The organism is Roseiflexus sp., assembly GCF_057785375.1.
Map to the genome: position 1 here is coordinate 1 of NZ_JBYNRX010000018.1, position 49,297 is coordinate 49,297.

General features: G+C 61.1%; 48 protein-coding genes and 1 pseudogene. 24 read left to right on the top strand and 25 right to left on the bottom strand.

Going from position 1 to position 49,297, the window contains the following annotated elements; all coding sequences use genetic code 11:
- Together AC3EA7_RS03125 and AC3EA7_RS03130 are read left to right on the top strand one after the other, a co-directional pair.
- Window positions 1–230: hypothetical protein (locus AC3EA7_RS03125; protein WP_488612569.1), on the top strand; the 230-nt coding region annotated here is incomplete at its 5' end.
- Window positions 231–490: 260 nt separating this feature from the next.
- Window positions 491–1,342 (top strand): aminoglycoside adenylyltransferase domain-containing protein, encoded by an 852-nt coding sequence (locus tag AC3EA7_RS03130; protein ID WP_488612570.1) that lies wholly within the window; start codon window positions 491–493, stop codon window positions 1,340–1,342.
- A 270-nt stretch (window positions 1,343–1,612) separates the two neighbouring features.
- On the opposite strand, the gene nadB is transcribed toward AC3EA7_RS03130, so the two are convergent.
- The 5 genes from nadB to AC3EA7_RS03155 form a co-directional block, all read right to left on the bottom strand.
- Entirely contained in the window at window positions 1,613–3,217 is a 1,605-nt protein-coding gene (gene nadB, locus AC3EA7_RS03135) for an L-aspartate oxidase (RefSeq protein ID WP_488612571.1), read from the bottom strand.
- An 18-nt stretch (window positions 3,218–3,235) separates the two neighbouring features.
- The gene (nadA, locus tag AC3EA7_RS03140; RefSeq protein WP_488612572.1) at window positions 3,236–4,267 is read right to left on the bottom strand and encodes a quinolinate synthase NadA; all 1,032 of its coding nucleotides are present in this window, start codon (window positions 4,265–4,267) and stop codon (window positions 3,236–3,238) included.
- Entirely contained in the window at window positions 4,267–5,136 is an 870-nt protein-coding gene (gene nadC, locus AC3EA7_RS03145) for a carboxylating nicotinate-nucleotide diphosphorylase (RefSeq protein ID WP_488612573.1), read from the bottom strand. The genes nadA and nadC overlap by 1 nt, the downstream gene beginning before the upstream one ends.
- Window positions 5,137–5,717: 581 nt before the next feature.
- Window positions 5,718–6,350: a response regulator gene (locus AC3EA7_RS03150; protein WP_488612574.1), complete on the bottom strand. Its 633-nt coding sequence runs from the start codon at window positions 6,348–6,350 to the stop codon at window positions 5,718–5,720.
- 31 nt (window positions 6,351–6,381) lie between these two features.
- The gene (locus AC3EA7_RS03155; RefSeq protein ID WP_488612575.1) at window positions 6,382–7,686 is read right to left on the bottom strand and encodes a BCD family MFS transporter; all 1,305 of its coding nucleotides are present in this window, start codon (window positions 7,684–7,686) and stop codon (window positions 6,382–6,384) included.
- Window positions 7,687–7,891: 205 nt separating this feature from the next.
- Between AC3EA7_RS03155 and AC3EA7_RS03160 the strand changes: the two genes are divergently transcribed.
- The gene (locus AC3EA7_RS03160) at window positions 7,892–8,176 is read left to right on the top strand and encodes a hypothetical protein (protein ID WP_488612576.1); all 285 of its coding nucleotides are present in this window, start codon (window positions 7,892–7,894) and stop codon (window positions 8,174–8,176) included.
- Between the two features lie 34 nt (window positions 8,177–8,210).
- Here AC3EA7_RS03160 and AC3EA7_RS03165 read toward each other — a convergent pair whose 3' ends face one another.
- Together AC3EA7_RS03165 and AC3EA7_RS03170 are read right to left on the bottom strand one after the other, a co-directional pair.
- On the bottom strand, window positions 8,211–10,730 hold the full coding sequence (locus tag AC3EA7_RS03165) for a ligase-associated DNA damage response DEXH box helicase (RefSeq protein ID WP_488612577.1): 2,520 nt from the start codon (window positions 10,728–10,730) through the stop codon (window positions 8,211–8,213).
- 341 nt (window positions 10,731–11,071) lie between these two features.
- The gene (locus tag AC3EA7_RS03170) at window positions 11,072–11,374 is read right to left on the bottom strand and encodes a hypothetical protein (protein WP_488612578.1); all 303 of its coding nucleotides are present in this window, start codon (window positions 11,372–11,374) and stop codon (window positions 11,072–11,074) included.
- Window positions 11,375–11,498: 124 nt separating this feature from the next.
- Here AC3EA7_RS03170 and AC3EA7_RS03175 point away from each other — a divergent pair, with 124 nt between their 5' ends.
- Window positions 11,499–12,701, top strand: coding sequence for a GNAT family N-acetyltransferase (locus AC3EA7_RS03175; RefSeq protein WP_488612579.1), 1,203 nt, complete (start codon window positions 11,499–11,501; stop codon window positions 12,699–12,701).
- A gap of 4 nt (window positions 12,702–12,705) precedes the next feature.
- Here the strand turns inward: AC3EA7_RS03175 and AC3EA7_RS03180 are convergent, their stop codons facing one another.
- Window positions 12,706–13,389, bottom strand: coding sequence for a PIG-L deacetylase family protein (locus AC3EA7_RS03180; RefSeq protein WP_488612580.1), 684 nt, complete (start codon window positions 13,387–13,389; stop codon window positions 12,706–12,708).
- Window positions 13,390–13,468: 79 nt separating this feature from the next.
- Between AC3EA7_RS03180 and AC3EA7_RS03185 the strand changes: the two genes are divergently transcribed.
- A complete protein-coding gene (locus AC3EA7_RS03185) occupies window positions 13,469–14,032 on the top strand; it encodes an ElyC/SanA/YdcF family protein (protein WP_488612581.1) in 564 nt (187 codons plus the stop codon).
- Here the strand turns inward: AC3EA7_RS03185 and AC3EA7_RS03190 are convergent.
- The 6 genes from AC3EA7_RS03190 to AC3EA7_RS03215 all read right to left on the bottom strand — a co-directional run bounded on the left by AC3EA7_RS03190 (window position 14,002) and on the right by AC3EA7_RS03215 (window position 19,439).
- Entirely contained in the window at window positions 14,002–14,697 is a 696-nt protein-coding gene (locus AC3EA7_RS03190; protein ID WP_488612582.1) for a response regulator, read from the bottom strand. The genes AC3EA7_RS03185 and AC3EA7_RS03190 overlap by 31 nt on opposite strands.
- Complete coding sequence (locus AC3EA7_RS03195; protein ID WP_488612583.1) at window positions 14,672–15,988, bottom strand: sensor histidine kinase; 1,317 nt, start codon at window positions 15,986–15,988, stop codon at window positions 14,672–14,674. Before AC3EA7_RS03195 ends, AC3EA7_RS03190 begins: the two co-directional genes overlap by 26 nt.
- A 532-nt stretch (window positions 15,989–16,520) precedes the next feature.
- Window positions 16,521–16,685: a hypothetical protein gene (locus AC3EA7_RS03200; RefSeq protein ID WP_488612584.1), complete on the bottom strand. Its 165-nt coding sequence runs from the start codon at window positions 16,683–16,685 to the stop codon at window positions 16,521–16,523.
- A 4-nt stretch (window positions 16,686–16,689) separates the two neighbouring features.
- A complete protein-coding gene (locus tag AC3EA7_RS03205) occupies window positions 16,690–17,841 on the bottom strand; it encodes an ABC transporter permease (RefSeq protein WP_488612615.1) in 1,152 nt (383 codons plus the stop codon).
- Between the two features lie 17 nt (window positions 17,842–17,858).
- Window positions 17,859–18,974: an ABC transporter permease gene (locus AC3EA7_RS03210; protein WP_488612585.1), complete on the bottom strand. Its 1,116-nt coding sequence runs from the start codon at window positions 18,972–18,974 to the stop codon at window positions 17,859–17,861.
- A gap of 27 nt (window positions 18,975–19,001) precedes the next feature.
- Window positions 19,002–19,439: a hypothetical protein gene (locus AC3EA7_RS03215; protein ID WP_488612586.1), complete on the bottom strand. Its 438-nt coding sequence runs from the start codon at window positions 19,437–19,439 to the stop codon at window positions 19,002–19,004.
- A gap of 268 nt (window positions 19,440–19,707) precedes the next feature.
- Here AC3EA7_RS03215 and AC3EA7_RS03220 point away from each other — a divergent pair, with 268 nt between their 5' ends.
- From AC3EA7_RS03220 to AC3EA7_RS03235, 4 genes are all read left to right on the top strand, one after another.
- The gene (locus AC3EA7_RS03220; RefSeq protein ID WP_488612587.1) at window positions 19,708–20,694 is read left to right on the top strand and encodes a small ribosomal subunit Rsm22 family protein; all 987 of its coding nucleotides are present in this window, start codon (window positions 19,708–19,710) and stop codon (window positions 20,692–20,694) included.
- Complete coding sequence (locus AC3EA7_RS03225) at window positions 20,691–21,662, top strand: NAD(P)H-quinone oxidoreductase (RefSeq protein ID WP_488612588.1); 972 nt, start codon at window positions 20,691–20,693, stop codon at window positions 21,660–21,662. The genes AC3EA7_RS03220 and AC3EA7_RS03225 overlap by 4 nt, the downstream gene beginning before the upstream one ends.
- A gap of 389 nt (window positions 21,663–22,051) precedes the next feature.
- The gene (locus AC3EA7_RS03230; RefSeq protein WP_488612589.1) at window positions 22,052–22,411 is read left to right on the top strand and encodes a hypothetical protein; all 360 of its coding nucleotides are present in this window, start codon (window positions 22,052–22,054) and stop codon (window positions 22,409–22,411) included.
- On the top strand, window positions 22,341–22,736 hold the full coding sequence (locus tag AC3EA7_RS03235; protein WP_488612590.1) for a CPBP family glutamic-type intramembrane protease: 396 nt from the start codon (window positions 22,341–22,343) through the stop codon (window positions 22,734–22,736). The genes AC3EA7_RS03230 and AC3EA7_RS03235 overlap by 71 nt, the downstream gene beginning before the upstream one ends.
- 16 nt (window positions 22,737–22,752) lie before the next feature.
- Here the strand turns inward: AC3EA7_RS03235 and AC3EA7_RS03240 are convergent, their stop codons facing one another.
- The gene (locus tag AC3EA7_RS03240) at window positions 22,753–24,270 is read right to left on the bottom strand and encodes a YifB family Mg chelatase-like AAA ATPase (protein ID WP_488612591.1); all 1,518 of its coding nucleotides are present in this window, start codon (window positions 24,268–24,270) and stop codon (window positions 22,753–22,755) included.
- Between the two features lie 271 nt (window positions 24,271–24,541).
- Here AC3EA7_RS03240 and nusA point away from each other — a divergent pair, with 271 nt between their 5' ends.
- From nusA to AC3EA7_RS03300, 12 genes and pseudogenes are all read left to right on the top strand, one after another.
- The gene (nusA, locus tag AC3EA7_RS03245) at window positions 24,542–25,867 is read left to right on the top strand and encodes a transcription termination factor NusA (protein ID WP_488612592.1); all 1,326 of its coding nucleotides are present in this window, start codon (window positions 24,542–24,544) and stop codon (window positions 25,865–25,867) included.
- A 6-nt stretch (window positions 25,868–25,873) separates the two neighbouring features.
- A complete protein-coding gene (gene rnpM / locus AC3EA7_RS03250) occupies window positions 25,874–26,209 on the top strand; it encodes an RNase P modulator RnpM (protein WP_488612593.1) in 336 nt (111 codons plus the stop codon).
- Window positions 26,210–26,304: 95 nt separating this feature from the next.
- Window positions 26,305–28,500 carry a translation initiation factor IF-2 gene (gene infB, locus AC3EA7_RS03255; protein ID WP_488612594.1) on the top strand — a complete coding sequence of 732 codons (2,196 nt, stop codon included), beginning with the start codon at window positions 26,305–26,307 and terminating at the stop codon, window positions 28,498–28,500.
- Entirely contained in the window at window positions 28,497–28,889 is a 393-nt protein-coding gene (gene rbfA / locus AC3EA7_RS03260; RefSeq protein ID WP_488612595.1) for a 30S ribosome-binding factor RbfA, read from the top strand. Before infB ends, rbfA begins: the two co-directional genes overlap by 4 nt.
- A gap of 39 nt (window positions 28,890–28,928) precedes the next feature.
- A complete protein-coding gene (locus AC3EA7_RS03265; protein WP_488612596.1) occupies window positions 28,929–29,525 on the top strand; it encodes a class I SAM-dependent methyltransferase in 597 nt (198 codons plus the stop codon).
- On the top strand, window positions 29,522–30,523 hold the full coding sequence (locus tag AC3EA7_RS03270; RefSeq protein ID WP_488612597.1) for a DHH family phosphoesterase: 1,002 nt from the start codon (window positions 29,522–29,524) through the stop codon (window positions 30,521–30,523). The genes AC3EA7_RS03265 and AC3EA7_RS03270 overlap by 4 nt, the downstream gene beginning before the upstream one ends.
- Before the next feature lie 281 nt (window positions 30,524–30,804).
- Window positions 30,805–31,698, top strand: coding sequence for a tRNA pseudouridine(55) synthase TruB (gene truB / locus AC3EA7_RS03275; protein WP_488612598.1), 894 nt, complete (start codon window positions 30,805–30,807; stop codon window positions 31,696–31,698).
- Window positions 31,695–32,630, top strand: coding sequence for a bifunctional riboflavin kinase/FAD synthetase (locus tag AC3EA7_RS03280; protein ID WP_488612599.1), 936 nt, complete (start codon window positions 31,695–31,697; stop codon window positions 32,628–32,630). The genes truB and AC3EA7_RS03280 overlap by 4 nt, the downstream gene beginning before the upstream one ends.
- Window positions 32,627–33,508: a DNA methyltransferase gene (locus AC3EA7_RS03285; RefSeq protein WP_488612600.1), complete on the top strand. Its 882-nt coding sequence runs from the start codon at window positions 32,627–32,629 to the stop codon at window positions 33,506–33,508. Before AC3EA7_RS03280 ends, AC3EA7_RS03285 begins: the two co-directional genes overlap by 4 nt.
- On the top strand, window positions 33,505–34,059 hold the full coding sequence (locus AC3EA7_RS03290; protein WP_488612601.1) for a hypothetical protein: 555 nt from the start codon (window positions 33,505–33,507) through the stop codon (window positions 34,057–34,059). The genes AC3EA7_RS03285 and AC3EA7_RS03290 overlap by 4 nt, the downstream gene beginning before the upstream one ends.
- Window positions 34,059–35,014, top strand: a pseudogene (locus tag AC3EA7_RS03295) (AvaI/BsoBI family type II restriction endonuclease). Before AC3EA7_RS03290 ends, AC3EA7_RS03295 begins: the two are co-directional and overlap by 1 nt.
- 124 nt (window positions 35,015–35,138) lie before the next feature.
- Window positions 35,139–36,383 carry an ABC transporter permease gene (locus AC3EA7_RS03300; RefSeq protein ID WP_488612602.1) on the top strand — a complete coding sequence of 415 codons (1,245 nt, stop codon included), beginning with the start codon at window positions 35,139–35,141 and terminating at the stop codon, window positions 36,381–36,383.
- Between the two features lie 5 nt (window positions 36,384–36,388).
- Here AC3EA7_RS03300 and AC3EA7_RS03305 read toward each other — a convergent pair whose 3' ends face one another.
- Together AC3EA7_RS03305 and AC3EA7_RS03310 are read right to left on the bottom strand one after the other, a co-directional pair.
- Complete coding sequence (locus AC3EA7_RS03305) at window positions 36,389–37,900, bottom strand: hypothetical protein (protein WP_488612603.1); 1,512 nt, start codon at window positions 37,898–37,900, stop codon at window positions 36,389–36,391.
- Window positions 37,901–37,911: 11 nt separating this feature from the next.
- Complete coding sequence (locus AC3EA7_RS03310; RefSeq protein ID WP_488612604.1) at window positions 37,912–39,432, bottom strand: hypothetical protein; 1,521 nt, start codon at window positions 39,430–39,432, stop codon at window positions 37,912–37,914.
- Between the two features lie 128 nt (window positions 39,433–39,560).
- Between AC3EA7_RS03310 and AC3EA7_RS03315 the strand changes: the two genes are divergently transcribed.
- The 3 genes from AC3EA7_RS03315 to AC3EA7_RS03325 all read left to right on the top strand — a co-directional run bounded on the left by AC3EA7_RS03315 (window position 39,561) and on the right by AC3EA7_RS03325 (window position 42,116).
- Complete coding sequence (locus tag AC3EA7_RS03315; RefSeq protein ID WP_488612605.1) at window positions 39,561–40,316, top strand: polyprenol monophosphomannose synthase; 756 nt, start codon at window positions 39,561–39,563, stop codon at window positions 40,314–40,316.
- Between the two features lie 315 nt (window positions 40,317–40,631).
- Window positions 40,632–41,705, top strand: coding sequence for a sensor histidine kinase (locus tag AC3EA7_RS03320; RefSeq protein WP_488612606.1), 1,074 nt, complete (start codon window positions 40,632–40,634; stop codon window positions 41,703–41,705).
- 252 nt (window positions 41,706–41,957) lie between these two features.
- Window positions 41,958–42,116: a Flp family type IVb pilin gene (locus AC3EA7_RS03325; protein ID WP_273239382.1), complete on the top strand. Its 159-nt coding sequence runs from the start codon at window positions 41,958–41,960 to the stop codon at window positions 42,114–42,116.
- A 65-nt stretch (window positions 42,117–42,181) separates the two neighbouring features.
- Here AC3EA7_RS03325 and AC3EA7_RS03330 read toward each other — a convergent pair whose 3' ends face one another.
- The 8 genes from AC3EA7_RS03330 to AC3EA7_RS03365 all read right to left on the bottom strand — a co-directional run bounded on the left by AC3EA7_RS03330 (window position 42,182) and on the right by AC3EA7_RS03365 (window position 48,888).
- A complete protein-coding gene (locus tag AC3EA7_RS03330) occupies window positions 42,182–42,877 on the bottom strand; it encodes an HAD family hydrolase (protein ID WP_488612607.1) in 696 nt (231 codons plus the stop codon).
- A 5-nt stretch (window positions 42,878–42,882) separates the two neighbouring features.
- Window positions 42,883–43,659: a hypothetical protein gene (locus AC3EA7_RS03335; protein ID WP_488612608.1), complete on the bottom strand. Its 777-nt coding sequence runs from the start codon at window positions 43,657–43,659 to the stop codon at window positions 42,883–42,885.
- Between the two features lie 94 nt (window positions 43,660–43,753).
- Entirely contained in the window at window positions 43,754–44,131 is a 378-nt protein-coding gene (locus tag AC3EA7_RS03340) for an ATP-binding protein (protein ID WP_488612609.1), read from the bottom strand.
- A gap of 52 nt (window positions 44,132–44,183) precedes the next feature.
- Window positions 44,184–44,537, bottom strand: a complete 354-nt coding sequence (locus AC3EA7_RS03345) for an STAS domain-containing protein (RefSeq protein WP_488612610.1) — start codon at window positions 44,535–44,537, stop codon at window positions 44,184–44,186.
- Between the two features lie 209 nt (window positions 44,538–44,746).
- The gene (locus tag AC3EA7_RS03350) at window positions 44,747–46,558 is read right to left on the bottom strand and encodes a glycosyltransferase family 2 protein (protein ID WP_488612611.1); all 1,812 of its coding nucleotides are present in this window, start codon (window positions 46,556–46,558) and stop codon (window positions 44,747–44,749) included.
- Between the two features lie 63 nt (window positions 46,559–46,621).
- Window positions 46,622–46,777, bottom strand: a complete 156-nt coding sequence (locus AC3EA7_RS03355) for a hypothetical protein (RefSeq protein WP_488612612.1) — start codon at window positions 46,775–46,777, stop codon at window positions 46,622–46,624.
- A complete protein-coding gene (locus AC3EA7_RS03360) occupies window positions 46,777–47,085 on the bottom strand; it encodes a hypothetical protein (RefSeq protein WP_488612613.1) in 309 nt (102 codons plus the stop codon). The genes AC3EA7_RS03355 and AC3EA7_RS03360 overlap by 1 nt, the downstream gene beginning before the upstream one ends.
- Before the next feature lie 15 nt (window positions 47,086–47,100).
- Window positions 47,101–48,888 (bottom strand): cellulose biosynthesis cyclic di-GMP-binding regulatory protein BcsB, encoded by a 1,788-nt coding sequence (locus AC3EA7_RS03365; protein WP_488612614.1) that lies wholly within the window; start codon window positions 48,886–48,888, stop codon window positions 47,101–47,103.
- Between the last annotated feature and the right edge of the window lie 409 nt (window positions 48,889–49,297).

Here is a 49,297-nt window from a genome sequence, read left to right on the forward strand (position 1 = left end):
AGAGGGGAGAGGGGAGAGGGGAGAGGCAAGAGGGGAGAGGCAAGAGGGGAGAGGGGAGAGGCAAGAGGGGAGAGGGGAGAGGCAAGAGGGGAGAGGGGAGAGGCAAGAGGGGAGAGGGGAGAGGCAAGAGGGGAGAGGGGAGAGGCGAGAGGGGAGAGGCAAGAGGGGAGAGGGGAGAGGGGAGGGGGGAGAGGCGAGAGGGGTGGTTAAGGTTGCAGGCGCACCGGTAGGGTCACCCGGCGCGCGTCCGCGAAAACGCGGCGTGTTGTGGGGTGCAGGCGAGAAGGTTGGAGTTGGTGGCATGCCGGGGCGTTGCGGGACAGTCTCCCTGAGCGCGTTGAGCGTTGAACGTGTTGCCGCCACAGGAGATCCCGGGAAATTGCCGCGTAGGGGCGCCCCCCTGTGGGCGCCCACGCCATCGGGCGCAGGTGACGATCACCAGGGGAGCGAAGGGCGCGGGTGGCGGTGAGGAAACAGCGAAGGTGATGGCATGAGAGCGATCGACGATCGCGTGACCGATACGCTGATTCGTGCGCAGGTCGAGCGTTATGTTGCAGATGTGCGCGCGATGCTCGGCGATGAACTGATTGGCGTGTACCTGCATGGTTCCCTGGCGATGGGGTGCTTCAACCCGGCGCAGAGCGATCTCGATCTGCTGGTCATCACACGCATGCCGATGTCGTCGGCAACGAAGCGCGTTATCGCCGATCACCTGGTGCGCGTATCGCGCCAGCCGGCGCCGATTGAGGTCAGTTTTCTGGCGCTGGCGATGCTGACGCCGTGGCGCCATCCGCCGTCGTTCGATTTTCACTATAGCGAAATGTGGCGCGATGCCTATACACGCGACCTGGCAGGAGAGGGGTGGCGCGCCTGGGATGCCGGGGAGAAGCGCGATCCCGACCTCTCTGCGCACATTATGGTCGCGCGGTGGCGGGGCATTGCGCTCTACGGTCCGCCTGCCGCATCCGTGTTCCCCGATGTTCCAGAGGCAGATTATATCGCCGCAATTATGAGCGATGTCATCGAGGCGCTGGATCGCATCTACGCCGATCCGGTCTATGCTATTTTGAATGCCTGCCGCACGCTGGCATTCTTGCAGACGCGCCGGGTGCTCTCGAAGGAGGAGGGCGGTCAATGGGCGCTCGACCATTTGCCTCTCACGTTGCGCCCATTGGTTTGGTTGGCGCTGATACGCTACCGCGATGTTGAAGAGACGGGAGTGTTTCCCGCTCCGCTTCTGGAGGCGTTTCGCAACTATGCGCGGCAGGAACTCAGACGAGATGTCCATAGAGACGCCCCTGCGGTGACAATGCCCGAGGTCGGTGTGGACGCCTCCCTGTAGCCGCCCGTTAGTGTCGCTATGGAGGTTTGCCCCCTCACCCCCCTGTCCCCCCTCTCCCACGAGGGGAGAGGGGGGAACATCGCTCCTCAGATTACGATGTCCAACGCGCGCCAATTGCGCAACCCTCTCCCACGAGGGGAGAGGGGGGAACATCGCTCCCCTTCCCTCCTGTGGGGGGAGGGGGTGGAGGGTGGGGGCGCCCACAAGGGGCGCCCCTACGATGGCAATGAACATGGGTCCCTACCCGTAAATTTCCCCGCCTGGATAGGGCTATAACAGCCGCTCTCCGACCTCGACCGCATCGACGCGGTAGTGGCACCCACGGCTCTGGCGATTGTGTCGCGCTGCCTGTGCGATGATCAGCGCTGCTTCGACGGCGTTGCGCAGCCCGATCAGACCGTCGCTCAGTTTGGTGGTGCGGTAAAATGTCTCGATCTCGTTCTGCAAGTGGCGCAATTCGCGGATGGCGCGCGAGAGACGGTCACCGGAGCGGATCAGCCCCACATAATGCCACATAATGTTCTGGATGGTCTGCATATCACCCTGGATAAGCGCCGGATCGGAGTCCTCCGTTAGTCCCGACTCGTCCCATGGCGGGATGTCGTCGGCTGGCGGCAGGATCGGCGGCGGATCGGCGCTCAACCGCGCCTCGATGTCGCGCGCGGCGCGCACGCCCCATACTAGCCCTTCAAGCAGCGATGTCGATGCCAGGCGGTTGGCGCCGTGCAATCCGGTACAGGCGACTTCGCCGACGGCGTAGAGATTGGCGATGCTCGACCGCCCCCACTCGTCAGTCAGCACCCCGCCGCAAGAATAGTGCGCCGCCGGCACCACCGGGATCGGCTCGCGCGTGATGTCCACGCCGACGCGCAGGCATTCGGCATAGATGTTGGGGAAACGGGTGCGGACGGTGTCAGGCGAAAGGCGCGAGGCGATGTCGAGCAGGACGTGCGAGTAGCCATGCTCTTCCATCTCGGCATGGATCGCGCGCGCCACAATGTCGCGCGGCGCCAGGTCTTTCCATTCAGGCGCGTATTTATGCATGAACGGACGGCCTTCTGGCGTCAGCAGGATGCCTCCCTCGCCGCGCACCGCCTCGCTGATCAGGAACCCTTCGGCGCCAGGAACGGCGAGCGCTGTTGGATGGAACTGAACGTACTCGGCATTGACGATGCGCGCCCCGGCGCGGTGCGCCATCGCCAGGCCATCGCCGCGCGCGCCAGGAGGATTGGTCGTGTTGCGATAGAGGCGCCCTAGCCCGCCGGTAGCGAGGATCGTAAAGGTGGCAAGGGTGCGGTGGACAGTGCGGCGCTCGCGTTCAAACACATACGCGCCATGACAGACGATTGGTTCATAGGCAGCGAGCGGATCGCGCGAGTGGTGTGGCGACGTGATCAGGTCAACCGCAGTCAGACCGGTCATGACCTCGATATTTGGGCGCTCGTAGATGGCGGCTATCAGTGCGTCGATCACCGCTCTGCCGGTGCCGTCGCCCACGTGGAGAATACGATTGCGCGAATGCGCCGCTTCCCTGCCATATGCCAGGTCGCCGTTCGGCATGCGGTCGAACTCGACGTGCGCCGTGCGGATCAGCACCTCTTCCAGCAGGCGTGGTCCTTCTTCGGCAAGGAGGCGCGCTGCGCGGCGCGACGACGCTCCCGCACCCGCTGCCAGAACATCGCGCACCAGGAGATCGGCGGAGTCGCCCGGTCCGCGCCCGATGACACCCCCCTGCGCGTACCGGGTGTTCGATTCACGCGGGTCGGTTTCGCGCGTCAGCAAGGTGATATGGCGGCGCGGGTTGCGTGCAAGTTCGAGTGCTGCGGCGGCGCCGGCGATACCGGAGCCAATGATCAGCACATCGGTGGTTTTCATGATCGTCTCACAATCTAGTTACCCAATCTGGATCATCCGTTCGACGGCGCGGTAAGCGCGCTGGCGGATGTCTTCAGGAATCTCGATAACGTAGCGGTTGTAGCGCAGCGCATCGCGGGTGTCTTCCAGCGTGATCATATTCATATGCGGGCAGCGCACCATACAGAGCCGCAACATATCCTTGTCCGGATTCGCTGCTGCAATGTTGTCCCCCATGGCGCACTCCGTAAGCAGCAGATAGTGCGGCGCCTTTGTTTGCTGGACGTAGCGGATCATCGCATTCGTGCCGCCGGAGAAATCCGAGGCTTCCACGACCTCCGGGCTGCACTCCGGGTGCGCCAGGATGACGACATCGGGAAACTGCGCGCGCACGCGCCGGATGTCGTCGACGGTGAATTTCTCGTGCACTTCACAGCGCCCGTGCCAGCCGACAAGCTGGTAATCGAGGAGCGTATCGCCATCGACCGGTTGCAGCGTCGGGAAGATGATGTGCTTGCCGGTCTCGCGCGCGACATTGCGCGCCAGATACTCATCGGGCAGGAAGATGACCGTATCCGCCTTGAGCGACTCGACGACCGCCACGGCATTGGAGGAGGTGCAGCAGATGTCACTCTCGGCTTTCACGTCGGCGTAGGTGTTGACATACGAAACGACCGGGGCGCCAGGAAAGCGGGCTTTCAGCATGCGCACATCGTCGGCGGTGATGCTGGCCGCCAGCGAGCACCCGGCTTTCTCCGACGGCAGCAGCACGGTCTTCGTCGGGTTGAGGATCTTGGCGGTCTCCGCCATGAAGCGCACACCACAGAACACAATCACGTCCTTGTCGGTTGTGGCGGCTTTGCGGCTCAGATCGAGCGAGTCGCCGGTGAAGTCGGGAATGGAATGGAAGAGCGCCGGCTCCATGTAGTTGTGCCCCAGGATCACGGCATTGCGCTGTTGTTTGAGTTCCAGGATTTCGACCGCCAGTTCCGCTTTGTAGTAGAGCTCGAATTCTGGCGCCAGCGTGCCGAGTTTGCGCTGAAGCAACGCGAACATTTCCTGCGTGTTCATCAGAATCTCCCTGTGGCTTCCTCAGAAGCAAGATAATCGAAGCTCACGTCAAAAACGCGCGCCGAGTGGGTCAATGCGCCGATCGAAATATCGTCCACGCCGGTCTCGGCGATCTGTCGAATAGTGTCGAGCGAGACATTGCCCGACGCCTCGAGGCGGGCGCGACCGGCGACGAGGCGCACCGCTTCCGCCATCGTTGCGGGGGTCATGTTGTCGAGCATAATGCGCTGCACTCCCAGATCGAGCGCCTCGCGCACATCATCGAGGGTGCGCGCCTCAACCTCGATCTCCAGGTGCGGCGCGTATTCGCGGGCGCGTTCGACCGCAGCGCGCAGCGAACCGGCGAAGTCGATGTGGTTGTCCTTGATCAACACCATGTCGTACAGCCCGATGCGATGGTTGCGCCCGCCGCCGCGCTGCACCGCAAGTTTATCGACCATGCGCAAGCCAGGGGCGGTTTTGCGCGTATCGAGAATGGTGGCGCCCGTCCCGACGACCGCGTCCACGAACTGGCGGGTGAGGGTTGCAATCCCCGACATCCGCCCCAGGAAGTTGAGCGCCGTGCGTTCGGCGGTGAGCAACCCGCGCGCCGGACCGCTGACGAGCGCGAGGGTCTGCCGGTTGGTCACGCGCTCGCCTTCCGCGACCAGCGCCGTGAAGATGATCCGTTCATCGACCATGCGATACACCGTTTGCGCCACATCAAGCCCGGCAACCACGCCGTCCTGTTTGGCGATGATCCGTCCGCGCATCAGTGCATCCGGCGGCACAATGCTATTGGTGGTGACGTCCTCTGGTCCCACGTCCTCCGCCAGCGCGCGGCGGATGGCGTCGAGAATGTCGGGGTGAAGGGCGGGATTTAGTGTCATTTTTACACTATTCCTGTGTGAAATAAAAATTGGCGTTTCGCCTGTTAGTGTCAATGTTACTCTATTTAGGGATGATTGTCAAGTTGGGGGAAGGTTAAGGGTAGAAGGTGGTCGTTGCACGTTGAACGTGGGAAAGAAGGAAAGGTTGCCGGTGGAGACGTTGCACCGCAACGTCTCAAACCATTGCATGGAAGACCCCGCCCGACCCGTGAGGTCTCCGCCGGTGGTGGCGCGCTGCCGTGGAACCGTGTGAGCGGCATGATCCCCATCCCCGGTTCGCCCCTCTCCCGACCTCAAGGGTCTTGGGGGAGAACCCGCCCGACCCTTGAGGTCTCCGCCAGTAATCACGCGCTGTCGCAGAACCGCGTGAGTGGAAAGACTCCCGTCCCCGGTTTGCACCTCTCCCGACCTCAAGGGTCTTGGGGGAAGGAATGTCTTGAGACGTTCCCTGACACAACGTTGTGGTATAATGCGCGGAGAACCTCGCCGTGCCCCTTTGTTCCCCGTTGTCGAACTCCAGGTTGAAATACCAGCGTCGCCGCTGTCTTATCTTCAATCAGACAGTAAGTGTGCTCCAATTCTCACCCCTTCACCCACCCATGGCGCAGGGCGTAGATCGCTGCCTGGGTGCGGTGCGCCAGTCCGAGTTTGCGCAGGATGCTGGCGACATGCGTTTTGACGGTCTCTTCGCTCACCGACAGGCGCGCCGCGATTTCGGCATTAGTCAGCCCCTCCACCAGCAGGCGCAGCACGTCCCCCTCGCGTTCAGTGAGCGCGTCGCCATGCCGCATCGTCTGCGCCTGAACGACCCGTTGCATGAGCGATGGCTCGAACACGGCTTTGCCCTGCGCTGCGCTGCGCACTGCTTCGAGCAATTGCTCCGGCTGGCTGTCCTTTTCGACATACGTGATCGCGCCGGCGCGTAGTGCGCCAATGATCCGCGCGTCGTCGGCGTATCCGCTCAGAATGACGATCTGTGTCTGCGGCAAGAGACGTTTCAACCGGCGGGTCGTTTCGATTCCGTCGATCCCGCCTGGCATCAGTACGTCCATCACGATTACATCCGCCTGCCAGTCCGATGCGTGGTTCAACGCTTCCTCGCCGCTGGCCGCTTCGCCGACGATGATGATGCCGGGTTGGGCGGCGAGATAGGCGCTTAACCCGCGCCGGACGATGCTGTGATCATCAACCAGAGCGATACGAATGGGGCTCATACGCACCTCGCGTTCGACAACAAATCCAGCCCTACCCCTGCGCCTCGCCAGCAAGCGCCGCGAGTTCGCGCGCCGAGGGCGCAGCTTCACGGCGGAAACGCACGGTGCTGATCCGCGGCAGCAGTGTTAGCGATGCCGCCATCGCAGCCGCCTGGAGCAGAAAAACGATGATATACCCCGGCATCCGGTCATTGAACAGGTCTGTCAGGATGTCGCGGGTCACGCCGCTCAGCACGGTTCCCAGCAGACGCGCCATAGAATTGGCGACCCCCCAGGCGCCTACGAATGCGCCGATCTGTCCTGGTACGGTCATATCGAGCATGAGCGCCAGGTTCGCGGCGGTTGAAACGCCGCTGCCGAATCCGAAGACGATCAGACTCGGCGTGAAGATGACCGGCATGCCCAGGATGCCGCTCAGGGCGATCAATACCAGTCCAAGCGCGACCAGCGCCCCGCCGATGGCGGCAGCGAATGGTTTCCCGCGTCGCCGCGCCAGCGGGCTGGTGGTCAAGAGACCGACGAGCAACGCTGCACCCCAGATCGATGTGTAGCGCGTCGTGACTTCGACCGGTACGCCGAACACATCGGCGGCAAACGGTTCGAGCAGCACGTCCTGCCCTAGAATTGCCACCAGCAGCAGCATCAGATACACAAAGAACAGGCGCGCCTGCGGCGTTCCGGCGACTGTGGCAATCATCTGCGCAAAACTGCGCCGCTCAGAGGTCGCCGGTTCAACATCACGCGCTTCGAGGCCCCAGAGCGCGGCGATGCCGATCAGCAGTGCAATGCTGCACACAACGTAGAACGCTGTAAAGAGCGCCGCTGGCGTGTAGTCGCGCAACATTCGCGAGAGGCTGACGCCAGCGATAATAACGCCGACGATCAGCATGAACCACATGACGCCAACCGTGCGGGCGCGGTACTCTTCGCCGGAAAGATCTGTCGCCAGCGACAGGTACGACACCGTTGCAAAGTTGAACCCCATGCCCCAGGCGCCGAATGCCAGCAACCCGAGCGGCAACCCCGTCCAGAAGTTCTCCGCCATGGCAAACGCAGCCGTCGGCGAGAGCGCCGACCCGCCAGCGCACAACAGCAGTCCGATGACGGTATAGGGTGTGCGTCGAAATCCGAGCAATGGATGCCGATCAGAGAATGACCCGATCCAGATCTGGACCGGCGAAAAGGCGTAGGGTAGCGCGATCAGCAGCGCCACCAGCGAGGCGGGCAACCGCAACTCGCTGATCATGATTCGGTTGAGCGTGCTCTCGATAGGCACTGCGGTCAGTGCAACGGCGACATTGATCAAGCCAAGGCGAAAAATGGTCGTCCAGCGCATGGCACATCCCGGTACGATTATGCAAACGTCGATTGCGATCTGGCAATTAACTTGTTACAACCCCGATCATGGCATTTGTATCTTCTGCATGCTATTATACCTGTGAACAACAGCACACAACAGGCGGCATCCGGCCCTCGCCGCCTTCCGGTTACTGGATTGGAGTGACGTACACTCACTCCCGACACAGGTACAGGTGAACCGTATGGATCCCCGCAACTCTCAGGGCAATGATGCAGGCGAAATGCCGATCTACCTGTCGATCATCGGTCTTGCGGCGCTTCTCTGTTTTGCCTTTATGATGACTGGCAGCTTCTGGATGACAACCGTCGTTCTGGTGCTTGGATGCCTCCACCTGGCGCGGTATTTCCCTGCGGCTGATGAGATTGTCCAGAACGATATTGCGCTGCGCTGGTTGCGTCGCATGACGCCGCTGATCATTTTTGGCATCTTTGTCTTCCAGGTGATGGTGCAGCAATCGACGTGGTAGCTCTTCGGTCAGGCGTTTGTGAGCCGCTGATTCTCTACTGAACGCCACCCGCTTCGCGCTCGAGCGCCAGTTGCATCTTGCGCACCCGGTCCGCCAGTTTTTCGGAACTGAGACTTTCGCGCAAACGGTCGACGAGCAGCGGGAAGGCGAATGGCGTTGGTCGTGGCACGTCCACAACGATGATCCGTCCTGCGGCAATGCGCGCCAGCGCCGCCGCAAGGCGGCTTTGCTCCAGCTGGCGCTCCAGCACCTCGCGCCGCGCCTGTTCCAGCAACCGGTTCTCCGGGTCGTACTGCACAAAGACATCATACATCAGGCTGCTCGACGCCTGGATCTGGCGGGCGCTCTTCTCGCCAGGGTATCCTTCGTAGACGAGGCCGGCAATCCGCGCAATTTCGCGGAACTGGCGCTTTGCCATCTCGGTGGCGTTCAGGCTGGCGAGGATGTCGTCCGCCAGGCGCTCGTTGCTGAACAGTGGCGCATCAGCGCCGGCTATCGACCATTGTCGCGCTCCGTGTGCGGCGTCGAACGCCACGCCAAGCGCTTCGTCGAGCGGCGCCGGTTCGGGCGCCAGCAACTCGAAGCCGTAGTCGTTCATCGCCAGGGTAAAGGTGATCGGGCGCAGACGGCTCAGGCGAAACGCAATCAGCGCCGCCATCCCTTCGTGCACCAACCGCCCCTCGAAGGGGTAGACAAACAGGTGATGCCCTTCCCGCGTCTGCACCCGCTCGATCAGCAACTCATCGGCGCCAGGCAGCAACGACCAGCGGGCCTGCACTTCCAACAACGGGCGCACCGCTTCCATCTCGGCGCCGCGAAAGACGCCGCTGCACGCTTCCTCGATCCGCGCGCGAATGGCGCGTGACAGTTCGTTCGAGAGCGGCATGCGCCCGCCCATCCAGCGCGGCGTCGCGCCTTCACGCTGCTCCGCTTTGCGTACGAAGACCGTCGTATCACGCAATTGCACGAACTCGAGCGCCTTTCCAGCGAAGAAGAAAACATCGCCAGGCTTCAACCGCGCGGCGAACGACTCCTCGACTGTGCCGAGCGTTCCGCCGCGCACGTACTGCACCTTCAGCGCCGTCTCGCTCACGATCGTGCCGATGCTGACCCGGTGGCGACGCGCAACTGCATCGCTCGCTACGACATAACGCCCGTCGCGTTCCACGACGCGGTGAAACTCCGGGTAGGCGCGCAGCGAGGCGCCACCCCGCACCACGAAGTCGAGCGCCCACTGCCACGCGGCGTCGCTCAGGCGTCGAAAGACGCGCGTGGATCGCATTTCGGCGAGCAGTTCATCAGCAGTGAAACCGCCGCCTGACGCACAGGTGACCAGATGCTGCACCAGCACATCGAGCGGCGCCTCCAGCGGTTGGCGCGCTTCGAGCCGTTCCTGCGCAATCGCGTCGCGCGCTGCCGCAATTTCGATCAACTCCAGGGCGCTTGCAGGCGCAAATGTCACCCGGCTGACTACACCGGGACGGTGACCGCTGCGTCCGGCGCGCTGCAACAGGCGCGCCACTCCTTTTGGGCTGCCAATCTGAATGACCTGATCCACCGGTGAGAAATCGACCCCCAGATCAAGACTGGATGTGCACACCACGCATCGCAGGCGGCGTGCGCGCAGCGCCTCTTCGACCCACTCCCGCACCTCGCGATCCAGCGACCCGTGGTGGAGCGCCAGCGCGCCAGCCCACTCCGGGCGCGCGTCCAGCAACGCCTGGTGCCAGATCTCTGCCTGTGATCGCGTGTTGGTGAACACCAGCGATGTTTCGCTCTGCTCAATGGTCGCCACGACCTGCGGCAGCAGTTTCAACCCTAGATGCCCTGCCCACGGAAAACGCTCAATCGTGTCGGGAAACAGCGTCTCGATCACAATCGGTTTGGGCAGCAGGCCGCGCACGATCCTGGCGCGCGGCGGCTGATCGCCAGCGGCAGGGATCAACGCATCCAGCGCCACGTCCAGATCGCCCATCGTTGCGGAGAGTCCCCAGACGCGCAGATCGGGGTACAGCCCGCGCAGCCGCGCCAGCGCCAGTTCGACCTGCACGCCGCGCTTGGTTGAGAGGAGTTCGTGCCACTCATCGACGACGACCAGCCGCAGATCGGCGAACAGTTCGCGCCAGTTGGGTTGGGTGAGCAAGAGCGAGAGGCTTTCGGGGGTGGTGACCAGCGCCGTTGGCAGGCGGCGACGCTGGCGCGCGCGCGCAGCGGCGGATGTGTCGCCGCTGCGCGCCTCGACCTGCCAGGGCACACCGAGGTCATCGAGCGGCGCGCGCAGCGCCGCGACTGTATCGGCGGCGAGTGCGCGCAGTGGTGTGATCCAGAGCACGCGCAATGCAGGCGCAGCGTGCCCCGATGCCTCGTGCGCCAGCCATTCGGCGATTGGTCCCAGCCAGGCGGCATACGTCTTCCCGGCGCCGGTGGTGGCGTGGAGCAGACCGCTGTCGCCTTCAAGATATGCCTGCCACACCTCGCGTTGAAAGGGGAACGGCGACCATCCGCGACGTGCAAACCACTCCTCGATCGGTTGCAGCGCAGAGTGCAGGGTCATAGACGACAGACCATTCAGAATGACGGCTCTTTTTGCCTTCGGCAGAGCGGTATTTGTCTTCTTTTGTGGTGTGGTGCGGCGGCGAAGCCGCTGCACCACACCACCTTGATGGTAGTGCCACGCTGCCGCAGGCTCTGGCGAGGCCAGAAAATGCGCCACCGCGTAAGTCCTGTTGTGAGAAGTATTGGCGCGAGATCTCTTTGCAGGGTTGACGCAAAGGCACGAAGACGCAAAGTCGTCTCGTATTTTGCGAAGCCTGGCGACTTTGCGTCTTCGCGCCAACCTTTTTGAGAAATCAGGCGTCGACAGAGCACCCAAAGCGCGCCTTAGTCTATCAAGATTTATCGTACCACAAGCGGCAGAGCGACGCCAAAGGGCTGCCCGAGAGAGCCGATCAGCGGAATATCCCCGGAGACGCCGAACTGCACGGTGAACTCAGCAGCGCCGCCGTCGCGCGCCGTGTCGCAAAGGAAGCGCTGGTTCGACGGGCGAAAGACACACGGAGCGTCGCCCTGCAACTGTGCGGCGATGGTCAGGAATTGAGGGGTGGTGGCAGGTGTGGACGATACCACTGGTGTGGGCGAACGCTGCACGATCAGGGTGAGCAGCATAACGACGAGCGTCATAAGGATACGGGCGCTCACGATCTTCCTTTCTGTTTGTATCTGTCACGACGAAAGATGATACTATGTTCAACATTGAACGTTGAACGTTCAACGTTCAACCCCTCTTGCCCCTTGCCTCTCGCTCTGGTATGATGAAACCACTATGTCCACAAACGACGACATCACGATCCGTTCGGCAGAGACATCCACCGAGCTGGACGCATTCTTCCGGCTCGCGGCGGAGACGTTCGCCCTCGACACGATCCGTAGCGCAGCACGCTGGCGGCAGCACGTCGAACACGCACCCGATTACGTTTCCGGGCAGGTGCGTTGCGCTTTCGTCGCAACAACGCTGATCGGCGGTTACATGCTGTATGAACGAATGTTGCGGGTCGGTTTTGTGACGCTTCCGACCGGATGCTTCGCCGGTCTTGTCACCCGTCCGGAGTGGCGTGGTCGCGGGGTTGGCACGACGCTGATGCACGATGCCATAGCGCGCGCAGTCGAACGGCGGTTGGGGTTGATCTTGCTCGATGGCATCGCTGGTTTCTACGGTCGCTTCGAGTATATTGACGTTCTCGATACCACGCGCCATATTGTCAGTCGGGCGCACCTGGCAGCGATACCCCGGAGTCCCTACACGGTACGACTGGCCACAGCAGACGATGCGTCGGTGTTGCTCGACCTGTACGAACGGCACTATGCCGGTTACAACGGCAGTTTTATGCGCAGCATTGCATGGCAGCGCCACGATCTGGCGCTGCGTCTGGAGGGGAATCCGCCACGACTGGCATGTGATAGCAACGGAGAGGTGCGCGGGTATCTGATTCTGCCGTCGCAGGCGCCTGGCAATCACGCGGTCGAAGCCGCCGCTGACGACTGGTGCGCGGCGCTGGCGTTGCTCCAACATCACGCAGGCATTGCCGGAGATGCGACGGAGATCGACTGGCCCCTGCCGCCGGATTCGCCGACATTCTACGCGCTTGCCGATCATCTGAACCTGACGAGCCGTTCCTATCACCATCCCGATGAGGGGTGGATGGCGCGTCCTGCACATCTGCCAACCCTGCTCGACCGCATCGGTCCGCTGCTCAATGAACGATGCCGGGCATCTGGCGGTGAAACGTTTCGGCTGTGTGTCGCCGGGGCGGAACCATCACTGGCGGTGGGAGCGGAGGCCAATGCGCCAGACGCGCCAGAAGTCGTGCTGACGCCACAGGCGCTCGTGCAACTGCTGTTCGGCTTTCGCCCGGCGCGATGGGTCGCCAGTTATCCCGGCGTGCACATTCCAGCGGCGATCCTGCCGACGCTCGACGCACTCTTTCCCCCCGGTCGCGCCTGGATTGCCGGGTCTGACGCATTTTGAAGGGTTATACTGGCAGTTTCTTGAACGTTTCGGCTGCGGCAAAGCCGTGCTCTTTGCCCGCCTCCGCCATGCGCTGACGCACCCGCTCTTCCCATCCCTGGGCTTCGTCCAGTTGCGTGTGATGCTCGCGCAACGCGGCGATCTTCCGGTTCACGTAGGTCGAGACATCTTCGACGTGATCCGGTTGTTCGGCGCCCCACAGGTAGAGCGCCTCGGGTCGCCAGACGCCAATGCCGATCTGTCCCAGCCCCGGCATAAACAGATGGTCGCGCGCGCTGACGACCGCTTCAATCACGGCAAATCCGACCGCGCGATGATCGGGATGGAGCATATAATGCTTCCATGGGTCGTGGGTGTAAATGGCGTGCGGTTTGAAATGGCGAATGTAGAGAGCAAATTCGGCGCGCAGCGCTGAAGAGGGTTCGAGTTCGCCATCGTTGTTGCGCAGGAAGATCACGCGGCGCACGCCGAGGATTTCGGCAGCGGCGCGCTGCTCCTGTTCGCGGATTTCCGACAGACGAAACGATGACATCGCCGGATCATGGCTGCCTTTGTTGCCGTTGGTCGCAATGATGAAGGTGATGTCCCATCCCTGATCGGCAAGTTTGGCGATGGTTCCGCCGGCGCCAAACTCATTGTCGTCGGGATGGGCGCCGATCACAAGTGCGCGCTTGGGTTCGTCGGTCATAGACAGGTCTCTACAGAAACAAGGGTCGAATCATTGTTGTATTATACCAACATCCTGGGAGCGAGGTGACGGTCACGAAATGCGCATTCTCATCGTGCTTGGCCGCGGAATCGCAACTGTGCTTACGAGCGCGCTCCTGATCGTGGCGTTCACGGCAGCCATGGTGGTCGTGCAGAGCGGACGAGACGAGGCGCGCCCGGCTGACGCTGCACTCGTGCCCGGCGAGGCGTTTGACAGTGCGCTCACATCCGAACAAAAAGCGCAGTGTGATCGCGCGGTCAATCTCTACCGCCGCGGGATGGTCAGCCGTGTTATCCTGACTGGGAATGTCATGTTTCGAACGCTGGCTCGCCGGTATCTGATCGAACAGGGATTGCCGCCACAGGCATTGTTTGCTGACGAAACGAGCGAGTCACTGGTTGGAGGCATACGCTCTGCGGCCAACGTGGCACGCGCGCAGGGCTTCTCGTCGGTTGTCGTTGTGGCTGAGCCGCCGGCGATGCTCACTGCCCTCAAGGTCGCGCGTGACGAGGGGCTGACTGCTTACGGATCGTCTGCCGGCGGCGTTTCGGTTGTTGAGAATCCGTATGCTGTGGCAGGCGGGACCTGGCGTTATCTGAAGTATATATTTGTGGGAACATAACCCTCATCCAACAACCGCAACTGCTGCGCCTTCAACACCGCCTGCGTCCGATCCCGCACGTCGAGTTTCGCCAGAATATTCGAGATGTGCGTCTTGACGGTGCCTTCGGTAATGACGAGCGCCGCAGCGATTTCTTTGTTCGACATGCCGCGTGCGAGCGCTTTCAACACATCGAGTTCGCGTTCGGTGAGCGCATTTGGCGATTTTGGCGCCATACGTTCCGGCGCCGGCGGTGAACCAACTGCCAGGCGTGAGAACTCTGCCACGACCTTGCGCGCAATACTCGGCTGAATGAGCGCTTCGCCGCGCGCAACCGTGCGCACCGCTTCCGCCATCTCCTCGCTGCTGATGTCCTTCAGCAGATAGCCGCGCGCGCCGGCTTTCAACCCCTCGAATATATACTCATCATCGTCGAAGGTCGTCAGAATGATCACGCCGACATCGGGAAAGCGGCGATTCAACTCGCGTGTGGCAGTCACGCCGTCCATTCCCGGCATGCGAACGTCCATCAGCACCACATTGGGGTGCAGCCGTTCGACCGCCTCGATTGCGGCGCGCCCGTCGCCGACGGCGCCGACGACCTCCGGGTCCGGTTCGAGTTCCAGCAGCATGGCAATGCCCTGACGGATCAGGGTTTGATCATCGACCAGCAACACCCGGATCATGACCCACCTCGTTCGTGATCGCCACGGGTGCAACAATATCGAGCAGGAAACCGCCATCGGGATGCAGACCGGCGTCCAACGCACCACCCAGCCGTTCGATCCGCTCGCGCAAACCGGTCAACCCGAAACCATTGCCCTCGTGAGCGCCATTAATCGGTTGTCCATTGTCGCGGATCATCAGATGCACCGTCTTCGGCTGGCATATCAGTGTGACGATGATCTGTGAGGCATTGCCATGCTTGCGGGCGTTGGTCAACCCTTCCTGCACGGCGCGGTACAGGGTCATTGCCAGGGTTTGCGGCAGCGCCGGCAGATCACCCGACTGCTCAAAGCGCGCGTCGGTGGTGGTCGAGGTGCGGAAGTCGTCAATGAGACGCTCAATCGCCACATCGAGTGAATGACCGTCGAGCGGCGACGGTTGCATGGCAGCGACGCTGCGCCGCACCTCGTCGAGCGCTGTCTGCGCCACTTCGCGGCACGTGGCGATCACGGCGGCGGCGCGTTCTGGATCGCGCTGGAGCAGGCGCGCTGCCGCCTGCAACTGGACATTCAGGATGGTGAGATAGTGACCAAGTCCGTCGTGGATATCACGCGCCAGGCGCACCCGCTCTTCGATTGCCGCCACTCTCAACTCGCGTTCGCGCGCCGCGCGCAGTTCGTTGTGGCTTGCCTGCAACTGCGCCAGCAACTCCTCGGCGCGCGCACGCTGCGACTCCGCCTGCTCTGTCTGTTGTTCGTACCGCTGGGAAATCTGGACGAACATGACGACGAACACAATGCCGAAACCAAGGCTTGCAGCACTTTGCAGCGCCGCTTCCAGGCCGACCTGAACGGCGATCATCGCGCAGACGCCAGACGCCATCCCGCCAGCATAGACGAGCGCCGCCGCCAGGGGCAATCCCCATGTCGCCTGACCAACCAGCAGAAACAGGAGCGTCGCAATGACCGTGCTCGCCGGTCCGCTGCTCATACCGAGCGCAATGAAGTAGAGGGCGCTTGCGATGATCAGGTGGATTGCGACATTGCCCAGCGGAGTCGCATGGGGACGGTCATCCGACGACGATGGGATCAGATTGAGCGCCAGCAGAATGCTCAGCGCGCCGACGACTGCCCCTTGCTGCCAGAGCGGCGTATCAGGTTGTGCGGTCACAGCGGCGATCAGCGCGCCGACGATCATGACGACCGCGATGATCATCGTGCGGCTGGGAAGCGTTGCGCGCCACCATGTGCGCACTGCGTCGCAGAGCGCGCTGAAGGCTGTGGTTCTGAGTTTCCGGTTCCGGGGCGCCATGGCAACTCTGCTCTTTCCCGTCTGCCGCCGTACACCCTTCGCACCTGCCGCTTAAACCACAGAGACACAGAGGACACAGAGGCGCATTACATGCCTGTTCCGCATTCCAATGCCTGTTTCCCTCTTAGTCCCCCACGCTCTTCTCCCGCGCCCTCCATCCCCCCGTAAGCGGGGGGTGCAAGAAAGAAGAGGAAGTCTGGTCGGCCTGATGCCTCGCACAGGCGATGCGACGTGAGGGCTTGTCTGATAGGGAGATCAAACAAAACCTGGATAATCGCGCCTGCACCTGTGGTTGGCGTTGGTTTCGACCGGCTCAGCCAACGCAGGTTGAGCCGGTCGAAGCCAATGCCAACCGCGAGCTGGTCAACGCGGGCAAGAGTGTTCAATGTCTGGTTGATCTTCCCATAAGACATCCGCCCTTGTGTCGAGAACCATTCCGCCGGTGAGGTTCCGTCACAGCCCGCGATCCCCGGCAAAGACCTCAAGGGTCGGGGGCGTCTTCAACCTTCCCACCTTCAACCTGTGCACCCTATTACCCATCATACGCCAGCGTGTCGCGCACCGTCAAGCCGATCGCCGCGCGCGCCGGCAGGAGACTCGCACCAATGCCGATTCCTATCGCCGCCACCAGCCAGATTGCGGCGCCGTCCAGCGCGAAGTGATAAAGCAATGGAATCTGCAAAAATGCCAGTCCCACAGCATTACTCAACAGATAGCCAAGCGGCAGGGCAAGCACCGTCCCGATCAGAGCGCTCGCCAGGCTGCGCTATGCCTTCGCCGACAACAATGCGGTACAACGCATCATTCGATGCGCCAATTGCGCGCATGACCCCAATTTCACGGGTGCGCTCGATAATATTCAGGCTCAGTGTGCCGGTTAATCCTAACCCGCCGATGGCTGCCAGCAGCACCGCCATCGCGAGCAGGAATGAAACGATAATATTGATCAATGTGGCCGCCTGTTCGCGTTCGTCGGCGCGTGTTTGCGCCACCGCGACGCTCACCCCCGCGTTTTCCAGCGTCTCCCTCAATGCGGTCGCTACCTGCTGTTGGGCGTCTGGATCGTGCGCGCCGGCAGCCACCCGGATCTCGCGCGTTTGCCCGAAGGCGCCGGTGATCTGCGCCAGATATGGCTGGCTGGCGTACATGAAGGGCACGCCGAGCAGCCCGCGGGTGACGCCAACGATCTGCCACGCTGTCTCGCGGTTCCCGATCTTCAGCACAACGCCCTGCCCGACGCGCTGGTCCGGCTCGAAACGTCGCACATCGGCGTTGATGACCAGTGCGTGGGCGTCGCCGGGCAGCAGCCAGCGCCCTTCAACTATCTCCGGCGTAAAGAGTGCGCTTTCAATCGGCGGAGCAATGATGCCGATCGCCGGTCCTTCGCTGCCATCGGGTCGCAGGCGGTATGCCAGCGCGTTGCCCCAGCTTTCAACCGCCGTCACGCCAGGCGTCTGCCGCACAAGGTGTTCGATCTGTGCGACACGATACGGACGAACCAGCGTCACCTGCACGTCGTGTCGGGAGGTTGCCAGAATGATTTCGAACGTTTCAAAGAGCGAACGACGCACGCTCAGCACTGAAACCACAATTGCCGTCGCCAGTGTCAGCGTCATCAACGTCAGCGCCAGACGTCCCCGCCGCCGGAGTGCATTGCGCAACGAGAGGATCACCGGTGATGGGATGAGCGCAATCAGCCAGGATGTCGCCGTCGCTTCGCGCACAGTCGCCAGTGGTGGAACGCTGTTTCGGCGCCGCTCCTCGCGTTGCCCGGCAATCGCTTCGCGCACGGTCAGCCGCGCTGTGCTCAGCACCGGTGCGAGCGATGCCAGAAGTGGCGCCAGCAGCGCCATACCAACGTGGAGCACAATCACACCGATAGGGGTTGTGAACGTGCCCAGTTTGAAATTGAGGAAATAGGAAAGGAAGCTGACGAATGCCTCGGTGGCGAACCGTGATGCCAGCAGCGCCGGCGGTAGCGCCAGTATTCCGAATGCAAGCGCGTATACGGCATAGACGCCCACGATCTGACCGGGACGCGCCCCATCGCCTTCATTACGCCGATCTGTCGTGTCTGTTGCAGCAGCAGCGCTGTGATGGTGTTCGTGACGAGCAGAACGCTCAGAAAGAGCGCCAGTATGCCGAGGGCGCCAAGCACAATCGTGATCGCCTGAAAATAGTTTTGGAGCGGCAATTCTCCTGGTCGCGCCACATCGACCCGCATCACCCGCACGCCGGCGCGCTCGACGTGTGTGCGAACCTGATCCGCGATACGCTGGTTGTACGCTGCATCGGCTGGATGATCGGTCAGCAGATAGAGTTCATTGTAGCCGGGTGCGCCGCCGAGCCACTCCAGCGTCTCACGGTTAACATATCCATAAGCGCGTCCGGTGAATGTCGCCGGCATGCGGGAAAAATCGTAAGCCAGCCCTGACAGGCGCATCGTGCGTATCCGTCCGTCGGCGGTCTCGACCGTGATGGTGTCATTCAGACGCGCCTGCGCCAGACCCAGGTAACCGACCAGCAGTGAGGTACGCTCGAGCACAACCGTGCGACGTGGCGGGGGCCATGCGCCAGGAGGCCAGGAGGCCGGATCGGGTTCGAACACGATCTCGGGGCGCACTTTGCTCACCCGCGTTTCGCCATCGTCGGGCAGAACGAAGATCTCGATCAATTGCCATGGGCGATGTGCAGCAGTGCGGAAGCGCAGCGTCAGGCTCCGACGCCCTTCGGCTTCGGCGACTCCAGGCAGGCGACGCACGGCGCGCACTATCTCGTCGTCGAAGGCGTCATCGGTGTACACCACTGCGCTCGCCGGACGAACCTCGGCGTAACTCTGTACCAGGTCGCGCGACATGATGGTGAACATATGTGCGACTGTGCCAATCCCGCTGACGCCAGCGGCAATCGACAGCACAACGAGCAGGGTGCGCACCTTGTAGCGCCACAGATCACGAATCACCTTTTGCCAGCGTGCTCCAATCACGGTCTCCCTCTCTTCCGGATTGCCCGCCTATCGCTGCGCTACCCGCGCCCCAACCAGACTGCACGCCAGCATCACAATCGCATCGACGGCGAACGATATCATCTGTTCGCCGCTGAGCGGCGCGTTGAAGAGCGTGATGACCAGCACAATCAGCAGAATGAACGCCAGGACAACCGCGCTCACCACTGCCGGCGTGGCCGGCGTGACAAGGCGCGCCAGACGCGCGCCGCGCCAGAATGCCACGGTTGCCAGCAGCACCTTTGGCAATGCCTGATACCAGGCAGCGCCGGCAAGTGCAGTGATGGCGGCATTGATGGCTTCTGGATCGCCGCGTGTCTGGAAACCGATGACAAGACCGTAGCCGACGCTCATGGCGAGCGCAGCGCCCAATGGAATAATGACGATCAGGATGCTCGACCAGATCACGGCGCCCCAGGGAAACGATCGGTTGCGTTGCGCTATCATGATGCTCCTCCTTGGAAATCGTAGCGGTCACTGGTTCTACACTAGCGCATGGTGACGCAGCACAACAGTCACGAAAGGCGGAATTGCTGGATGATCATTCCTGCGCAACAGTTCCGCCGAATGGCGTATGACCTTCGGATGAGGCGTCGGTTCGGTGATACAATGAGGAGGTGTTCTGGCGCATCCTGTGACCATGTCAGTCCGTGAATATGCACACCGATGAGCATCGCCATTGCCTATGATTGAACGTTTGCCGCCTGACCCGCGTATGATCGCGATTCCCGTCGAGTTGCGCGGCGCTATCGCACAGGCGCTGGAACATATCCCCGCAACGCGCTGGATGAATGCGGCGCGGATGTTGAGCGAGCAGTACCGCGCCGTCGATGACACGGGGGAAGCGCCGATCATACAGACCCGCCTCGACGCCCTGGGGTATGCCGCCCTCCTGATGCCGGCCACCTATGCGCAACTGTACGGCGCAATGCAAGCCGCCGCTGCGCGCGTTCCGTCGTGGGCGCCGGAAACCATGCTCGATATGGGGAGCGGACCCGGAACGGCGCTGTGGGCAGCCACGGTGTGCTGGCCGTCGCTCCGTGATCTGACTGCCTGGGAACGCGAGCCGGCGTTGATTGCCCTTGGGCGCGATTTTGCGCGCGCGAGCGCGAACCCGGCGCTGTGGAACGCGCGCTGGGTGCAACGCACCCTGCAAGCCCCCGTGGACCATGGCATGCGGTTTGATCTGGTCGTGCTTGGCCACGTGCTTGGCGAAATATCGCCGGAGGATCGCAGCGCGATTGTGGCAACCGCCTGGCGCATCACCCGCGGTTTGCTCCTGATCGTCGAACCGGGCACGCCTGCCGGGTTTGCCGTGGTGCGCAGCGCGCGCGACCTGCTGCTCGCCGCAGGCGCAGCCACGATTGCGCCATGCACTCACGACCGCCCCTGCCCGCTCAGCGACGACTGGTGCCACTTTCCGCAACGGCTGCGCCGCCCCGAGTTTCAGCGGCGTGCGCGCGGTGCGCCGTCGCCGTGGGAAGACGCCAAGTACAGTTATGCCGCGCTTGCCCGCTTTCAGCCTGAACGTTCTGTCTGGGGGCGGGTTATTCGCGAACCAACGTTCAATAAAGCATACGCGGAAGTTCTGATCTCATCACGTGACGGTATTGTGTGGCATCGCGCGCTCAAACGCGAGCGTGACGCCTTCAAACGGGTCAAACATCTTGAATGGGGACAGACACTCGAGGAGCAACCATGAAAGCCATCCTGTTCGACACTCCAGGCAGTCCTGATGTTTTGCGGTACGGCGACGCGCCCGATCCGGCGCCTGGTCCCGACGAACTCCTGGTGCGGGTGCACGCCACAGCGGTCAACCGCGCCGATCTGTTGCAGCGGCGCGGCGCCTATGCGCCGCCGCCAGGGGCATCGCCGATCCTGGGGCTGGAACTGGCCGGCGAAGTCCTGACTCCTGGCGGTCAATGGCGTATCGGCGACCGGGTGATGGCAGTCACGACCGGCGGCGGATATGCCGAACTGGCGGTCATACCGGCTGGCATGGCGATGCGCATACCGGAGAACCTGTCGTTTGAAGAGGCGGCGGCGATCCCGGAGGCATTCCTGACCGCTTTTCTCAACCTGTTCACGCTTGGGATGTTGCAGGCAGGCGAGACGGTGCTCATTCATGCCGGCGCCAGCGGCGTCGGCACGGCAGCGATTCAACTGGCGCGGGTCGCCGGCGCGCGCGTCTTCACCACCGCCGGTTCGGCGGAGAAACTGGCGCTCTGCCGTGAACTCGGCGCAGAACTGGCGATCAACTACCGTGAAGAGTCGTTTGCGACGCGGGCGCTCGAAGCGACCGACGGTCGCGGCGTCGATCTGATCCTCGATTTTGTCGGCGCACCCTACTGGCAGCAGAACACCGCTGCGCTGGCGCTCGATGGACGGTTGCAGTTGATCGGGTTCCTGGGAGGGTCGGCAGGGTCGATCGATCTGGGTCCGATTCTGGCGAAGCGGTTGCGCGTGACCGGCACAACCCTGCGACGCACACCGTTGCCGCAGAAGATCGCCCTCACCGCCGATTTCGTTGCATTTGCACACGACCGATTGGCGCGCGGCGAACTGCGTCCGGTCATCGACACGATCTATCCGCTGTGCGATGCCGCCGAGGCGCATCGGGCGATGGAAGCGAACCGCAACGCCGGAAAACTTGTGCTGCGGGTCGATTGATTGCGGCGTGAACTTCATACAATCGGCATGCTCTGGCTGGCGGTTGAAACCGCGCCTTGGGGCGCGTGCGCGCCGGGCGTCGGCCTGCGCCGACGCTCTCCCGCCCGCGCAGGCGGGTGGCCGGCCGGAGGCCCCACAGGCGCAAATTCATTCGCCAGCCTGCATACCGGATTTAATGCTTTAATGTTCATTAGCCCGCAGCTCCGAGGACGCGCGACCCAGCGGCGCAGGTATGCCGGAGGTATGGTTGATGTTCCCAAAGACCGCCAACCACCAGGGGTGCAGCCTTGCAAACCGGTCGCCGGACGATGCCGACGCTTCCCTGCCCGCCAGACAGCGACCGCTCGCAGAACCCGGAGGCGCGACATATGACACACAGGCGGCGGCGTGTGAGCAACGAACCTCATCAGGCGCACATTGAGCAACAAGCGCCAATGCGACGCGCGTCCCTTATCGAATGGCTGATCGGTGAACGGCTTGTGTTCGACTGGAAGATGGTTGCGGTCACCGTGATCAGCCTGATCTTGCTCGTCTTCGACGATTATCGGAGCATAACCCCCTTCAAGTACTGGGATCGCGTCATCCTCTTACCTGATTATTCCGCTGTTGGTGATCATCGTCATCTTCCGCGAGCATCCGCGTTGGTATGGGTTTACCCTCGGCGACTGGAAAGCGGGCATGGTTCTGACAATACTGGGCGCAGCGATCATGGCGCCGATCCTGTACGTCTTTGGGCAGCGCGATCCTGAACTCAATGCATACTACCGGGATATGACGGCGGGTCTGCCGTGGACGACGTTTCTCGATTTGATCGGCTGGGAGTTTCTGTTTCGTGGATGGATTCTGTTCGCTTATGCGCGGCGGTTTGGTCCCGAAGCGTTATGGCTCCAGTCTGTGCCATTTGTGATGGCGCATATCGGCAAGCCGGAATTGGAGACGTTCTTCACCATTATCGGCGGCTTTGGCTTTGGTTGGGTGACATGGCGCACCCGATCGTTCGTCTGGCCCTTTCTGATCCACTGGTTCGTGGCGACCTTTCTCATCATGGTTGCGGCAGCGTTACATACAGGCTGATCGCTGCCATAAGCATTTATTCTACCGGCTGCAAGCGGTACTGTAACGCTTCTCCCAGATGCTGCGCTGTAATCTGTTCGGAACCGGCGAGATCGGCGATGGTGCGCGCCAGTTTGAGAGTCCGGTGATACTCGCGCGCCGAGAGGTCGTGCTGGCGCATGGCGTTGTGCATAATGAGTTGACCGTTGCTGTTGAGCTGACAGTGCTGATGGATCTCCGCCGGACCCATATCACTGTTGGTGAGCAGCCGTGTGCCGCGAAACCGGCGCTCCTGGATCTGTCGCGCGGCAATCACCCGCTCGCGGATCGCCGCTGACTCCTCGCCAGGGGTCAGGGTGTTCAGTTTGTCGAAGGGAACGCGCGGCGCATACACAAACATGTCGAACCGGTCGAGCACCGGTCCGCTGACCCGACGCTGATACCGCGCAACCGCCGCTGCCGTGCAGGTGCACTGGCGCTCCGGGTCGCCATACCATCCGCACACACAGGGGTTCTGTGCGGCGATCAACATGAACGATGCCGGGTAGGTAATGCTCCCGACGGCGCGGCTCAGTGTGATGACGCGATCTTCGAGCGGCTGGCGGAGTACATCGAGTTTGCTGCCAAACTCCGGAAGTTCGTCGAGGAACAGGATACCGCGGTGCGCCAGCGAAATCATGCCAGGCTTGACCCGCACCCCGCCGCCGCCGACCAGCCCCGCCAGCGAGGTGGTGTGGTGCGGCGCACAGAATGGGCGCTGCTGGATCAGCGGGGTATCCTTTGGCAACTGTCCGGCGACGCTGTAGATTTTTGTCACCTCAATCGCCTCGCTCATCGTCAGCGGCGGCAGGATCGAGATGAGCGCGCGCGCCATGAGCGTCTTGCCGGAGCCGGGGCTGCCGGTCATCAGCACGTGATGACCGCCGGCGGCGGCGATTTCCAGGGCGCGCTTGACGTGCTCCTGCCCGCGTACAACGCTGAAGTCGACCGGGTAGACCGGCGTTGGCGCCGCGTCGATAGGAGTTCCCACATACGCCGGCAATGTCTTCGCGTCGCTCAGGTGCGCCGTCAGGTCATTGAGGCGCTGCACTGGAATGATGGTGATCCCGCTGACCAGCGCCGCCTCAGCGGCATCTTCTTGCGGTACGAAGACGCGCCGGATGCCCTGTTCCTTGGCGATGGCGACCATCGGCAACACGCCATCCGTGTGGCGCACCGCGCCGTCGAGTCCCAGTTCGCCGATGAATACCGCATCGTAGACATCGCCCTGCACCTGTTCCGATGCCAACAACAGACCAATCGCAATGGGCAGGTCATAGGCAGGACCGGCTTTCCGCAGGTCGGCTGGCGCCAGATTGACCGTAATCCGCTTCATCGGGAACGAACAGCCGCAGTTGCGCACGGCGGCGCGCACCCGCTCCCGGCTCTCCTGCACTGCGGTGTCTCCAAGGCCGACGATGGTAAAACCCGGCAATCCTTGCGCAATATCGACCTCGACCTCGACCAGTACGCCTTCGAGACCGATCACGGCGCTGCTATAAACTTTCGCCAGCATGCCACGCCTCCCGTCTGCCACGACTCTACAGGGATACCGTTCGGGCGCCGCGCCAGAGTCGGGTCAGGGGTTGCTGACAGGAAGAATATCCTGTGAGGCGGGCGATTCTGTGTGCCTGTCGCGCAACAGTTTGCGTCTGTGGTGCGAAAATGGTATACTATAAGCCACGAGTTCGCGGTTGTGTGGAAAAGTGGGCGTCCCCCACTTTTCTTATTGTTAGCGTGATCATCGGGCGGTTGAGCGGCTGCGCAAGCACGACGCTGAGGATACAATGAAAAGCGATTTTTATGCAGCAATCTCACAGATTGCTTCCGAGCGCGGCATTCCCAAGGAAGCCATTGTCGAAGTCATGGAAAAGGCGCTGGCGACAGCGTATCGCCGGACGCTCGGACCGAGCCCGCCGCCGATGGAGATCTCGGTCAAACTGGACCCGATTACCGGTACGGCGCGCGTCTACTCCGAAAAGCAGGTCGTTGACGATGTCTTCGACGAGCGCTTTGAGATCGATCTGGAGAGCGCCCGCAGGATCAAGCCCGATGTTGAACTGGGCGAGTCGGTCGTGGTCGAGACCACGCCCAAAGATTTCGGTCGGATCGCGGCGCAAACGGCGAAACAGGTCATCCTTCAGGGGATCAAGGAAGTTGAGCGCGAACACATCTATGGCGAGTACATGGACCGTGAGGGTGAACTGGTCACGGCGACCGTGCAGCGCATGGCGAAGGGCAATGTCATTCTCGAAATGGGCAAAGCCGAAGCCATTCTGCCGCCGAAGGAGCAGGTCGAAACCGATCGCTACTACCACGGGCAGCGCCTGAAGGTCTACCTGATGGAAATCCGGCGCGAGGACCGCGGTCCGAAACTGATCGCATCGCGTGCGCACAAAAATCTGATCACGCGCCTGTTCGAGATGGAGGTGCCGGAGATTTATAATGGCACCGTCGAGATCAAGTCGATTGCGCGTGAGCCGGGCATCCGCACCAAGGTGGCGGTCGCAGCGCGGCAGGAGGGCATTGATCCAGTCGGTTCGTGCGTTGGGATGCGCGGCATTCGCATCCAGAACATCGTCAACGAACTAAATGGCGAAAAGATCGATGTCGTGCAGTGGTCATCGAATCCAAAAGAGTTCATCGCCAATGCGCTCTCGCCGGCACAGGTCGTCGAGGTGCAGTTGCGCGACGATGAGCACGCTGCAACGGTTATCGTGCCGGATAAGCAACTGTCGCTGGCGATCGGCAAAGAGGGGCAGAATGTGCGCCTGGCAGCAAAGCTGACCGGCTGGCGGATCGATATCAAGAGCGCGTCGGCGCTGCTCGATGAGGAGCGCGCCGCAGCGGAAGCGCGGGACGCAGCCGAGGCGGAAGCGCTGGCGACCGAGGCAGCGCTGGCGACCGCAAAGGTCGAGACGCGCAAAGTGTACGCCGATGGGACGATCGTGTACCGGAAGCATCGCTACGGTCCGCTTGGCGATGACCTCGTCGGCGAAACGGTGCAACTACGCGCAACGCCGCAAAAACTGTACATCTATCGCGGCGATCGCCTGGTGGCGTCGTACATGCTTGTTGACGATGAGGATGACGAGGTCGAAGGCGAGGAGTAGCGCGGCATGGGTGACGCTGTGACGCAGACGACCAGAAAAAAGCAGAAGGGACCGCGTCCGAAGCATGTGCCGCAGCGCACATGCGTCGCATGTCGCCGTACCGATGCGAAACGCACGTTGATTCGCCTGGTGCGTGACGCCGATGGCCGCGTGCATATCGATCCGACCGGGAAACGGAATGGGCGCGGCGCCTATCTGTGTACCGATCCGGCGTGCTGGGATCAGGCGCTTCGACGTCGTGCTCTGGAGCGTGCGCTGCGAATCGATGCGTTGCATCCAGATGACATTGCAGCGCTTGAAGCATACGCGCGAACGTTGCCGCCGTCGATGGCGGCGGAATAGTCCGGTTGCTTCCTCCGCCAGCATCAGAGCGAAGCATTGCAGAAACGATAGCGCGCGTCAACCGCGAACCTGGCCTGTAGCAAGGAGGAACAACGATGAATAGTATGGATGTTTTTGGGCGTCAGAGCGCCGTTGATGCGCATGATTACAGCCAGGTCGCTGGTGGCGGGCGTGGTCCGGGCGGTTCCGGCGGCGGGCGTGGTCCGGGCAGTCCAGGCAGCGGGCGTGGTCCGGGCGGTCCAGGCAGCGGGCGTGGTCCGGGCGGTCCGGGCGGTGGACGCGGTCCAGGCAGTCCAGGCGGCGGACGCGGTTCGGGTGGTTCGGGTGGCGGACGCGGTTCGGGCGGTTCCGGCGGTGGGCGTGGCAGCGGTCGTGGCGGTGATGGACGCCGGCGCGAAGAAAGTGTGGTCGAAAATGAAGGGGGGCGCAGCAATCGCAGCGGGCGCAGCGCGAGCGCAACAACTGCACGCGCTTCGAGTACGTTAACGCGCCCAACCACGACAGTGCGCGTTCCGGTGCGACCAAAAGGACCGATCGCGTTGCCGGTCTCTATGACGGTGCGTGAGTTTTCGGAAGCGACCGGCGTTGGCGCTTCCGAAATCTTGAAGGCGCTGCTGAAGGCGGGTGTGGTCGCCAATATCAATCAACAGATCGACTATGAAACCGCAGCGGTCATCGCTGCTGATTTTGGCATCGAAACCGTTGAATATGTGCCGCCACAACTGGAGGGGGTCGTCGAGAATATCCGTGATGTGCTCGCGGCGCAGGATCCAAAGGATCTGAAGCCGCGCCCGCCGGTCGTTACGATTATGGGGCACGTCGACCACGGAAAGACGAAACTGCTTGACGCGATCCGTTCGACCCGCGTGGCAGAGAGCGAGGCGGGCGGCATTACTCAGCACATTGGCGCGTATCAGGTCGAATTGCACGGACGGAAGATCACCTTTCTCGACACGCCTGGCCACGAGGCGTTCACGGCAATGCGCGCGCGTGGTGCGCAGGTGACCGACATCGTCGTGCTGGTGGTGGCTGCCGATGATGGTGTGATGCCGCAAACCCTCGAGGCGATCTCACACGTGAAAGCGGCCAATGTGCCCATGATCGTGGCAATCAATAAGATCGATGCGCCGAATGCCAACCCGGATCGCGTGCGTCAACAACTCGCCAATGCAGGGGTGATCGTCGAGCAGTTCGGCGGCGATGTGCCATCGGTCGAGGTTTCCGCCAAACTGAAGAAGAATATCGACGGATTGCTCGAAATTATTCTGCTCGTCGCCGATCTCAATGAGTACAAGGCGAATCCGAATGCGCCCGCAGTAGGCACGATCGTCGAAGCCGAAATGGATCGCACGCGCGGTCCGGTGGCGACGGTGCTCGTGCAGAACGGCACCCTGCGCCTCGAGGATAATGTGCTGGTCGGAGGGACGACCGGTACGATCCGCACGATGTTCAACGATGCCGGGAAACGCCTGCGCTTTGCCGAACCGGCCACGCCGGTGGTTATTCTGGGATTGAATGATGTGCCACAGGCGGGCGATATTCTGCAGGTGATGCCAGACCTGACCGTTGCGCGCGAGATTGCACTGCAACGGCAGCGTAAGCAGCGCATCGAGGCAATGGCAAATACGCGCGGCGTGAGCCTCGATGGATTGTTCAGTTCGATCCAGCAGGGAAAGATCAAGGAACTGAACATCATCCTGAAGGCGGATGTGCAGGGATCGATTGGCGCGATCGAACACGCGCTGAGCCAGCTCAATACCGATGAGGTGCAGATCAGGATTATCCATCGTGGCACCGGCACGATTACCGAGAGCGATGTCAACCTTGCGATTGCATCGCACGCGATTATCATCGGGTTCAATGCTCGCCCCGACCCGGCAGCGCGCCGGCAGGCCGAGCAGTATGGCGTCGATATCCGATTCTACAGCATTATTTACCAGTTGACCGAAGATATCAAAAAGGCGATGATCGGCATGCTGGAACCGGAGTATCGCGAGGTGACCGAAGGGTTCGCCGAGGTGCGCAATACCTTCCGCCTGCCGACCCGTGAGATTGTGGCCGGGTTGTATGTGACCGAGGGTAAGATTACACGCCAGTACAATGTGCGTGTGCTGCGCAACGGCGTCGTCATTCACGATGGCAAGATCGCCAGCCTGAAACGCTTCAAAGACGATGTTCGCGAAGTTCAGTCGGGATATGAGTGTGGCCTGATTGTCGAAGGGTTCAACGACATTACGACCGGCGATACGATGGAGTTCTATCGCAGGGAGCGGGTGGAACGCACTGTATGAGCAAGCGCACCGAACAACTCGGGCACGAGATTCAGCGTATTCTGGGGGAGATCATTCAGTATGAACTGAAAGACCCTCGGATTGGCTTCGCAACGGTCGTCGGCGTCGAAGTGACCGCCGACCTGCAGATCGCGCGGGTGCGGATCTCGGTTATGGGAACGCCGGAGGAACGTCGGGAGACGATGGCGGCGCTCGAACGCGCAAAAGGATTCCTGCGCCGTCGCCTCGCCGAAGAGTTGAATTACCTGCGCTTCGTTCCGGAATTGCGACTGATCCTCGATACGTCGGTCGATTACAGTCTGCATATCGATGAAGTGCTCAGGCGCGCTGCCGCTGAGCGCGCCGGTTCTCAGCCAAACCAACCCGAAGATGATCAATCGGTGGAGTAGTGGCTGACGCAATGGTTTGCCGCGAGAGACTGGTGTGAAATGACGACGGTCGCGTCCCCTGTCGATGTCTATTATAAGAAGCGGATTTCCTATGCCTGCCGTGGTCGAACGTTCGTGTTCGATGTGGCGCATACGCTCTTTTCGTCGTACCAGGTCGATGAGGGGACCGATCTGTTCCTGCGCACCATCACACCGCAACCGCCGCAGACGATCCTCGACCTGGGATGCGGTTGCGGCGTGATCGGGATCGTCCTGGCGAGCTGGTTTCCACAGGCGCGCGTCATTCTCGTTGATCGCGATTTGCTGGCGGTGCGCTATGCGCGCTACAATGCCGCACTCAATCAGACGCCGAACGTCGAGGTGATTGGGAGCGTCGGATTCGAGCACGTTCCGGATCTTCCTTTCGATCTGATCGTCTCCAACATCCCGGCAAAAATCGGCGATGAGGCAATCGAACGTGAGTTCATCCTTGAGCCGCTGGACCACCTCCGACCCGGCGGCGAGTACTGGTTTGTGGTCGTCAGCGGTCTCAATCGCCTGATCCCGGCGCTGGGACGCCGCCATCAGCTGCGTATGAAGGAAGTCAAAAAACGTGCCGGACATACGGTGTATCATCTTCACAGGACGCCTGCATGATCTTCAATGATCCCGCCCTCTTTGCAGCGCCGCTTGCTGAACGGATCGCCGCTGCGCAGCATATTCTCATTCTGACTCATATCAACCCCGATGGCGATGCGGTCGGCGCTTCCCTCGCAGTCTGGCACGTACTTGGCGCGCTGGGCAAGCAACGCACGGCGATCCTGACGCCGCCTATTCCAGGCTATGCCGGCTGGCTCCCCGGCGCCGATCAGATTGTGCTCTATCAGTCGGGTATGGCGCTGCCGCCTGCCGATCTCGCCATCCTGGTCGATACCGCCCACCTGACTCGTATCGGTCCGATCTACGATGAGCACGCGGCGACCCTGGCGACATTGCCTGTTGTCGTCATCGATCATCACGTGACGAATGATGGCGGCGCCACCCTCAATCTGGTCGATCCCGACTCGGCATCGACGTGCGATCTGCTCTATCGCCTGTTTTGCGCGATGGGGGCGCCGATCACCAACGCGATTGCCACCTGCCTGTTGCTTGGGTTGACCACCGATACGCAGAGTTTTCAAACAAATGCCACCCGTCCGGCGTCGCTGCGCGCGGCTGCGGCGCTCCTCGAAGCCGATGCCGACCATGCGCAGATTGTGCGCGCGGTGTACTATGGGCTGCCTGCGAGCAGCGCGGCGTTGATGGGGCGTGCACTCGCCGGTCTCCGTTGCGAACACGGCGTTGTCTGGACAACGGTTGAGAAGCGTATGTTTGAGGAAACCGGCGCTGAAGAAGAAGCGGCGGACGAGGTGATACGGGTGTTGCAACGGATCGGCGAGGCGCGGGTGATGGCCTTGTTCAAGGAGCGCTCCGACGGCACAACGAAGATAAGCCTGCGGGCGCGGACGCCGCTGAATGTGGCAGCGATTGCGCAACGCTGGGGCGGCGGCGGGCACGCGCAGGCGGCTGGCGCCAATCTGCCGATGACGCCCGCCGAAGCTGCGATGGTCGTCGTTCCTTTGCTCAAGGAATTAGCAGCGTCCAACGCGTTGTGAGCCGAATGCCTGCCATGCATGACTTCACTGCAAAAAGCTGTAACCACAAAGGGCACAAAGGGACACAAAGGACATGCGCTTCATGGTTCTTCCCCTTCGTGCGCTTCGTGTCCTTGGTGGTGAAGCCTTTGTGCAGTGGACTCATAGCATGGACCGCATCGGTTCCGTATTAACCACGAAACCACGAAGGGCACAAAGGGACACAAAGGACATGCGCTTCATGGTTCTTCCCCTTCGTGCGCTTCGCGTCCTTGGTGGTGAAGCCTTTGTGCAGTGGACTCATGCATGGTTTTCTCAACATCGACAAGCCATCCGGCATGACCTCGCACGATGTCGTGGCACGGATCCGGCGGTTGAGCCGGCAACGACGCATTGGGCATGCTGGAACGCTCGACCCGGCAGCGACCGGGGTGCTGGTGGTTGCGCTCGGCGGAGTGACGCGGTTGGTTGAGTATGTGCAGCACCGGACGCTCAAACGCTACCTGGCGACGGTATGCCTGGGAGTGACGACCACAACCGACGATGCCGATGGTGAGATCATCGCACGGCAGCCGGTCCCGCCGCTCGATGCCGCAATCATCGAGCAGGCGCTGGCGCCGTTGCGGGGGATAACCTGGCAAACGCCGCCGATGTACGCGGCGCTGCACTACCAGGGGCGTCGCCTGTATGAACTGGCGCGCGCCGGGGTGACGGTCGAAATGCCACCGCGCCAGGTGCATATCGAGCGACTCGAAGTAGTTGAATATAATTCGCCTCTGCTGACGCTCGATGTGGTATGCAGCAGTGGCACATACATTCGCGCACTGGCACGGGATCTGGGTGTAGCGCTGGGATGCGGCGCGCATCTCACAGCGCTCCGGCGCACGGCGGTGGGCGCCTTTCGTGTCGAAGACGCGATACCGCTCGATGTGCTGGAAGAGGAGGCGCCTGCCGACGTGCACGAGGCGCTGCGTCGGCGGCTCTTGCCGCCAGAGATTGCGGTTGCAGACTGGCATGCCCTGCGCCTCGATGAAGAGCAGGCCCGCCGGATCCGGCACGGTCTCGCGATTCCTGCTCCGGCTGATGCGCCATCACAGGCGCGTGCGCACGCTCCCGATGGTGCATTGCTGGCGTTGTTGCGGTATGATGGCAGTCATTGGCGCCCGATAAAAGTATTCGATTGGACTGATGCATGAAGATTGTTCACGGTCTCCCGCAGCCGATCAACGAATTGCCGACGGTGCTCACAATTGGCGCTTTCGATGGCGTCCATCGCGGGCATGCCCATCTGATCAGCGCAACGGTGCAGCGCGCGCGCGCCTTTGGACGACAGGCGGCAGTGCTGACCTTTGATCCGCACCCGGATGTCGTCGTGCGTCCGGGCAATGAACGTCCTACCCTGACGACGATTACCGAGCGCGCAGAGTTGATCGCCGCTCTTGGCGTCGATCTGATGATTGTCATACCGTTCACCACCGAGTTGATGGCGCTCACGGCACACGAGTTCATGGCGCGTATCTGCGGCGCACTGGCACTCCGCGAACTCTGTATCGGTTGGGACTTCACCCTGGGACGCGGACGTGAGGGGAACGCCAATCGCCTGGCAGCCATCGGTCAGACGTTGGGTTACACGGTGCATCGCGTCGAGCCGTTTCTGCTCAACGGCGAAGTTGTCAGTTCAACGCGCATTCGCGCTGCGCTGAATGCCGGTGATATTGTGGCCGCGAACCGGCTGCTGGGCTACCCCTACGGTCTACGCGGTCCCATTGTCGAGGGCGACCGGCGCGGGCGCACGATTGGCTTTCCGACTGCCAACATCAATGTTGATCCGCGCCGCATGCTGCCATCACACGGCGTGTATGTCTGCCGCGCCGTGCTCAACGGCGTCACCTATGGAGCAGTGGCCAACGTCGGCGTGCGCCCGACATTCGATGGAACACGACGGACGGTTGAGGCGTACCTGCTTGACTTCAGCGGCGAAGTCTACGGCGAAGAGTTGCGGCTGATGTTTCTGCATCGGCTGCGCGGCGAGCAAAAGTTCGACGGCATTGCGGCGCTGGTGGCGCAGATCACCTGCGACGTCGCTGCTGCGCGCGCGTGGCTGGAGGAACATGAGGGAGGACAATGATGCTGAGTCCGGTCAACGTTCCTCATACGCTCATCAGTAAACACTATGTGAGTCTGAGCGACATAAGTCGCCTCGATCATCAACTCTTCCAACGCTTCAAAAGTAAGTTTGTCGTTCAACCATCGCTTTCTCGTCTTCTTGTCAGTTTTCAGGCGAATAAAACCAGACCTGTGTATCGATGGTATAAGTTCAAGGAGGCATTCTCAGCTTCTCTGGTTGAGTATTTGTTTTCTCACTATGGTATCGTCCAGGGAAGAGTCCTTGATCCATTTGCAGGCAGCGGCACGACTTTGTTTGTAGCGAGTTCGCTGGGACTGGACGCAGATGGTATTGAATTACTTCCCATCGGGCAAGAAATCATTGTAACCAAACAAATCCTTGACATAGAGTTTACGCCCGAAGACTTTGAAAGACTGCGCTACTGGGCGGAAGAGAAGGTTTGGAATATGTCGGAAGTGCGGATTGCCCTGCCAGAGTTTCGGATTACAAGGGGGGCTTACTCTGAAAAAACGAAAGAAGCTATCGAAAGGTATGTTGGCGCCCTGCAGCAAGAGAATAGCAGAGTTCAGACTGTTCTACGCTTCGCTTTACTCTGCGTTCTGGAGTCGATCAGTTTCACTCGAAAGGATGGTCAATATCTTCGTTGGGACTATCGATCCGGTCGCACACAAGGCAAAAAGATTTTCGATAAAGGTGTCGTTCCTGGGTTTGATCAGGCAATTTGTGGTAAGATAAACGAAATTATAGCAGATGCTGCTCCTGTTTATCAAAAAAGCTTTTTTTCGCCGAAAAGAGGAAGGGGGAGATTCGATTGTATGATGGCTCTTGTCTTCGAATATTGCCCGAATTGCCGGATGGCGTCTACGACGTTATTATGACCTCTCCTCCTTACTGTAATCGCTATGATTACACACGCACATATGCATTGAAACTGGCGTTGCTGGGTATCAGTGAGCAAAGGCTATCGAAACTTCGACAGGAGATGCTCAGTTGCACGGTAGAGAATCGGGCAAAAGACCTGTTAAGTATTAATCCGACATGGATAACGGCGCTATCTGCTGCAGAAGAGCAAGAACTATTACAATCTATTCTAAAGTATCTCGAGGATCAGAAAACGGCAGGTCTTTCGAACAACAATGGTATTCCCAGAATGGTTAGAGGTTATTTTTATGAAATGGCGTGCATCATTGCAGAATGTGCACGGATTTTGAAACCTAATGCGATGTTATTTATGATCAACGATAACGTTCGCTATGCGGGTGCAAGTATTTCAGTAGATATGATCCTTTCTGACATTGCCGAGAAGTTGGGCTTTCATACGGAAAGCATCCTTGTTTTGCCAGGCGGCAAAGGAAATAGCAGTCAACAGATGGGTGAGCACGGACGTGAAGAGTTGCGTAAATGCATTTACGTTTGGAGAAAGATATGATGTCCTTCCCTCCTTATCAACGTCATCTTGCTTCCAGTGATGATCTCGTCACAAGCTACGAGGCGACACGTGCAGGGTTTGTAGCCCTCGCGCTTGAAAAGAATCGTCGTGCAACGCTTATGTTGCCGAAGCGCGAGCATTGCAGGCGGCTGCATCACAAGCCAGAACGCCTGCTGACCTGCGCACTCTCCCTGGCATAGAAGCGGGTCTCCTCGCAGCAGCGGGCGTATCTGATAAGGCTCTGGTTCATCTCCAATCAGAAGATAAGCGAATGGCTATTCATGGTCTTATCGAAAATTTTCTTGAGCCAGCGGGCGAGAAGTTCGTTGAAGAACTGGTGTTCCGGTTTCTACTGACGCGCGGTGACACGCTTGGCGGTTCAATGCGGAACATCGGCGGCGTCCTGGCGCAGAGGAAACTGACCCGGGCCATCATAGCAGCGCTGCGAATTGCTGGCATCAGTTATAAATGGCGGTATTCAAAGACGAAGCAGTGGATTGATATGAATGCTAATGACCTGGATATTGAATTGTCATTAAGTGGATTGAATTGGGAAAACAATGGTCAGTCGCGCAATCCGATCTACAATCTTCTCGTACCTTTGATGGGGAACAACGTGGATATGTGTTTGTTCAATCTTGACCCTGATGCGCTTCAAAATACGGAGTATAAATCTGCCGATTCCTACGTCGCTTTGGGTGAACTTAAGGGCGGCATCGATCTCGCAGGCGCAGATGAGCACTGGAAAACGGCACGAGCAGCGCTTGATCGTATTCGTGAGGCATTTGCAAAGACAAGCCATGCTCCGTATACTTTCTTTATAGGGGCGGCGATTGAAAAGAAAATGGCTGGCGAGATTTGGGATCAATTACAACAGGGGCTGCTGACCAATGCGGCTAATCTCAATAAAGATGATCAGGTCACATCCATTTCGATGTGGTTGTGCGCGCTATAAGCCCTATCAAAGGCAAAAAGCCTGACCCACAACGCTACTGTTATGCTCTCTCCGTGCCTTCGTGCCTTTGTGTGAGTCGTCCAAAAGGTGAGGCGCTCCGCTTTCTATCAGTCAGACATCGCCCATGAGTCTTGTTGAAACCATTCGCATCGCCCTGAACAGCCTGTCTGCCAATAAACTGCGTTCGGCGCTCACGATGCTCGGCATTATTATCGGCGTCGGTGCGGTGATTACCCTTCTTGCGCTCGGCGGCGCGATCCAAACGCTGGTGACGCGCGAATTGCAGGGGTTGGGATCGAACCTGGTTTTTGTGTTCCCCGGAACCAATGACCCTGAACAGAACCGGCGCGTGCCGCCGCGCCTGACGAATGAGGATGTTGCGGCGCTCGCCGATTCGCTCAACGTTCCGGCCGCCGCCGCCGTGACGCCGCAGTTGACCCGTGGCGCACTGATCGTCTACTCTGGCGCCAGTTTTGATGGGCGCGTCGCCGGGGTGACGCCCAACTATCCGCAGGTGCGCAATGCCAGGGTGTCCAGCGGTCGGTTCTTCGATCAAACCGAACTCGATCTGCGCTCGCGTGTGGCGGTCATTGGCGCCGATGTGCGCACGTCGCTCTTCCCCGACGAAGACCCGATTGGGAAGCGGATTCGCATCAATGATGTCAGCTTCGAGGTGATCGGCGAAATGGCGCCGCGTGGCGGCAACTTCGGTCCCAGCGAGGACAATCTGGTGTTCGTGCCGATCTCCACGGCGCAGACGCGCCTGTTCCCGCCGCCGCCGGGCGCTTTGAGCCGGATCGATGTGAGCGTGGTCTACATCCAGGCGATTGATGAACGCAGCATCGATGATGTGATCGATCAGGTGACCGACGTGCTGCGCCGTCGGAACGGGTTGACCTTTCAGGACAACAACTTTACGATTGTGACGCAGCAGGACCTGATCGCTTCGTTTGGCACGATCACCGGCGCTTTGACTGCATTTCTGGGCGCTATTGCGGCGATCTCGCTATTGGTTGGCGGGATCGGCATTATGAACATCATGCTCGTCTCGGTAACTGAACGTACCCGCGAAATCGGGCTGCGCAAGGCGGTCGGCGCGCGGCGACGCGACATCCGGTTTCAGTTCGTTATCGAGGCGACGATGCTGAGTCTGCTCGGCGGACTGCTCGGCATTGCCCTTGGCTATGCGCTCTCGGCGCTGGGAACGGCGCTGCTGCAAGGGGTGGCGGAAGGCGCCGAGGCGCGCGTGCAACTCGATGCCATTCTACTCGCCACACTGACCTCTATTGCGGTCGGGTTGATCTTCGGCATCTATCCTGCTATTCGCGCCTCGCGCCTGAACCCAATCGATGCGCTGCGGTATGAGTAAAACGTTCAACGTTGGACGTTCAACGCTACCAACACCACCGTCTCCTCATCCGCATACGCCTCGCGCCATCGATCAGGGCGGGAGCGGACATATTCCAGCAAAGGCTTCTGTTCTTCGACGCTCAGCATCATGCCGTCGATGGCGTACTTCGCCAGCAGCGCCTCGACATCGACGCCCTGACCGAGCAGAATGTAGTCACGCCACTGGTCGTAGGGGTATAACTCGATCCGCGGATCGATGAAGACTTTCTGCTCCGGCGCTGCCCAGATCAGATACGACCCGTAACTCATCGCGTGAAACAGCCGCTGGGGGCGCTGCGGCAGGCTCTGAAGCGCCCGCGTCGCCTCCACCGGCGTGCCTTTTGCCAGCAGCGCGCCGACTTCCGGCGGCAGCAGCGCCGGTTTGACCCATGGTGAGCCGATCAGCAACAGAGTCGCCAGCAGACCGATGAGCGCAGCATTCATTGCTGGAACGCCCTGAAACCGTCGGGGGGGCGGCGGCGGCAGCAAGGTGGCCGCCTGCGTCGCCAGGAGCGGCGTCGCCACGAACCCCAGCCAGACGATGTTGCGCGTGGCGCCGAGCGCCAGCCACAGGAACGCGCCGAATAACAAGAGATCGGTCGGGTTGGGTCTGGAGCGCGCGTAGATCATCACCAGCGCAGTCACAATGACGAACAGGAAGAAAATCGCGCCATTGATGTCGCGGATGGTCGGCGGCGACCATTCGGTGACCAGTTCGGTCACCTGGCTGCTGCCGATCAGATTCGTCACGTACCCGAGCACCTCGACGCCGCGCGGATTGAGCAGCGTTGCAAGAGCCGCCGCCGCTCCCCACCCAATGAGCGATGTGTCGATAACGCCGGGAGATAAACCTCGCTCACGCCAGCGCCGGATCGCTTCGCCTGTGAACACAAGACCGATCAATGCAAAACCCAACACAAACGAGCCGTGCATATTGACCCACAGTGCCATGAGGATCGGCAACAGCCACAAACGACGCGCCATGCCGAGGCGATATTCGGTCAATACCGTCAGATACCCGGCGAAGAGCGGGAATACATACGTTTGTGGGCGCACTGTCCAGTTATCGAACGAGAGCGGCAGCGTCGCCAGCAACAGAATGGCGACACTCAAGCGCACCCGGTTGGTGCGCAGGATGCAGAGGCGCAACAGGATGCCATACGCGAGCGTCAGCACCAGCGCCTGCACGACGATGATCAGCGGCAAGCCGCCGATCCGATGCAGCAACGCCATCAGGAGTTGCGCCAGCCATCCCTGGTTGAAGAATGGCTCGCCAGCGCGTGTGTAGGAGAACAGGTCAACCTGCGGGATCGTTCCGCTTTCGACAATGATGCGCCCGTTCGCCATATGCCACCAGAAGTCGTGTGGTGGAATGGGGGTCAGCAGCGGACGCAATGCAATGAGCATGAGTGCTGTGGCGATATAGACCTGATCGAGCGTTGGGCGCAAGCGCGCCTGTTGTTCCGAAACCGATTCCAGCGTCGAAGTCGAAGGCATGGTCGGACCCGTCACCTTTCACGACGATACACAATCGAGAAACGATCTTCGTACTCAACAATCCAGTTGGGATCACGGGCAAGCGCAGCAACCAGCGGCGCCTGCCGTGATCGACTGAGCAACGTCCGTTCGATGCCGTAGCGTTCCATCAATGTTGCATAATTGCGCGCCTCGCCGATGGCAAGGTAATCTTCCCACAGGGTGAGTGGGTAGAGTTCGACGCGCGTATCGACAAACACCTCTGGTTCGGGAAGCGTCCAGATCAGGTACGAGCCATACGCCATGTCGTTGAACAGCCGTCCGCCAGAGTGATCGCGCAGGTATGCCGCAGCGCCGACCGGCGTGTCGGCGCTGTAGAGCAGCGGTGCGCCGGGAACATCAGCGAACAGCGCCCGGTACGGCGCTGGCAGAGCAAGCAACGGCTTGAACGGCGGTTGCAGCGCCGCCACCCCAACGACCAGCGTGAGCGCAAGAACACCCGCAAACGGATCACCGCGCTGCGGAGTTGGACGCGCCGCAGGACGCGCCATGCACTGCGCCAGCATCGGCATCACCAGCATGCCGAACCAGACCACATATCGCATCCCGCTCCACGCCAGCCAGAGGAAAGCGCACAGCAGAAGAGTGTCGGTCAGGTGCAGGCGGCGGCGACCAAGCGCCAGCGCTGCTATCAGCAGCAGTGTTGCCAGAAAGAATGCCTGCCCTGCCAGACTCCGCACTGTGGGCGGCTGCCACTCGTTCACCAGCCCCTGACTCGGCGGATCGGTCAGCAATTTCAGCACATACCCGAAAATATCCACGCCGATCGGGTTTACCACCGTTGTTGCCAGAGTCGCACCTGCCGTCGCCGCCAGCGCCGCCAGCCGTCGCAGGGCGGGTGCATCCGGCTGGCGCAATAGTATCCGTGCTCCTTCGCCGACGCACGAGAGTGCGAGCAACGCCAGACCGAGCACAAACGACCCGTGAGCATTGACCCAAAAAATCATCAGCGGTGGAAGTGCCAGGAGCGCGCGCCATCCGACCTGCCGCGCCGTGTAGGCGCCGAGGATGGTGACATACGCCATAAACGGCGCCCATGCCCAGTTCTGTGGTCGCGTCGTCAGATTGTTGATCGTCATTACTCCGGCAAGAAAGACTGCCAGACCTGCCAGGCGCCAGGAGCCACTGCGCCGACGGGCATCGAGCAATACCAGTGCAAATGCGAGCGTGCCCAGGAAGTTGCGCGCCAGTACCGGACCCTGCAAACCGGCGAGCAGGTAGGTTTGATAGAACAGCCAGTCGCCGAGCCATGCAGCGTAGACGAAGGGTTGATCGCGCGGAACCGTCCAGGCGAACATATTCGTGCGCGGCACACCAGACTCAGCGACAATCCGCCCGATCCGCAGATGCCACCAGAAATCGTGCGGGTCGGTAGGGGCGAGTGCAATGAGCGCCGCGACGAGCGCCAGCGGCATCAAGGCGTACAGGTGAGCAAGTGAGGGCAGGATCACTCTACCGGTCGGTCGAGGAACTGCGGCATCAGTCGTATTCATTGCTATTTTGCTACACTCTTGCGCCGCGATTGTGATCGTAGCGCGCATAGTATGCTGAGTATAATAGACTGGCGTCGGCAGAGCAACTGCGCTGGCTCTGGTTCGCTGTGCATCGACAAGGAGACGCCATGACATTGCTGCAACCAACGACACGACGACAGAGAACCTCAGATGTCGTGCTCGCTGATTGTACGGTGGTTATTCCCACCTACAACGAGCGCGAGAACATTGCCGAACTCATCCAGCGCATTCTGGAGGGATCACGCTTTCGGGTGCTGGTCGTTGACGACAACTCGCCCGACGGCACCGCTGCGGTTGTTGCCGAACTGGCTGCCGACGAACCGCGCGTCGGATTGTTGCTCCGCCCGGAGAAGCGCGGGTTGGGCAGCGCCTACGTCGCAGGGTTCCGCCGCGCGCTTGACGAAGGCGCCGCGTTCATCTGCGAGATGGACGCCGACTTTTCCCACGATCCCTCGTATCTGCCGCAGTTGCTGGCGGCTGCCGAAACGCGCTACGACCTGGCGCTCGGTTCACGCTACGTTCCAGGCGGCGGCACGACCGACTGGGGGATCATTCGGCAACTGATCAGTCGCGGCGGCAACCTGTACGCCCGTGCCATTTTGGGGTTGCCGGTCATGGATGCCACCGGCGGCTTTCGTTGCTACCGGCGGCGCGTTCTGGAAACCATCAACCTGGACGACATCCAATCGAATGGCTATGCCTTCCAGATCGAACTGGTATACCGAACCTTGCGCGCCGGTTTTCGCATTGGCGAGCTGCCGATCATCTTTCCAGACCGGCGGGTTGGGCGTTCGAAGATGTCGAAGCGTATTGTGCTCGAGGCGCTGATCAATGTCTGGCGTCTCAGGTTCCGCAAGTTGTGAGTGTCATACCAGGGCGGCTTTCAGTCAGACGAGGTGGTCGCGTGTTCGTTGTGCCAGGCGCACCGGTCAACGCGCACCGGCAGGCGTGTCGTGGATCGCAGTCCGCCCTGGCGCGGGCTTCACCGGGCGATGCCGGATTCTTTGCTCAAACACTTGGCCAAATGACCGCGTATTAGTATCAGATGCGCGGCGCAGGCGCCGGGCTGAGCCTGTCGCAGCCCGACGACGTCTCAGACTCCACAAACTGTGAATGCCCGATGTGCGAGTGGTATAATATCCAACAATTGAAGATAGACTCGGGAGGCCGCTATACCGATGACTGACGCCCCTCCGTCTCTCAAAGAACTCTACGACAAAGCGAATGCCGACCTGGAAAAAGCGCGCCGCGAACTGACCGAGATCGAAGCGCTCCTGCGCCAGACATCGAACGAAGTCGAAAAATTGCAGCAGCGCGAGTTGACGGTCTCGAACCGTCTTCGTGATCTGGACGTCAATATTGATCGCTACAGCAAAGCCGACGTTAAGAATTTTTATGCGTCTGTGCAGGAAGTGCAGATGCGCCTTCTGACCATGCGGAGCCAGCTCGAGCAACTCCAGTACCGTCAGCAGGCGACCAAGCAACGTCAGAGTCTGTTATTCGAACTGATTACCTCTCTGGAACCATTCCTTGGCGCTGCCACGCCCAGCGGCAACGCGGCGGGAATGGTGGGCGGCGACCAGTTGATCGCCGACATCATCCAGGCGCAAGAAAAGGAGCGTCTGCGTATCTCATTGCAGATGCACGATGGCCCTGCGCAGTCGATGAGCAACCTGGTGCTGCGTGCCGAAATCTGTCAGCGGCTGCTCGACCGTGACCCCGAAATGGCGCGCGCCGAACTGAGCGCACTCAAAAATGCCATTAACACCACGCTCCAGGACACGCGCCGTTTCATCTTCGACCTGCGACCGATGATCCTCGATGACCTTGGTCTGGCGCCGACCCTGCGCCGGTATGTGCAGCAGGTCAGCGAGAAGAACAAACTCGAGATCAACCTGATGGTGCAGAACCTGGATATGCGGTTGCCTTCGCACTACGAAGTCGCCATCTTCCGCTTCATCCAGGAAGCGCTCAACAATGTCATCAAGCACGCAAACGCTTCCCAGGCGCGGGTGCTGGTTGGCGTCCGCGACGATGTTGGCGGAGTGCGCGTGATCCATGTATCGGTTGAAGATGACGGTAGCGGGTTTTCTGTGAGCGAGGTGCTGTCCGACGAGAGTGGACGGCGCAACATGGGCATCGCCACCCTGCGCCAGCAGGTCGAAACGCTCCTCCGTGGCGAATTCGGCATCGAAAGCGCTATTGGGCGCGGCACGCGCGTCGAGGCGTTGATTCCGCTGCCTGTGGGGTAGGGTATGAGTTAGGGGGTAAGGGCTAATTCTCATTGCACTCCTTGAACCCCTAACTCCTAATCCCTAACCCCTAATCTCTAACCCCTATCATCCTCCACCGTCCTGCCCAAGAGTCCTACCAGTTCAGTAAGAAAGTATTCACGGAGTACCGTCTTTTTTTGGGACTGATTGCCTATTGAGAACCAGAGATTGAACACCTATACTGTAACCGTGGTTCATTTAGTTCTACCCAATTTCTAAGGAGGTCTCGCAATGGTTCGCAGCTTTTTCGCCAAGGAAGAAGGCCAGGGTCTGGTTGAGTACGCACTGATCCTCGTACTGATCGCCATCGTCGTCATCGGTATCCTGACCCTGCTCGGCAGCCGCGTCAGCCAGGTCTTCAGCCAGATCAACAGTGGTCTGACCCGCTAAGTCGCGGTTCGTTCACGGCGGAGCATCGCCCCTCCGGGTTATCCAGGGGGGCGATGATTTTTTAATTACCCAGCAAGGATTGCCGCGAGCGCAGCCTTGGTGTCGGCGAGGCTGGGGAGCGCTGCATCGGGTGCGTGGGCGCGCAGCTCTTCAACACTGAACGGACCGGTCGCAACCGCCACAGCCCGCGCGTTGGCAGCGCGCGCACAGGCAATATCGTTCGGCGTATCCCCAATCACCACAATATCAGCGTTCGCAAAGGCGCGCCGGTAGCGCTGAGCGGCGCGTGCGGCTGCAATCGGCGCCAGGTCGATCCGGCGTGGGCTGTCGCTGCCATAGGCGCCGCTGTCGAAATCGAAGAACTCCGCCAGTCCCATCAGATCGAGTTTGAGCCGGGCAATCGGCGCAAGGTTGCCCGTGAGCAGCGATTGGACCACTCCCCTGGCGCGCACATGCTGCAGAACGTCGATCACTCCATCGAGCACCCGCCCGCGGGTACGAAACGCCTCCGCCCACTCGCTGAGGATGTCGAGGTACGTTGCAGTAAACACGTCCAGTTGACCGAGGAGTTCCGCTGCCGGACGGTCGGGAAATGTTTCGAGAATAATCTGTTGATCGGTTTTACCGGCGTAGGCGCGCCGCTCATTGTCGGAAGGGCGACCATAGACGCGTGTCATCGCGGCGCGCATTGCTTCACCGGCGACGCCGCCGCTGTACAGCAGCGTGCCGTCGATGTCCCACAGGATCAATTTGTGCATCATTACGGTTATTGTGATGGCTGATAACGTGGCGCCGGCGGCGCAGGCGGGATCGGATCAAGTCCCAGGAGCGGCGCGAGTGGACCGACGAGGCGATCCACGAGCCATCCCAGACGCTCGAACTGCGGACCAAGTTCTGTATCCTTGAGCGGAATCTCCACCGGCACGTTGAGACGCACCGGAATGGTGACATCATCGAGCGGAATGTCCATCTTGAGCGCGATGCGCAGCGGTGTGCCTTGGGGAAGCGTCAGGCGGATATTGTTGGCGCGCAGCCGGTTGCCGTTGCCGAGGTCGATGTCGGCGCCGCTCAACTGCAACGGCACCGGTTCCACCAGCGTGACTGTCGTCTGCTGGTCGACCGGAACGACCACACCAGCGCCTTTCAGCGGCAGGGGTTGGTCGAGCGGGATGGTCGTGCGAATCGTAGCGCCTTGCAAACCCGCGACGATGCTCCGCAGCTCGGCGACATTATCGGCGGCAAATCCCTGACCGAGCACGGCGGTTGCTGCGATCTGCTGCCGCCACTGGATCAGAAACCCGACCAGCAACAGCACCACCGTCAGGAGGACAATGTTCATGATAAACGACGTCACAATCAACGCCTTCCAGAACGACGTCAGGCGCGATTCGCGCTGAATTCGCCCGCTACCCGTCTGCACCTGCGTTTGATTGCGCGATCGACCGAACAACAACGTCGGACGCTGGCGCGGTGCCAGCGATGTAGACGAGGTATTCGTCGATGGACGTTCAGATGCAGTGCGGTGGGTCTGCGTATCAGCCATCTGGAAGCCTCCTTTGTGTGCAAGATTGGAACGGTGGCGCAAACGCATACCTTCGTCAGTATATACCACCGTATGTGGTAAAGCAAGACTCCATCTACTTTTTCTTGACCAGTTTCCAGCAGTTGTATCCGCTGCGGGTCCGCCGGTACCGCAGCGAGTCGAGCGCGGTGCGGGCGATGAACAAGCCATACCCGCTTTCGGGCAGCATTGCGATGTCGGGCTTGTGATCAGGAGCGTTGTAGGCGGACGGGAGCGGCTCGTAAGGCGCGCCGTGATCGATCAAGAGCGCTTCGACACGATCAGGAAAAAGACGCAACCGCACTCGCAACGGTCGCTCGGTTGCGGTCATCGGGTAGGCATGCCGTAACCCGTTTGCCGCCGCCTCTGCCAGCGCCGTCGTGAAGAGGTGTCGCCACATTTCGGGGGGCAATCGATCAATGCGCGCAGCGTCGTTCCAGAAGCGGTCGATCATGTCATGGAGCGCATCAAGTCCCTCGTCGATCGTCTGTGTGGCGACATATGCTTCAATCAGCAGCGATCTGGGAGTAGCCAGCGTGCGCCTCCTCGATCGTCTCGTAAGGTCGCAAGACCCGCTCCAGCATTGTCAAATTGAGCAATGCGCGCACCTGTTGGTTGGCGCGCGCAATTCGCAAGTCACCACCTGCCTGCCGCGCAGCCTTCAGCCCGCTGATCAACGCGCCAAGCCCGGAACTATCAATGAAACCAACGCGATCCAGATCGAAGATCAATCGTCGGTGCCCACCGGCAATCAGGTCAGCCAGTTGTTGCTTGACCTCCGCCGCTGTCAACAGGTCGAGGCGACCATCCATTCGCACGATGGTGATCCCGTCATCACCAGACTCGCTGTGGAGTGACATGGTGTGCTCCTGTTGGCGGGTGAGACCCGCCTTAAGTACCGCTTCCATTTGATGCGATCCCCGTCAGAGTGACATGGTGTGCTCCCGTTGGCGGGTGAGACCCGCCCGTCCTCCTGTGCTCCGGTCGGGGCGAGTCTGCGACCCGCCCTACTGGTCGGGGCGGGTCTGAGACCTGCCCGTACAGAATAGCGCCGATGGATCAGAGATGATCAGGGATACGCTGCTGCCGTCTGCGGCTGTTCCTGCTCCTCCGGTTGATAAAGCGCCGCGTCGATGACGACGCTCAACATAAGTAAATCATACCCGACCCAGAAGACGTTGACCAGTGTTGGAATCCCGTCCATTTGGAGACCAAGCGCCAGGCGCGCCATTCCCCAGATTGCCGACAGGGTCAGCGCCGCCATCGTAATCGCCTGGAGACGAACCAGGCGTAGTTGCCCCCAGATGTGCAGCCCTCCCTGCCGCACCTTTGGCGTGACGACAAACCCCAGCGGTCGACCGGCGTACACGTTGCCGATGGCGCTGATTACCGCCTGAATCCAGAGCGGGAACAGCGCCAGGCTGTACTGGCGACCGCGCCAGATCGCCCGCTTCCAGCCCGCGACGGCGAAGACCAGTTCATTCGTTATCAGGTATGGGACGAGCCGCCAGAAGAACTCTTCCGCTTGCGTGCGCACCGGCAGCATGCCAAAGATGAGATAGAAGATCGGTGCAGAAAGGTAGATCACAACGAAAAAGCCCGAAAGGTAACTCCACATCGTGGCAAAGTACATCAGGCGCTGCCCCAGGCTTAATCCCGGCACGAAGAGCGGGTTCTCGCGCAACAACACCTGAATGGTGCCCTGCGCCCAGCGGAGACGCTGCTGGAGTGCCGAGCGCAGGTCCTCCGGCGCCAGCCCGCGCGCCAGGATTTCGTCATGGTAGACCGAACGCCATCCGGCTGCGTGGAGCCGCATAGCCGTCGCCATGTCCTCGGTGACCGAGATGGTTGCCAGCGGCATCACCGGTTGCGCCTCGTCGGCGCGATCCACGTCCACCGCCAGCAGGAGTTCGCGCACCGTGGCGATGGCAGCCAGTGGCGAGCGTTCACGCACGGTCAGTGCGTGCAGGATGCTGTCGTCATCGAGAGATCGGCTCAGGCAGGTCGTCAGGTCCTCATCAGCGTCGAGACCCGGAATGGTTGCGACTTCTGCGCGCAGGCGCGCCAGGTCTTCGGCGACGAGCGGACGCGCTACTACGGCTGCGCGCTGCTGAAAATACCAGGTCACTTCCTGGATTGGTCGCCCTTCGCGCAGCATCCGCTGACTCGCGCGCACCGCCGCCTGGAGTTTATCGATTGCCGCCCGTAGTGCGCCATTTTCAACGGTTTGAGTCTGGCGAACGGCGATGCGCAGCATAGCGTCGGCAGTGCGCAGGGCGCGCACCACGCGCAATTCCAGGTCGCGCACGTAGTTGGCAATGCCGATCTGCATGAGCGCTTCGCGCCGCAGCACGGCGTTGGAACCGCAGAAGAACGCAGCATTCCAGCCATCCTTGCCCTGCATGATCGGTCCATAGAAGAGTGGCGCCTGACTGCCGAGCGGATCATCCGGCGGGACGTTGTAGAACCACTGCGGCGTCTGCACCAGCGCCACCCGTTCGTCGGCGAAGTAGCCCAGTGTGCGATCCAGAATGTCGGGTGATGGGATCTGATCGGCGTCCAGCACCAGGATAAATTCGCCATTCGTCTGGCACAGCGCGTTGTTCAGGTTGCCTGCTTTCGCGTGGCGTTGCTTCCCCTTCCACTCCTCGGAACGCACCAGGTATCCGATGCCGATCTCTTTCGCCATGGCGCGCATCGCCGGCGAGTTACCGTCGTCGAGCAGGTAAGTGCGATGAGGGTAGCGAATGTCGCGCGCGGCGATGGCGGTTTCGCGCACAATCGCCACCGGTTCGTTGTAACAGGTGATGAAGACATCGACTGTGGCGTTGGGAAGCGGCGGCGGAGGTTCGCCGCGCTGTTTCAGGCGCCAGAGGGTCAACCCGAACAGCCATGCATCGATATAACTGTATGTTTCGGCAATGACCAGACCCAGAGCGATGGGCTAGGCTGCCCAGTTGATGGTGGCAGTGTAGCGCCAGCTCAGGTAGAGGAAGCCAAGGAGCAGATTTGCCGCAACCAGAACGCGCAACAGCCCCAGACGCAATTCCGCGCGCAAGTCGGGATCGGCGGGCAACACTGCTTGCACAAAGCGACTCATCATCCTCTCCGTCGCATGCGCCCACGCACCTGAATGGTCAGCAGAATGACGAGGGCGCTCAGGAATGCGCCAAGCAGAACAGCGCCGGCGATCTGCCAGCCGGGAAGCCGCTCGATGAGCGGCGTCTCGATCTGCGGTGTCAGATTGGACGGCGGCAACGCATCGGTTGCGGCAGGACCGGTCTGTGGCGGTCCGCCACGCCGGATCAGCGCAACCGGACCGCGGAGTTGTTCGAGCGTCTCGCGTTGTTCGAGCGCGGCGATCCCAAGGATAAGGTCATCTGGCGTAGCGCCGTCAATGATCAACAATCCGGCATCCCGTTGTCACGGGGAAGGACCCAGGATCAGGCGGGAGTGACCGGTTTCGCCCGGTCGATAGACTGCCAGTTGCGGCGAGGTGGAGCGATCTGGCAGGCGAGCGATTGCCTCGGCGCTGAGTGGGTTGCGTTCTGCTCCCCCGATGAGAATAAGATGGCGTCCGTTGCGGTCGTCCATTTGATCGGCGGTGATCAGGCGTGGCGGCGGCAGCGCATCGGCGTCGGCCCAGCGACCAAGTGCTGCCATCAGGCGCAATCCCGCAGCGCGTTCTTCCACAGTGGGTTGTTGCGGCAGCACAACATCCAGCGGCAGCGACGCATCGACACTCAGCAGCGGTGCAGGAAAACGTCCTAGGTCGAAGGCTGAACTGACGCTGTGTGGAAGACGCCAGGCGGAGGTAGAGAGGAGCGTGGCGCGCAAGCCATCGCCGTCCACGACAACGCATCCTCTCTCTGGCGGATCAAGAAACAGGCGCACGGTCAGGTCGAGATGACGCACTGATCGACCGTCGAGCGTGGTAGTCAGCAGATCGGCGGGAAGCGCAAAGGTGTACCGATGCGGATGTGTTCCGTCTCTGTGAAGCGATTGCGCTCCCAGGTCGATGCCATTGACGCTCGCGGCGATCCACGAGGTTTCCAGGCGCACCGCAGGCGTCGCCTCGACATCGAGGGTCAGCATACTGCCGTCGCGCAAGAGCCACGCGGCTGGACGGTCGAATGTCAGATCAATCCGGTGCTCGCCAGGACCGCTGACGGTGCGGGATGCAACGCCGAGTTGGGCGAAACTGGCGGCGCCGTTTGTCCAGGGCAACGGTGATGATGCCGGCACGGGCGCGCCGGTTACTGCCACATACGCGCCATTCAGCAACGCGCGTCGTGCCGGGTCGTTCAGTGTTTGGGCAGCCAGACGCACCGCCGATGACGTCGCGCCGGTCACAAGCAGGCGTGGCGCACCGCTTCCAGCCAGCGCCAGCACGCCATGATCGTCGGGGATAGGGACGCTGGCGAGGGTCAAGGTGCGTCCGTCCCAATCGACGACGCTCTGCGGCAGCATCGGCGCCAGCGCGGGGGCGCTGCCAACAATGACAACCGCGCGGTCGGGAGGCGTTGTGAACACCTCCAGCCGGGGATCGACGCGGATTGCGGCAGCACGACGCCCCAGTTGAAACGCGACCAGTCCGGCAGCGTCGAGTTCTTCCGCTGATTGGTCGGAAGGAATGACCAGTGCCAGCGGCCAGCGATTGGCGGGAGGCGGCGCGAATAGCCGGTCGAACTGTTCAAGGCGGTAGGCGCCAGTCGGTTGGGTTGGCAGCACCAGCCGCGAGTCACTGTGAATGGTCGTCCACAACGCCGGATTGCGCGTCTCCTCGCACTCATCGCGGGTCAGGCGCATATGAAAGCGCACCTGGACGAAGAAACCATCGCCGCCGAACGCTGCGAGCGGCAGCGGGACGGTGAGCATTGCACGTTCGCGGTTCTCTGGAGTCAGGCGCACGCTTTGCACCGACAGACCGTTGACGATAATCGTCATGGTTGAGCGTTCGGGTTCGAGCAACGGTGAGTGACTGTAGACCAGTTCCAGGCGCGCGCCGTCGAGCGGTTCTTCGCCTGCGGGAACCGGGAAGAAATAGTCCAGCGCGCCATACATCGTCCGTGCCGTGCGGTCGCCGTAGCCAAGATCGGCAAAGCGGTAGGCGACGTCGGACTGCGTCTGCGCCACAGAAGGGGTTACGGAAGACGCAGCGATCATTGCGAGCGCGCCCAGAAACAGCAGCGCCCAAGCCAGGCTCAGCAATGTATGGGCTTGACATCTTCGGAACGTGTGCATGGATTTGTCTTCCACGAAGGGCACGAAGCGGCACGAAGCCGTTGCCTCTCCGAACTGTATGGTTCTGCGCGCTGCTGGCGGGTACGCGCCGCCGCTCAGCTCGCGCCAGGGCATGGTCCACGAAGGGCGCGAAGCGGCACGAAGCCGTTGCCTCTCCGAACCTTTCTTGGGACTTCGCCGCCGACGCTTTTCATACATCCTGCGCGAAGCGGCACGAAGCCGTTGCCTCTCCGAACTGTATGGTTCTGCGTGCTGCTGGCGGGTACGCGCCGCCGCTCAGCCCGCGCCAGGGCATGGTCCACGCAGGACACGAAGCGGCACGAAGCCGTTGCCTCTCCGAACCTGTATGGTTCTGCGTGCTGCTGGCGGATACGCG

Coding starts and splice junctions, on each gene's coding strand:
- AC3EA7_RS03130 (WP_488612570.1), top strand. CDS start 491: ATGAGAGCGATCGACGATCGCGTGACCGATACGCTGATTCGTGCGCAG.
- nadB (WP_488612571.1), bottom strand. CDS start 3,217: ATGAAAACCACCGATGTGCTGATCATTGGCTCCGGTATCGCCGGCGCC.
- nadA (WP_488612572.1), bottom strand. CDS start 4,267: ATGAACACGCAGGAAATGTTCGCGTTGCTTCAGCGCAAACTCGGCACG.
- nadC (WP_488612573.1), bottom strand. CDS start 5,136: ATGACACTAAATCCCGCCCTTCACCCCGACATTCTCGACGCCATCCGC.
- AC3EA7_RS03150 (WP_488612574.1), bottom strand. CDS start 6,350: ATGAGCCCCATTCGTATCGCTCTGGTTGATGATCACAGCATCGTCCGG.
- AC3EA7_RS03155 (WP_488612575.1), bottom strand. CDS start 7,686: ATGCGCTGGACGACCATTTTTCGCCTTGGCTTGATCAATGTCGCCGTT.
- AC3EA7_RS03160 (WP_488612576.1), top strand. CDS start 7,892: ATGGATCCCCGCAACTCTCAGGGCAATGATGCAGGCGAAATGCCGATC.
- AC3EA7_RS03165 (WP_488612577.1), bottom strand. CDS start 10,730: ATGACCCTGCACTCTGCGCTGCAACCGATCGAGGAGTGGTTTGCACGT.
- AC3EA7_RS03175 (WP_488612579.1), top strand. CDS start 11,499: ATGTCCACAAACGACGACATCACGATCCGTTCGGCAGAGACATCCACC.
- AC3EA7_RS03180 (WP_488612580.1), bottom strand. CDS start 13,389: ATGACCGACGAACCCAAGCGCGCACTTGTGATCGGCGCCCATCCCGAC.
- AC3EA7_RS03185 (WP_488612581.1), top strand. CDS start 13,469: ATGCGCATTCTCATCGTGCTTGGCCGCGGAATCGCAACTGTGCTTACG.
- AC3EA7_RS03190 (WP_488612582.1), bottom strand. CDS start 14,697: ATGATCCGGGTGTTGCTGGTCGATGATCAAACCCTGATCCGTCAGGGC.
- AC3EA7_RS03195 (WP_488612583.1), bottom strand. CDS start 15,988: ATGGCGCCCCGGAACCGGAAACTCAGAACCACAGCCTTCAGCGCGCTC.
- AC3EA7_RS03205 (WP_488612615.1), bottom strand. CDS start 17,841: ATGGCGCTGCTGGCGCCACTTCTGGCATCGCTCGCACCGGTGCTGAGC.
- AC3EA7_RS03215 (WP_488612586.1), bottom strand. CDS start 19,439: ATGATAGCGCAACGCAACCGATCGTTTCCCTGGGGCGCCGTGATCTGG.
- AC3EA7_RS03220 (WP_488612587.1), top strand. CDS start 19,708: ATGATCGCGATTCCCGTCGAGTTGCGCGGCGCTATCGCACAGGCGCTG.
- AC3EA7_RS03225 (WP_488612588.1), top strand. CDS start 20,691: ATGAAAGCCATCCTGTTCGACACTCCAGGCAGTCCTGATGTTTTGCGG.
- AC3EA7_RS03235 (WP_488612590.1), top strand. CDS start 22,341: ATGGTTCTGACAATACTGGGCGCAGCGATCATGGCGCCGATCCTGTAC.
- AC3EA7_RS03240 (WP_488612591.1), bottom strand. CDS start 24,270: ATGCTGGCGAAAGTTTATAGCAGCGCCGTGATCGGTCTCGAAGGCGTA.
- nusA (WP_488612592.1), top strand. CDS start 24,542: ATGAAAAGCGATTTTTATGCAGCAATCTCACAGATTGCTTCCGAGCGC.
- rnpM (WP_488612593.1), top strand. CDS start 25,874: ATGGGTGACGCTGTGACGCAGACGACCAGAAAAAAGCAGAAGGGACCG.
- infB (WP_488612594.1), top strand. CDS start 26,305: ATGAATAGTATGGATGTTTTTGGGCGTCAGAGCGCCGTTGATGCGCAT.
- rbfA (WP_488612595.1), top strand. CDS start 28,497: ATGAGCAAGCGCACCGAACAACTCGGGCACGAGATTCAGCGTATTCTG.
- AC3EA7_RS03265 (WP_488612596.1), top strand. CDS start 28,929: ATGACGACGGTCGCGTCCCCTGTCGATGTCTATTATAAGAAGCGGATT.
- AC3EA7_RS03270 (WP_488612597.1), top strand. CDS start 29,522: ATGATCTTCAATGATCCCGCCCTCTTTGCAGCGCCGCTTGCTGAACGG.
- truB (WP_488612598.1), top strand. CDS start 30,805: ATGCATGGTTTTCTCAACATCGACAAGCCATCCGGCATGACCTCGCAC.
- AC3EA7_RS03280 (WP_488612599.1), top strand. CDS start 31,695: ATGAAGATTGTTCACGGTCTCCCGCAGCCGATCAACGAATTGCCGACG.
- AC3EA7_RS03285 (WP_488612600.1), top strand. CDS start 32,627: ATGATGCTGAGTCCGGTCAACGTTCCTCATACGCTCATCAGTAAACAC.
- AC3EA7_RS03290 (WP_488612601.1), top strand. CDS start 33,505: ATGACCTCTCCTCCTTACTGTAATCGCTATGATTACACACGCACATAT.
- AC3EA7_RS03300 (WP_488612602.1), top strand. CDS start 35,139: ATGAGTCTTGTTGAAACCATTCGCATCGCCCTGAACAGCCTGTCTGCC.
- AC3EA7_RS03305 (WP_488612603.1), bottom strand. CDS start 37,900: ATGCCTTCGACTTCGACGCTGGAATCGGTTTCGGAACAACAGGCGCGC.
- AC3EA7_RS03310 (WP_488612604.1), bottom strand. CDS start 39,432: ATGAATACGACTGATGCCGCAGTTCCTCGACCGACCGGTAGAGTGATC.
- AC3EA7_RS03315 (WP_488612605.1), top strand. CDS start 39,561: ATGACATTGCTGCAACCAACGACACGACGACAGAGAACCTCAGATGTC.
- AC3EA7_RS03320 (WP_488612606.1), top strand. CDS start 40,632: ATGACTGACGCCCCTCCGTCTCTCAAAGAACTCTACGACAAAGCGAAT.
- AC3EA7_RS03325 (WP_273239382.1), top strand. CDS start 41,958: ATGGTTCGCAGCTTTTTCGCCAAGGAAGAAGGCCAGGGTCTGGTTGAG.
- AC3EA7_RS03330 (WP_488612607.1), bottom strand. CDS start 42,877: ATGATGCACAAATTGATCCTGTGGGACATCGACGGCACGCTGCTGTAC.
- AC3EA7_RS03335 (WP_488612608.1), bottom strand. CDS start 43,659: ATGGCTGATACGCAGACCCACCGCACTGCATCTGAACGTCCATCGACG.
- AC3EA7_RS03340 (WP_488612609.1), bottom strand. CDS start 44,131: ATGATCGACCGCTTCTGGAACGACGCTGCGCGCATTGATCGATTGCCC.
- AC3EA7_RS03345 (WP_488612610.1), bottom strand. CDS start 44,537: ATGTCACTCCACAGCGAGTCTGGTGATGACGGGATCACCATCGTGCGA.
- AC3EA7_RS03355 (WP_488612612.1), bottom strand. CDS start 46,777: ATGAGTCGCTTTGTGCAAGCAGTGTTGCCCGCCGATCCCGACTTGCGC.